The sequence below is a fragment of the Micrococcus porci genome (assembly GCF_020097155.1).
Taxonomy (GTDB): domain Bacteria; phylum Actinomycetota; class Actinomycetes; order Actinomycetales; family Micrococcaceae; genus Micrococcus; species Micrococcus porci.
The window spans coordinates 1-57,671 of sequence record NZ_CP083691.1; the positions used below are offsets into that span (position 1 = coordinate 1).

Here is a 57,671-nt window from a genome sequence, read left to right on the forward strand (position 1 = left end):
CCACACCCGAAGGTGTGGGGCCTCAACCCAAAAGAATGTCCGGCGGCGACCTACTCTCCCACAACCTCCCGGCTGCAGTACCATCGGCGCTGTGGGCCTTAGCTTCCGGGTTCGGAATGGAACCGGGCGTTTCCCCCACGCTATGACCGCCGTAACCCTCACCCCAACCAACACACCAAACCAGCATGCCGTGGGAAACCTAGAGAGCCACAAACAAGACAGTGGCAATATTCACTTGAACAACACCCCCCAACCCTACCACACAGGCAAGACCAGGAAAGCACCGGCTGCAATCAGACAACCGCACAGTGGACGCGAACACCAAAAATGATGTGTGTTGAAAGTCATCGGCCTATTAGTACTGGTCAGCTCCACGAGTCTTCAGTCCTCGCTTCCACATCCAGCCTATCAACCCAGTCATCTAGCTGGGGGCCTCACACCCTCAAAGGGGCAAGGAAATCTCATCTCGAAGCCGGCTTCCCGCTTAGATGCTTTCAGCGGTTATCCATCCCGAACGTAGCTAATCAGCCATGCACCTGGCGGTACAACTGACATACCAGAGGTTCGTCCGTCCCGGTCCTCTCGTACTAAGGACAGACCTTCTCAAATTTCCAACGCGCGCAGAGGATAGGGACCGAACTGTCTCACGACGTTCTGAACCCAGCTCGCGTACCGCTTTAATGGGCGAACAGCCCAACCCTTGGGACCTACTCCAGCCCCAGGATGCGACGAGCCGACATCGAGGTGCCAAACCATGCCGTCGATATGGACTCTTGGGCAAGATCAGCCTGTTATCCCCGAGGTACCTTTTATCCGTTGAGCGACGGCCGTTCCACAACGAGCCGCCGGATCACTAGTCCCGACTTTCGTCCCTGCTCGAGCTGCCACTCTCACAGTCAAGCCCCCTTGTGCACTTGCACTCGACACCTGATTGCCAACCAGGCTGAGGGAACCTTTGGGCGCCTCCGTTACATTTTGGGAGGCAACCGCCCCAGTTAAACTACCCATCAGGCACTGTCCCTGACCCGGATCACGGGCCGAAGTTAGACATCCAGTATGACCAGAGTGGTATTTCAACGATGACTCCACGAACACTGGCGTGCCCGCTTCACAGTCTCCCACCTATCCTACACAAGCCACACCGAACACCAATACCAAACTATAGTAAAGGTCACGGGGTCTTTCCGTCCTTCTGCGCGTAACGAGCATCTTTACTCGTAATGCAATTTCGCCGAGTTCACGGTTGAGACAGCGGGGAAGTCGTTACTCCATTCGTGCAGGTCGGAACTTACCCGACAAGGAATTTCGCTACCTTAGGATGGTTATAGTTACCACCGCCGTTTACTGGGGCTTAAATTCTCCGCTTCGCCGAAGCTAACGGGTCCTCTTAACCTTCCAGCACCGGGCAGGAGTCAGTCCGTATACATCGTCTTACGACTTCGCACGGACCTGTGTTTTTGATAAACAGTCGCTTCCCCCTGGTCTCTGCGGCCCCGATCCCCTCACACCAGCAAGCGGTGCTCAAGGTTGGGGCCCCCCTTCTCCCGAAGTTACGGGGGCATTTTGCCGAGTTCCTTAACCATGATTCTCTCGATCGCCTTAGTATTCTCTACCTGACCACCTGTGTCGGTTTAGGGTACGGGCAGTTCAAACCTCGCGCCGATGCTTTTCTTGGCAGCATAGGATCACCGGATCACCCACCACGTGGGCGCCCATCAGGTCTCAAGCACACAGCCGGCGGATTTACCTACCGGCAGCCCTACACCCTTAGACCAGGTCGATTCCATTGCCTGGCCCGGCTACCTTCCTGCGTCACACCTGTTAATACGCTTGCCTCCCCGGTTCAGGTCCCGTGCTCCACGCACCCATCCACCCCCGAAGGGGCAGTGAGGGGCGCTTCAGACGGTTAGTATCACCGGCTCAGCATGGGCGGTTCTTCACTGGTACGGGAATATCAACCCGTTGTCCATCGACTACGCCTGTCGGCCTCGCCTTAGGTCCCGACTCACCCAGGGCAGATTAGCTTGACCCTGGAACCCTTAGTCATCCGGCGGACGGGTTTCTCACCCGTCTTTCGCTACTCATGCCTGCATTCTCACTCGTCCACAATCCACCAGAAATTACTCGCTGGCTTCACCTCGTGAACGACGCTCCCCTACCCATCCAGAAAACTGAATGCCACGGTTTCGGCGGTGTACTTGAGCCCCGCTACATTGTCGGCGCGGAATCACTTGACCAGTGAGCTATTACGCACTCTTTCAAGGGTGGCTGCTTCTAAGCCAACCTCCTGGTTGTCTCAGCAACTCCACATCCTTTCCCACTTAGCACACGCTTAGGGGCCTTAACCGGTGGTCTGGGCTGTTTCCCTCTCGACTATGAAGCTTATCCCCCACAGTCTCACTGCCACGCTCTCACTTCCCGGCATTCGGAGTTTGGCTGAAGTCAGTAACCTTGTAGGGCCCATCGTCCATCCAGTAGCTCTACCTCCGGGAAGAAACACGTGACGCTGCACCTAAATGCATTTCGGGGAGAACCAGCTATCACGGAGTTTGATTGGCCTTTCACCCCTACCCACAGCTCATCCCCTCCATTTTCAACTGAAGTGGGTTCGGTCCTCCACGCGCTCTTACACGCGCTTCAACCTGGCCATGGGTAGATCACTCCGCTTCGGGTCTAGGACACGCGACTGAACCGCCCTATTCAGACTCGCTTTCGCTACGGCTTCCCCACACGGGTTAACCTCGCCACGTATCACTAACTCGCAGGCTCATTCTTCAAAAGGCACGCCGTCACCCCGAAAGGCTCCGACGGTTTGTAGGCACATGGTTTCAGGTACTATTTCACTCCCCTCCCGGGGTACTTTTCACCATTCCCTCACGGTACTGATCCGCTATCGGTCAACAGGTAGTATTCAGGCTTACCAGGTGGTCCTGGCAGATTCACACGGGATTTCTCGGGCCCCGTGCTACTCGGGCAACCCTCCAACAGCGGCGGAACACATTTCAACTACGGGACTCTCACCCTCTACGGTCCAGCATCCACACTGGTTCGTCTATATGCCCGCACCTCACTGCGCCATGCCGGCAGACATGACAAGGAAGGGCCCACAACACCGCACACGCAACCCCTGCCGGGTATCACACGCATACGGTTTAGCCCCATCCGCTTTCGCTCGCCACTACTCACGGAATCACTTTTGTTTTCTCTTCCTGTGGGTACTGAGATGTTTCACTTCCCCACGTTCCCTCCACCCGGTCTATGTGTTCAACCGGGGGTCACACGACACGTCGTGCGGGGTTTCCCCATTCGGAAATCCTGGTCTCAACGTCCGGTTATCGACTCCACCAGGCTTATCGCAGATTCCCACGTCCTTCTTCGGCTCCTGTTGCCAAGGCATCCACCATACGCCCTTAGAAACTTTCACACACATGAAAGTCCTCAAATGAGCAGTTATCTCTAACTAAAGATGTCATTCTCGGCATCACCGTCACGCTCAACGCAGCCACCCAGGGGGACGACCACACGCAACGGCAACAAAAATAAGATGCTCGCGTCCACTATACAGTTCTCAAACAACAGCCCCTCACCCCATCCACCACACACCAACATGCGCAGCTTCACCAGGCAGGATCAGAACAACAACCCCTCCGAAAAGGGGCGCCTGCTGTCCCAGGACCCAACAGTGTGCCAACACCAGCACGCAACCACCAACCACATGCTTTCCAACCCGAAGGCGTACTCACATCCAGCCGGCACCACCACTGGCACCATTCATTGATGTTCCACCCATGAGCAACCCGCCATCACACACTCGGTGATGCAACGGGCACTGATGCTCCTTAGAAAGGAGGTGATCCAGCCGCACCTTCCGGTACGGCTACCTTGTTACGACTTAGTCCCAATCGCTGGTCCCACCTTCGACGGCTCCCCCCACAAGGGTTAGGCCACCGGCTTCGGGTGTTACCGACTTTCGTGACTTGACGGGCGGTGTGTACAAGGCCCGGGAACGTATTCACCGCAGCGTTGCTGATCTGCGATTACTAGCGACTCCGACTTCATGGGGTCGAGTTGCAGACCCCAATCCGAACTGAGACCGGCTTTTTGGGATTAGCTCCACCTCACAGTATCGCAACCCATTGTACCGGCCATTGTAGCATGCGTGAAGCCCAAGACATAAGGGGCATGATGATTTGACGTCGTCCCCACCTTCCTCCGAGTTGACCCCGGCAGTCTCCCATGAGTCCCCACCACTACGTGCTGGCAACATGGAACGAGGGTTGCGCTCGTTGCGGGACTTAACCCAACATCTCACGACACGAGCTGACGACAACCATGCACCACCTGTGAATCCGCCCCAAAGGGGAAACCGTATCTCTACGGCGGTCGAAAACATGTCAAGCCTTGGTAAGGTTCTTCGCGTTGCATCGAATTAATCCGCATGCTCCGCCGCTTGTGCGGGCCCCCGTCAATTCCTTTGAGTTTTAGCCTTGCGGCCGTACTCCCCAGGCGGGGCACTTAATGCGTTAGCTGCGGCGCGGAAACCGTGGAATGGTCCCCACACCTAGTGCCCAACGTTTACGGCATGGACTACCAGGGTATCTAATCCTGTTCGCTCCCCATGCTTTCGCTCCTCAGCGTCAGTTACAGCCCAGAGACCTGCCTTCGCCATCGGTGTTCCTCCTGATATCTGCGCATTCCACCGCTACACCAGGAATTCCAGTCTCCCCTACTGCACTCTAGTCTGCCCGTACCCACCGCAGATCCGGGGTTAAGCCCCGGACTTTCACGACAGACGCGACAAACCGCCTACGAGCTCTTTACGCCCAATAATTCCGGATAACGCTCGCACCCTACGTATTACCGCGGCTGCTGGCACGTAGTTAGCCGGTGCTTCTTCTGCAGGTACCGTCACTTTCGCTTCTTCCCTACTGAAAGAGGTTTACAACCCGAAGGCCGTCATCCCTCACGCGGCGTCGCTGCATCAGGCTTTCGCCCATTGTGCAATATTCCCCACTGCTGCCTCCCGTAGGAGTCTGGGCCGTGTCTCAGTCCCAGTGTGGCCGGTCACCCTCTCAGGCCGGCTACCCGTCGTCGCCTTGGTGAGCCATTACCTCACCAACAAGCTGATAGGCCGCGAGTCCATCCATGACCGAAATTCTTTCCAACACCCACCATGCGGTGGACGTTCCTATCCGGTATTAGACCCAGTTTCCCAGGCTTATCCCAGAGTCAAGGGCAGGTTACTCACGTGTTACTCACCCGTTCGCCACTAATCCACCCAGCAAGCTGGGCTTCATCGTTCGACTTGCATGTGTTAAGCACGCCGCCAGCGTTCATCCTGAGCCAGGATCAAACTCTCCGTAAAAAATTACAGAACGACGCGGGACCAGCCGGAAATAACCGGTCACCACGCCAATTCAATACCTGGCAGACCGTGTGCACATCGCACGGGGGTGCGGGCACAACGGTCAACCAATATGTGTTAAAACAATTGGCATCAACAAACTTGGCACACTATTGAGTTCTCAAACAACAGGCGCTTCCGGCCTCCCCACCACGTCATTCCGCGGTGCTTCGCTCCGGAGCAACTTCTCCATCCTAGACCATCCGATTCAGACTGTCAACACCATGTCGGCGTCGATACGCTGTTCTCTGCAGTTCAGGACTTCACAACCTTACCATGTTCACACACCGTGTCAACTCCGTTCCCGAAGCCGTCAGCAGCCGTTCACCATGGCGGGCCAGTCAACCTTACCACGTTCTCCATCAATGTCAAGCCGCTCTGACGAGCACACCCACCATCCAACGAAGAACAAGGAAGGACCAGAAGACCTTACCACACGATCCCAGTCAGTCAAACCAGACCATCTTCTCAAGAATACCCACCCCTCAACAGGGAATGCATGCCCGGTGAACCGACAACCCAGGACTGCGATCCATGCGCCAGACCCTGAAAGTCATGCTCGGCTACTCACCAGCACCGCCCGGAAAACCCCGAACCGCGCCTCAGCACGAGAAAGAACTCTACCCCTACCAGAGGACGAACGCCAAATCGAGGGTCGGGGGGCCGTGTGGAGCGCCGACGTCGGCACGGCAGCCGCAGGATCTCGCGGATCTCGATCCGCATCCAGGCTGCTCCACGCCGGCCGGCAGCTCCCCGGATGCAGTCAGTCGGCACGGTGACCTCGGTCACCGTGCCGACTGCTCGTCCTCCGACGTCTTGCCCCTCGCCAGCTCAGTCCTCGTCTGGCTGCAGCCAGAGGGTCGTCAGCGGAGGGACGTTCAGCGTGAGGTATGCCGGCTGCCCCTGCCATTGGCCGTCCTCGGCCTCGATCACCTCGAGCTGGCCGGCCTGCTCACGACGGCCGTCCCCGTGGAAGTCCGTGCTGTCCGTGTCGAGCACGACCGTCCACTCTCCCGAACTCGGCACCCCCACCCGCAACCCCTGCCTCGTGCCCCCGGAGAGGTTGGTGATGCACAGCAGGGGCGCACCCTCGACGCCCGCCCCCGGGCGACGCAGGAAGACCAGGGTGTTGCCGTCGGCGTCGCCGCCGTCCACCCAGGTGAAGCCCTGCGGGCTGTGGTCCGCGGACCACAGCGCCGGCTTGGCCCGGTACAGCGCGTTGAGCTCGCGCACCGTCAGCTGCACGCCGCGGTGGGACTCGTCCCAGGACGCCGCCCAGTCCAGGCCCCGCTCCTCCGACCACTCCGACGGCTGCCCGTACTCGCCGCCCATGAACAGCAGCTGCTTGCCCGGGTGCGCCCACATGTAGGCGAAGTACGCGCGGAGGGTCGCCAGCTTCTGCCGGTGGTCGCCCGGGATGCGCGCCAGCAGGGATCCCTTCCCGTGCACCACCTCATCGTGGGACAGCGGCAGCACGTAGTTCTCGGAGTAGGCGTAGGCCATCGAGAACGTCCACTGGTCGTGGTGCCAGCGCCGATTCACCGGGTCCTCGGACAGGTAGGCGAGGGTGTCGTGCATCCAACCCATGTTCCACTTCTTGCCGAAGCCGAGCCCGCCCGCGGACACCGGCGCGCTGACCCCGGAGAACGCCGTCGACTCCTCCGCGATCATCAGGATCCCCGGATGCACGCGGTACACCGTGGCGTTCACGTCCTGGAGGAAGGAGATCGCCTCGAGGTCGTGGTTCCCGCCCAGCGCGTTGGGCGTCCACTGGCCGTCCTCGCGCGAGTAGTCCAGGTAGAGCATCGACGCGACGGCGTCCACGCGGAGGCCGTCCACATGGAACTCGCCCAGCCAGTACAGGGCGTTCGCCACCAGGAAGTTGCGCACCTCCGTGCGCCCGAAGTTGAACACGTACGTGCCCCAGTCCGGGTGCTCGCCGCGCCGCGGGTCCGGGTGCTCGTACAGGGCCGTGCCGTCGAAGCGGCCCAGCGCCCACGCGTCCTTGGGGAAGTGCGCCGGCACCCAGTCCACGATCACGCCGATGCCCGCCTCGTGCAGGGCGTTCACCAGATGCTTGAACTCGTCCGGGGAGCCGAAGCGCGACGTCGGCGCGTAGTAGCCGGTGACCTGGTAGCCCCACGACCCGCCGAACGGGTGCTCCGCCACCGGCAGGAACTCCACGTGCGTGAAGCCCAGCCACTGCACGTACTCGACCAGCTGCTCCGCCAGGTCCACGTAGGACAGGCCCGGACGCCAGGAGCCCAGGTGGACCTCGTAGATGCTCAGCGGACGCTCGTGCGGATCCTCCGCGCGTCGGCGCTCCATCCAGTCCCGGTCCGTGAACGCGAACTCGGACTCCATCACCCGCGAGGCCGTCGCCGGCGGCACCTCGGTCCAGCGGGCCATCGGGTCCGCGTTCTGCTGCCACTGGCCGTCCGCGCCGAGGATCTCGAACTTGTAGGCGGCCCCGTGCTCCACGCCGGGCACCAGCAGCTCCCACACGCCCGAGGAGCCCAGCGAGCGCATCGCGTGCGTGCGGCCCGTCCAGCCGTTGAAGTCGCCCACCACGCGGACGGCCCGCGCGTTCGGCGCCCACACGGCGAACGACGTCCCCACGAGCGCGCCGTCGGCGGCACGGCGCACCCGCGCGCCGAGCACCTCCCACAGCCGCTCGTGGCGTCCCTCCCCGATCAGATGCAGGTCCAGCTCCCCCAGGGTCGGCAGGTGGCGATAGGCGTCGTCGTGCAGCTCCACGACGTCCTCGCCGTCCGCGCCCGGGTACACGACCTCCAGCCGGTAGTCGCCCGCGGCCACGCCCGCCTTGCGCGGCAGCGCGCCGACGCCCGCGAACACCCCGTCCGCCTCGTGGGCCAGCTCGATCCGCGCGGCGTCGCCCTCCCGGACCACGGTCACCGCGCGGGCGAACGGCCGCAGGGCACGGTAGGTCACCGCGGCGCCGTCGGGATGGGGGTGGGCCCCCAGCACCGCGTGCGGGTCGTGGTGGAGGCCCTCGGCGACCGCGGCCAGCACGGCCGGGTCGACGGACTGGGGGGACAGGGTGGGGGAGGTCATCGGGGGTTCCTGTTCGGGTCTCAGGGAGGGGTGCGTGCGGCGGCTCAGCCGCGGCGCACGACGCGCAGGACGTGGGCGGGCTCGACGGCCGGGTCGAGGCGGACGTAGGGCTGCTCGTCCCAGCGCCAGCGGGCGCCGGTGAGCAGCTCCTCCACCTCGAAGCGGCCCTCCTCGTCACGGTCCTCGGGGCGCACGCGCAACGCCTCGGCGTCCAGTCGGAGGGTCGCCTCGGCCACGCGATGCGGATCGCACGCGACGACGACGACCACCGTGTCCTCGGCCGACCCGGCGTCGGTGACAGCCGCGGCGTCGCGGTGGTCGCCCTCGGGCAGCGCCGAGCGGGTCTTGGAGAAGACCAGGAGCTCGGGGTCCGTGGCGGAGTGGAGCGTGAGGTTCTGCAGGTCCTGCAGGGCCGGGTGCTCCGCACGGATCCGGTTCAGTCGGGTCAGGTACGGGGCGAGGGAGCGGCCCGCAGCCTCCTCGCCGGCCCAGTCGCGCGGGCGGAACTCGTACTTCTCGTTGTCGATGTACTCCTCCGCGCCCGGCCGGGCCACGTGCTCGAACAGCTCGAAGCCCGCGTAGACGCCGTAGAGCGGGTTCGAGGTCGCCGCGATCACCGCGCGCGCCTTGAACGCACCCGGCCCGCCGTGCTGCAGGTAGTCGGTGAGGATGTCCGGGGTGTTCACGAAGAAGTTCGGGCGATAGAAGCCCGCCGTCTCCGCGGTGATCTCCTCCAGGTACTCCTCCAGCTCCTCCCGGGTGTTCCGCCAGGTGAAGTAGCCGTAGGACTGCTGGAAGCCGACCCGGCCGAGCCCGTGCATCATGGCCGGGCGCGTGAACGCCTCCGCCAGGAACACGACCTCAGGCTCCACCGCACGCACCTCGCGGATCAGCCACTCCCAGAACCACAGGGGCTTGGTGTGCGGGTTGTCCACGCGGAAGATGTGCACGCCACGTCGCACCCAGCCCAGGACCACGTCGAGCACCGCCCTGGCGAGGCCATCGGCGTCGTCGTCGAAGTTCAGCGGGTAGATGTCCTGGTACTTCTTGGGCGGGTTCTCCGCGTAGGCGATGGACCCGTCCACGCGGTGCGTGAACCACTCCGGGTGCTCCGTGACCCACGGGTGGTCCGGGGAGCACTGCAGGGCCAGGTCCAGGGCCAGCTCCATGCCGAGCTCGCGCACGCGCTCCTGGAAGGCGTCGAAGTCCTCGAAGGTGCCCAGGCCGGGATGGATCGCGTCATGCCCGCCGGCCTCACCGCCGATGGCCCAGGGCGAGCCCGGGTCCTGCGGGCCGGCGGTCAGCGTGTTGTTCGGGCCCTTGCGGTGCGCGACGCCGATCGGGTGGATCGGGGGCAGGTACACGACCTGGAAGCCCATCGCGGCGACCGCCGGCAGGCGCTCCGCCGCGGTACGGAAGGTGCCCGAGTGCCACAGGCCGGCGGCCTCGTCGTACCGGGCGCCCTCCGAGCGCGGGAAAAACTCGTACCAGGCGCCCCGGCCGGCCAGCGGACGCTGCACGTCCAGCGGGTACAGCTCCGAGCTGGTCACCCAACGGCGGACCGGGCGGGCGTCCAGCACGGCGGAGACCTCCGCCGACTGCGTCACGGCGAACCGCTGCACGGGCGCCAGCGAGGCGTCCTCGAGGCCGCGGACGGCCTCCTCGAACACCGCGCGGTCGGCCGCGCCGCGCTCGGGGTCCTGCGCTGCCGCGCGGAACAGCGCCGCCCCCTCGTCCAGCATCAGCTCGACGTCGACCCCGGCCGCCAGCTTCACCGACGCGTTGTGGCGCCATGTGCCCACGGGGTCGTCCCAGCCCTCCACCACGAAGTGGTGCACGCCCGGCTCGGAGGGCCGCAGCGTGGCCACCGCCTCGTCCAGTCCCGGACGCCCGGGGCGCATGTGCACCCGCTGCACCTCGGCACCGTCCGGGCCCAGCAGGCGGACGGTGGCGCGGACGGCGTCGTGCCCCTCGCGGTACACGTTCGCGCGGACGGGGACGTCCTCCCCCACGATCGCCTTCGCGGGGAAGCGGCCCTCCTCCACCGTCGGCTGGACGTTCGAGACCGGGATGCGACCGGTCAGGGTGGTCCGGCGGACGTCCGGCAGGGCCGGGGCGGGCGGCGCGGGGTGGGCGGCGGGGCGGGGCTTCGAGGTGCTCACCGTTCCGACGCTACCGCCCCGCGCCCGGGGACTGAATGCCTGGCCGGTCTCAGGAGGCGACGGGGCGTCCCCCGGCGCGGCCGACAGCGATCTCGTACAGGGAGATGCCCACGGCCATGGACGCGTTGAGCGACTCCATCTCCGACTGGATCGGGATCGACACGATCTGCTGGCAGTGTTCCCGCACCATCCGCGACAGCCCCTTGCCCTCGGCGCCGACGACCAGGACCAGCGGCTCCGTGGCCAGGGCGAGGCCGGGCAGGGAGACGTCCCCGCCGCCGTCGAGCCCCAGGACGAAGTAGCCCATCCGGTGCAGCTCCACCAGCGTGGTGTTGAGATTGCCGGCCTGGGCCACCGGCACGCGCGCCGCGGCGCCGGCCGAGGTGCGCCACGCCGTGGCCGTCACGCCCACGGAGCGCCGCTCCGGGACGATCACGCCGTCCGCGTCGAACGCGGACGCCGAGCGGATGATGGCGCCCAGGTTGCGGGGATCCGTGATCCCGTCCAGGGCGATGAGCAGCGGCGGGGTGCGCAGGTGGCCCTTCTCCTGGGCCTCCATGGCCTCGCGGCCCAGCGTCAGGGCGTCCGCGTACTGGTACGGCGGGATCTGCAGCACGAGGCCCTGGTGCACCGCCTCGCCGGACATGCGGTCCAGCTCCGGGCGCGTGTTCTCCATGACCGGCACCTTGTTCTCCGCGCAGAGCCGCAGGGCCTCCTTGACGCGGTCGTCCACCTCGATGCGGGTGGCCACGTGCAGGGCCTTCGCCGGGATGCCCGCCCGCAGCGCCTCCACCACGGGGTTGCGACCGGAGACGGTCTCGTCCGTGAGCTTCACGCGGCCGCGGACCTGGTCGCGGACCGGGACGCGGCCGCCACCGTGCTTGGCCGCGGAGCGCTCGGCCAGCTGCTTGGCGCGGTGGGCCTTGTGGTAGACGCGGTCCTCGGCCTTCGGGGTGGGGCCCCTGCCCTCGAGCGCCTTGCGGCCGTGGCCGCCGGTGCCCTTCTGGGGGCCCTTCTTGCCCTTGGGGGCGCGGGATCCGCCGGAGCGGGGTGCGGTGGACATGGTCGGACTCCTGGAGTGCCGGGGACGGGTGGGCGGCGCTCGGACGCCGGATCGCCCCCAAGTCTAGGCGGCGCGCCCGGCACCCCACCGGGCGCTCAGCCCGCCAGGTGCCAGGTGGCGCCCTGGGCGCCGTCCTCCACCACGACGCCGGCCGCGGCCAGGGCGTCCCGGATCCGGTCCGCAGTGGCCCAGTCCTTGTCCGCGCGGGCCTGGGCGCGGGCCTCGATCTGGGAGCGCACGAGCGAGTCCAGGGCCGCGGCCTCGGGTCCCGAGCCGCCGGCAGAGGCCTCGGGCACGTCGTCGAGGCCGAGGACGGCCGTCATGGCGGCGACCTCGGCCAGGCGGGCCCGGGCTGCGGCGTCGTCGCCGGCCGCGAGCGCGGAGTTGCCGGCGCGGACCGCCTCGTGGAGCACCGCGAGCGCCTGCGGGACGGCGAGGTCGTCCTCCATGGCGGCGCGGAACGCGGCGGGGACGTGCTCGGCGAGCGGGGCGGTGAGCTCCGGGGCGCCGAGGGCGGCGGCGGCGCGCTGCACGAAGTTCTCGATGCGCTCCACCGCGGCCTCGGCCTCCTCCAGGGCACCGGGACGATAGTCCAGCTGGGAGCGGTAGTGGGCCTGGCCCAGGAAGTAGCGCACGGCCTTGGGCCGGGCCATGGCCAGCATCTCCTGGGGGGAGATCGTGTTGCCCACGGACTTGGACATCTTCTCGCCCTGATAGGTGACCAGGCCGTTGTGCAGCCAGAACCGGGCGAAGGGGTCGCCGGCCGCCGCGGACTGGGCCAGCTCGTTCTCGTGGTGCGGGAAGCGCAGGTCCAGGCCGCCGCCGTGGACGTCGAACTCCCCGCCGAGGTACTTCGTGGACATGGCGGAGCACTCCAGGTGCCAGCCGGGGCGGCCCGCGCCCCACGGGGAGCTCCAGACGGCGGTCACCGGCTCACCCTCCTTGGCACCCTTCCAGAGGGCGAAGTCGCGGGGGTCCCGCTTGCCGCGGGGGTCGGCGTCCGGGGCGTCCTGCATGTCCTCGACGCGCTGCCGGGTCAGCTCGCCGTAGCGGTCCCACGAGCGGACGTCGAAGTACACGTCCCCCGAGCCGTCGGCGGCCGGGTACGCGTGGCCGCGCTCGATGAGCCGCTCGATCAGGGCGAGCATCTCCGGGACGTGGCCCGTGGCGCGCGGCTCGTAGGTGGGGCGGCGGACGCCGAGGGCGAGGTAGGCGGCATCGAACGCGTTCTCGAACCGGAAGGCCAGCGCCCACCACGGCTCGTCGGCCGGGTACATCTCGGAGGGCTCGAAGCCCGGCTCCTGCGAGGCGGCGGAGCGGTCGAGGATCTTGTCGTCGATGTCCGTGACGTTGCGCACCGAGGTGACGCGCAGGCCCGTGGCCTCGAGCCAGCGGATCAGGACGTCGAAGACGATGGCGCTGCGCACGTGGCCCACGTGCGGCATGCCCTGCACCGTGGCGCCGCAGTAGTACACCGACGCCTGGCCGGGCACGAGCGGGACGAAGTCCCGGATCTCGGCGGAGCGGGTGTCGTAGAAGCGCTGGGCCATGGCGGCGCGGGTCCTTCCGGAGGGCGGTCTGCGGGTCGGACCCAGCCTAGTGGGCGCCCCGTGCCGCTCAGGCAGCCGGGACGACGAGCGCCGTGGCCAGCCCCACCAGCCCCTCGCCGGCGCCGATGAAGCCGAGCCCGTCCGTCGTCGCCGCGGAGACGGCCACGGGGGCCCCGCCCAGGGCCGCGGACATCGCCGCCTCCATCTCCGCCCGGCGGGTGCCGACCTTCGGGCGGGGCGCCACGACCTGCACCGCCACGGACCCGATGCGGCACCCGGCCTCCGTCACCAGGCGCAGCACCTCGGCGAGCATCGCGGCGCCCGACGCCCCGCGCATCTCCCAGCGGTCCACGCCGAACACCGCGCCCAGGTCGCCCAGCCCGGCCGCGGAGAGCAGCGCGTTGCAGGCCGCGTGCGCCGCGACGTCCCCGTCGGAGGTGGCGGCCACCCCGTTCTGGCCCGGCCACTCGACGCAGCCGAGCCACAGCGGGCGGGGGGCGTCGTCGGGGGCCCAGCGGTGGACGTCCGTGCCGATGCCGGTGCGGGGCAGTGGCGGCGCCGCCGGGACGGCGGCGGGAGAGGGGGTGCCGGGACCAGACTGGGCGTCACGGACGGCGAGGATCCGCGCGGCGGCCTCGAGGTCCGCCGGGGAGGTCACCTTGAAGGCCCGCTCGTCCCCCGGGACCACGACGACGGCGTGCCCGGCGGCCTCCATGGCCATCGCGTCGTCCGTCAGCGCCGCGGCGTCCGCGGCCGGGTCCGCCTGGGCGGCGGCGTGCGCGGCCAGCAGGACGTCCAGGTCGAACCCCTGCGGGGTCTGCACGGCGCGCAGGGCGGACCGCGCGGGCGTGGCGACGACGACCTCCCGCCCGTCCGCGCCCGTCACCTCCTTGACGGTGTCCGTCAGGGGCAGACCCGGGACGGCGGCGACCTCGCCCGACACGAGGGCTCCGGCCACGGCCTCGAAGACCGCGGGCGGGGTGAAGGCGCGGGCCGCGTCGTGCACCAGGACATGCCGGACGCCCTGCCCGGCCGGGTGGCCGCGGTCGGCGAGCGCCGCGTCCGCGGCGGCCAGGCCGGCGCGCACCGAGTCGGCCCGCTCCACACCGCCGGGCACGCACGTCACGGGCGCGCCCACCGCGGTCTCGTGGCGGGCGACGACGTCCGCGACGGCCCGCGCGTGATCGGCCGCCGGCGGAACGAGGACCACGAGCGCGTCCAGGCCGAGGCCGGTGGCGCGCGCGGCGGCGACGGACTCGAGGCAGTGGTCCAGGAGCGGACGTCCGTCGGTCAGCGGGGCGAGGGCCTTGGGGACACCCGCGCCGAGGCGGGTTCCGGAGCCGGCGGCGGCGATCACGAGCGCGGTGGGCATGCGCCCATCCTAGGAAGGCGCGGCGGACGCCTCCCGGAGGAACGGGGACGGCGCGCCGACCGCTCCGGGTGGGGAAGCGGACGGCGCGCCGTCGACGTCGCCGGGCGTCATGCCCGGGCGGGTGGGTCAGCCCTCGAGGACCTTGTCCAGCATGCCCTCGGCCTCCTCCTCGGAGACCTTCTTGGCCAGCGCCAGCTCGGAGACGAGCACCTGGCGGGCCTTGGAGAGCATGCGCTTCTCCCCCGCCGACAGGCCGCGATCGTGGTCCCGGCGCCACAGGTCACGCACGACCTCGGACACCTTGTTGACGTCGCCGCTGGCGAGCTTCTCCAGGTTCGCCTTGTAGCGGCGCGACCAGTTGGTGGGCTCCTCCACATGCTCGGCCTGCAGCACCTCGACGACGTGCTCGAGGCCCTTGTCGTCCACGACGTCCCGCACGCCGACCAGGTCCACGTTCTCCGCGGGGACCTCGATGGTCAGGTCGCCCTGCGCCACCTTGAGCTTGAGGTACATCTTCTCTTCGCCCTTGATGGTGCGCGTCTTGATCTCCTCGATCCGCGCCGCACCATGGTGGGGATAGACGACGGTCTCTCCGACCTCGAAAACCATATGAAATGCCCCTTTCCTGTCGGTCGATTCTACCACGGAGACGCGAAACACCCCGCGGGTGTCCGGCATCCCACCGGGCCGATGTGATAGTGCACGAGGCCGTCGCGAACGGCGGCCGGGGCGGCGCCATGCGGTAGCCTGAGGCTGATCGCCCCCGTGTGGGGCCGACCTCCGCCACCGCACCTGTAGGAGAACCTCGTGAAGTCCGTCGCTTCCCGCCCTGCCCGGCGTCGCCTCGCCGCGGGCGCGCTCGCCCTCACCGCCGTCCTGGGCGCCACCGGCTGCTCCGCCGTGAGCCCGGTCGCCACCGGCATCCAGTACTCCGCGTCCGACGGCGTGAACGCGACTCAGACGGGCTTCGTCGAGGTCCGCAACCTGGGCATGGTCGGCGAGGGCGCCTCCGGGCCCGCCCGCCTGATCGGCTCCCTGAAGAACGACTCCGGCGCGGACAAGACCTACACCATCGCCGTGCAGGACGGCGGCCAGATCACCGTCCCCGTGAAGGCCGGCGAGACCGTCAAGCTGGAGGAGCAGCAGCTCGAGGTCGAGCGCTCCGTGTGGCCGGGCCAGAACGCCCAGGCCACCGTCTCCGCCGACGGCACCCAGCTGCAGCTCGGCGTGCCGGTCCTCTCCGCCACGCAGGAGCAGTACAAGGAGTACCTGCCCGCCGGCCAGTCTGCGGACACCGAGCACCTCGACGAGCAGACCGCCACCTACGGCGAGGGCGAGGGCGAACAGCACTGAGCCGCGCCCCGGCGCACACGACGACGCCCCCCGCCTCCTCGGAGGCGGGGGGCGTCGTCGTGCCGGCTCAGGACTCGAACTTGTAGCCCAGGCCGCGCACCGTCACGAGGTGGCGCGGGCTGGACGGGTCCGGCTCGATCTTGGCGCGCAGGCGCTTGACGTGGACGTCGAGCGTCTTGGTGTCCCCCACGTAGTCGGAGCCCCACACGCGGTCGATCAGCTGCCCGCGGGTGAGGACCCGGCCGGCGTTGCGCAGCAGCATCTCCAGCAGTTCGAACTCCTTCAGCGGCAGGTTCACGGGCTCGCCGTCGACGGCCACCACGTGGCGCTCGACGTCCATGCGGACCGGCCCCGCGGACACCGTGGAGGTCACCAGCTCCTCCGGCTCGCCCCCGCGGCGCAGCACGGCGCGCACGCGCGCCACGAGCTCACGGGAGGAGTACGGCTTGGTGATGTAGTCGTCCGCGCCGAGCTCCAGGCCCACGACCTTGTCGATCTCGGAGTCCTTGGCGGTGAGCATGATGATCGGCACGTGGGACCTCTGCCGGATCTGCCGGCACACCTCCGTGCCCGACATGCCCGGCAGCATCAGGTCGAGGAGGATCAGGTCCGCGCCGCCGCGCTCGAACTCCTCGAGCGCGTCGTTGCCGTCCGCCGCCACCGCGACCTCGAAGCCCTCCTTGTTCAGGAGGTAGGACAGCGGGTCACTGAACGACTCCTCGTCCTCCACGATCAGAATGCGGCTCATGCGCTGTGCTCCTTCCGTGCGGGTGCTGCGGCGGCGGCCACGCGGTGGCCGCGACGTTCGGGGAGGGTGGCGACGGTGGCGGGCGCGCCGGCGTCGGGGGTCTGCGGGGCCTGGGCCCACTCGGGCAGGCGGATGGTGAAGGTGGACCCGCGGCCGGGCTGGGACCACAGGGTGACCTCGCCGCCGTGGTTGATCACCACGTGCTTGACGATGCTCAGGCCCAGGCCGGTGCCGCCCGTCTGGCGGGACCGGGCGGCGTCCACGCGGTAGAACCGCTCGAAGACGCGCTCCTGCTCCTCCGGGCTGATGCCGATCCCCTGGTCCGTCACCGTGATCTGCGCCAGGCCGTCCTTCGAGGTCAGGCCGACGCCCACCGTGGTGCCGTCCGGCGAGTAGCGCACCGCGTTGTCCACGAGGTTGCGCACCGCCGTCATCAGCTGGTCCGGATCGCCGTGCACCACCGTGTCCACGTGGCCGCCGGCGCGGATGGAGATCCCCCGCGCCTCCGCGGTCAGCCGCACCCGGTCCACGGCCTCGGCCACCACGAGGTTGAGGTCCACGGAGCGCCCCTCGCGCACCACGTCCTTGGCCTGCAGCCGGGAGAACTCGATGATGTCCTGCACCAGGGCGGTCAGGCGGGTGGACTCCACTCCCAGGCGGCGGGCGAAGCGGCGGACCGCGTCGTCGTCGTCCGCGGCGTCCGCGATGGCCTCGGACAGCAGGGAGATGGCGCCGACGGGTGTCTTGAGCTCGTGGGACACGTTGACCACGAAGTCGTGGCGCATGGCCTCCGTGCGCATGGCGCCCGTGCGGTCCTCCGCCAGGACGAGGATGTACTCGTCGTCCAGGGGCGCCACCCGCAGCTCGACCACCAGGGAGGACTGGTGCCTCGGGTCGCGCGGCAGGTCCACCTGACGCTCCCGCACGACGCCGTCCGCCCGGACCGCCCCGGTGAGCTCCCGGAGCGCGTCGGGCACTAGGGTGTGGCCGCGGACCAGGCCCATCGCGTAGGCGGAGGGGTTGGCGCGCACGACGCCGTCCACGGCGTCCACGACGATGTAGGACCGGCCGATGACGGAGAGCACCTCCGCGGCGCCGGGCGAGAGGGTGGGCTCCTCCACGGACAGGTCCACCGTGCGCGAGCGCTCGGACGCACGGAAGGCCAGCATGGAGGCCACTCCGATGAGCAGTCCGACGGCTCCGCAGAGCAGTCCGATGATGACGGGATCCACGGGGTCAGCGTAGCCCGTGCCGGGGGCCCGGCCCGGCGGCCTCCCGCGCGTCGTCGGCAGGGGGTCCGACGTTCACACGGCGTTCACCTCCGCCTGGAAGAGTGACCACCCCACCCCTGCGAGACGACGGCCGGCCGGCCGGGAAGGCGTGCCATGCGCGAGCTCTACCGTGCCGACCTGGAACGACTCGAGCGGGACCTCGTCGGGACCGCCCGCCTGGTGCACCGCGCCGTCCTCGACGCCCGCGCCGCCCTCGACGCGGCGGACGTGCACCTGGCCGAGCAGGTGATCTCGGAGGACGCCCGGATCGACCTCATGCAGGAGGGGCTCGACGAGCAGGCCGTCCGGCTGCTCTCCCTGCAGGCGCCCGTCGCCTCGGATCTGCGCACCGTGCTGGCGACGCTGCGGATGAGCGCGTCGCTGGAGCGGATGGGGGACCTCGCCCGGCACATCGCCCAGCTGACCCGCCTGCGCTACCCCGAGCACGTGATCCCCTGCGACATGCGCCCCCTGTTCGGGTCCATGACGGACGCCGCCGTGGAGGTGGCGCAGGAGGTCGTGCTCCTGCTGGAGACCCAGGACCTGGCGCACGCCGACCGGATCCACGCCCTCAACCAGGTGGTGAACGACCACCACGTCTCCGTCTTCCGGGCCATCGCTGCGCCGTCGTGGGGGTCCCCGCCGGCCACCACCACGGACGTCACGCTGGCGTCACGCTACCTGGAGCGCTTCACCGATCACGGTCTGGCCGTGGCCGCGAAGGCGCGCTACCTGGTCACCGGGGAGTCCACGCGGCGTGAGGGCTCCGCTCCGGCCTGAGCCGGGACGCACGACGCCGGACGGGCGCGGCGCACTGCCGCGTCCCGCCCGGCGCGGGGGTCACTTCTTGTCGCCCTGGGCGGCCACGGCGGCGGCGCCCGCGGCGGCGGCCTCCGGGTCCAGGTAGCGGCCGTGCGGGGTGACCGGCTTCAGGTTCTGGTCCAGCTCGTAGAAGAGCGGGATGCCGGTGGGGATGTTCAGCCCCGAGATCTCCTCGTCCGAGATGCCGTCGAGGTGCTTGACGAGGGCGCGCAGCGAGTTGCCGTGCGCGGCGACCATGACCGTCTTGCCGGCCTTCAGGTCCGGGACGATCTGCTCGGTCCAGTACGGCAGGAGGCGGTCGATGACCTGCTTCAGGGCCTCGGTGCGCGGGGCGTCGGGGCCGATGTCCCGGTAGCGCTCGTCGCCGGCCTGGGAGAACTCGGAGGAGTCGTCCAGCGGCGGCGGCGGCACGTCGAAGGAGCGGCGCCAGGTCATGAACTGCTCCTCGCCGAACTCCTCCTTCACCTGCGCCTTGTCCTTGCCCTGCAGCGCACCGTAGTGGCGCTCGTTCAGGCGCCAGGAGCGCTTGACCGGGATCCACTGGCGGTCGGCGGCCTCCAGGGCCAGGTTGGCGGTGGTGATGGCGCGCTTGAGCAGGGAGGTGTGCAGCACGTCCGGCAGCAGGCCCTCGGCGGCCAGCAGCTCACCGCCGCGGGAGGCCTCGGCGCGGCCCTTCTCCGTCAGCGGGACGTCCACCCAGCCGGTGAACAGGTTCTTCTCGTTCCAGTCGCTCTGACCGTGCCGCAGCAGGATCAGCTTGAAGGTGTCAGCCATGCCCCCATCCTAGGCGGGCCGATCGTGGCGGGCGCCACGTCCGGCGGGCCTCCGCGACGGCCTCGCTAGGCTGGCCGGCATGGTCCAGAAGGCGCGTCGGCTCACCCTGCCCGACGGCGGCCGCGCGCGGCCCGGGGCCCGCGGCGGGCCCCAGGGGCACGTGACGCGCGGGACCACCGCCCCCCAGCGCATGCGGCGCGTGGACCGCTGGGTCGCCGACGTGCACGGGCCGCTGCTGCGGCGCACCGCCGCGCCGCTGCTCGTGGACCTCGGCTACGGGGCGCAGCCGTGGACCGCCGTGGAGATGCTCACCCGGCTGCGTGCCGTCCAGCCGTCCGCCGAGCTGGTGGGCCTGGAGATCGAGCCCGAGCGCGTGGCCCACGCCCGCGCCACCGCTCCGGCCCTGCCGGGCCTGTCCTGGGAGCGCGGCGGGTTCGAGCTGGCCACCTCCCGCCCGCCCACGGTGGTGCGCGCCTTCAACGTGCTGCGGCAGTACCGCGAGGAGGACGTCCCCGCGATCTGGGACCTGATGGCGTCCCGCATGGCCCCGGGCGGCGTCGTGGTGGAGGGCACCTGCTCCGAGGACGGGCGGCGTGCGGCGTGGGTGGACCTGCGCGCGGACGGCCCGGCGTCGCTGACGCTGGCCATGCGGTTGGGTGCGTTCGAGCGCCCGTCCGACGTGGCCGAGCGCCTGCCCAAGGCGCTCATCCACCGCCACGTGCCCGGGGAGCCCGTGCACCGGCTCCTCGCCGACGCCGACGCCGCCTGGGCGCTGCACGCGCCGCTCGGGGCCTACGGGACCCGGCAGCGGTGGATCGCCATGGTGCGCACGCTCAAGGACGCGGGCTGGCCCGTGCTGGGCCGCGAGTCCCGATGGCGACGGGGGGAGCTCACCGTGCGGTGGGACGCCGTCGCGCCCGGTGTCGGCTGAGGGGTCGCCCCGCCGGGGGCGGCGTCGCGGGGGGCTCAGCGGCCCCGGCGGCCGCCGTAGAAGCGCAGGTCGTCCCGCGGGCCGGCCAGGTACACGGACGCGACGCACACGGCGGCGAGGCCGAGGATGCCGAAGCCGCCCGTCGGGCCGAGGAGCACACCGACCAGCCCCACGGCGGCGGCCGCGCCCGTCAGTGCCAGCCAGAAGCCCTTGGTGCGCCCGCCGGTGCGCAGGAACGTCTCCTGGGAGGTGCGGGCCGCGTCCGCGAACGCCCACAGCTCCAGGAGGAAGGCGACCACGGCGAGCGCGTAGAACAGCCAGTTGCCGGCGACGATCGCGAGGTGCATGGGTGCGTCCATGCGGGCCAGTCTACGGAAGGAGCCGACCGGGGCCGGTGTCCCGTCCGGCGGGCCGTCTAGGCTCGGGGCGTGAGCACCCCGTCCCCCCGCCCCGCACCGCACCCCGCCCCCACCCCGGCCGCGGACCCCGCGGACTCCCCCGCCGCCGCGGCGCAGGGGATGCCCGGCCGGGGGCTGTTCGTGGCGTTCGAGGGCGCGGACGGCACCGGAAAGTCCACGCAGGCCCGCGCCGTCGCCCAGGCACTGCGCGACGCCGGCCGGGAGGTCGTGCTCACCCGCGAGCCGGGCGGCTCGGACCTGGGCGAGGCCGTGCGCGCCCTGCTCCTGGACCCGGCCCACGCGCCCGTCGACGCCCGGACGGAGGCGCTGCTGTTCGCCGCCGCCCGCGCCGCGCACGTGGCACGCACCGTGCGCCCCGCCCTCGCGGCCGGGACCGTCGTGCTGACGGACCGCTACGTCGACTCGTCCGTGGCCTACCAGGGGGAGGTGCGCGGCCTCGGGGCGGAGCGCGTCGCCGAGCTCAACGACTGGGCCACCGAGGGCCTGGTCCCGGACCTCACCGTCCTCCTGGACGCCGACGCCGCCACCGCCGAGGCCCGACGTGCGGCGCGGCACGCCGGCGGCGGTGACGCCCCGGACCGCATGGAGCAGGAGACCGCGCAAGCCCACGGCACGCTGCGCGCCGCCTTCCGGGCCCGTGCGGCCGCGGCTCCGCACCGCTACCTCGTCCTCGACGCCGCAGGGGCCCCCGAGGAACTGACCGCCGCGATCGCGGCGCGCGTGCTGACGGCCGCGGCGGACGCGGCCCGGGACGGGACCGGCGCATGACCGGCGCCCCGGACGTCTACTCGGACCTCGCGGGCCAGGACGCCGCCGTCGCCCAGCTGCGCCGCGCCGCGACCGAGGACCGCCCCACGCACGCCTGGCTGTTCACGGGGCCGCCCGGCTCGGGCCGCTCCACGGCCGCGCGGGCGTTCGCGGCCGCCCTGCAGTGCGAGCAGCCGGACCCGGCGAACCGCGGCTGCGGCGCCTGCCACGCGTGCCGCACGGTGCTCGGCGGCACCCACCCGGACGTCACCGTGCTCGCCACGGAGGCCGTGAGCTACCGCATCGAGGACGTGCGCGCCCTCGTGGAGGCCGCCCAGTCCACCCCCGCCACGGGACGCTGGCGGATCTTCCTCATGGAGGACGCGGACCGCATGACGGAGCGGGCCACCAACGTGCTACTGAAGGCGATCGAGGAGCCGCCGCCGCGCACGATCTGGATGCTCTGCTCCCCCTCCCCCGCGGACGTGCTGCCCACGATCCGCTCGCGCTGCCGGCTCGTGACCCTGCGGATCCCCGCCCCCGAGGACGTCGCCGCGCTGCTGCACCGCCGGGACGGACTGGATGAGGCCACCGCCCTCATGACCGCCCGGATCTCCCAGTCCCACGTGGGCATGGCCCGCCGCCTCGCCCGGGATCCTGAGGCCCTGGCCCGCCGGGAGGACGTGCTCTCCCTGCCGCTGCAGGCCACCGCCGTCTCCGACGCCATGGCCATGGCCGCCCGCCTCGCCGAGGTCTCCCACGCGGAGGCCGAGTCCTCGGCGGCCGCCCGCGACGCCGAGGAGCTGGCCGCCCTGCGCCGCCAGCTGGGCGTCGCCGAGGGCGAGGCCGTCCCCCCGAAGCTGCGCCAGCAGGTGAAGCGCCTCGAGGAGGACCAGTCCCGGCGTCGCACGCGCGTCACCCGGGACGCCCTGGACCGCGCCATGATCGACGTGATCGGGCTGTTCCGGGACGTGCTGCGGGTGCAGCTCGGCGCCGGCGGGGACCTGGTGAACGAGCACCGGCGGGCCGAGATCGAGCGCTACGCCGCCGGGGCCGCGGGCTCCTCCGCGGAGGTCGTCGCGCGGATCGACGCCGTGCACCTCGCCCGCGAGCGCCTGGGCCAGAACGTGCCGGAGCAGCTCGCCCTGGAGGCGATGATGCTGGCGCTGCTGCCGGCGCGGGTGCGCACCCCCCGCGGGCGTCGCTGAGCCGCCGGGGCCTCAGCCTCGCAGGGTGGCGACGAGGTCCGGGACCTGCGCCAGCGAGTCGACCACCTGGTCGGCGCCCGCCCCGGCGAGCACACCGCCCGTGTCCTGGCCGGAGCGCACCCCGACCACCAGGCCGGCGCCCGCGCGTCGCCCGGCGAGGATGTCGGCGGCCGTGTCGCCCACGGTGAGGACGGAGCGGACGTCGTCGTGGTCCAGGGCGAGCAGCGCGGTGAGGACCATGTCCGGGTAGGGGACGCCGCGGCCGGCGTCGTCCGGGGAGAGGCTGAGGTCCGCCAGGCCCATCCAGCCCAGCGACTCGAGGATCATGTTCTGGGTGTGCCGGGCGTAACCGGTGATCAGGCACAGGTCGAGGCCCGCCTCGCGCAGGCGCACCAGGGCGCCCTCCGCCCCCGGGACGGCGGTGACGCCGTGCTCGGCCAGCAGCCGGTCGAAGGCGGCCTCGAAGGCGCGGGTGGCCTCCAGCGCCGCCGTCCGGCCCTCGAACAGCGCCTGGAACACGGCCGTGCGGGAGGTGCCGCGCCGTTCCCGGAACAGCCGGGCGGCGCGCTCGTGCTCCGGGGAGCCCTCGGCGAGCCCGCGGGCGGCGACGACCTCCGCGAAGGCGCGGTCCTGGAGGCCCCCCTCGACCACGGAGGTGCCGGACATGTCCACGACGGCCAGGCGCAGTGGGACGGGGGTGCCGACGGACAGGGCGGGGACGGCGGTGGACAGGCTCATGGATGCCTCCCTGAAGTCGGCGTGGGCTGGGGCTGAACGCCCAGCCCACCCTCCCGGGCTGACCGCCGCGTGGCCGCCGGGTGAACTCCGCGCGTGGATCCGGTCACCATCCGAGGACGACGACGCGCGCATCCGGTGGCGGGGACCGTCGGGACACGGTAAGGTGGTCTGCCGTGGCCGTCAGCGGTCGCGTGCCTCCTTAGCTCAGCTGGCCAGAGCAGCTCCCTCGTAAAGAGCAGGTCGCCGGTTCGAATCCGGCAGGGGGCTCAGCCGGACCCCGTCGCCTCGAGCGGCGGGGTCCTTCTGCTTCTCCGGCAGCCGTGCACCCGGCCGGACGGCAGCCCCGCGCCGCTCCCTCACAGGTCCGCGGCCAGCCCCTCGGCCCGGTCCAGGTGGTCCAGCGTCCGCTGGGCGTGCCGGCTCACCGCCTCCGAGCCGCTCACACCCCGCCGGAACATGGCCACGGCCTGCGCCGCGGCGGCCAGCTCGTGGGAGGCGCGGGAGAGCTCCCGGTGCACGGGGGCGGTCACCGGGGGGATGTGCTGCTCGCCGTCGCCGGGGTGGGCGGCGTGCAGGCGGGCCGCGAGCGCCCGTACCGCCGGGACGCGCTCGGCGAGCACGTTGCCCGCGTGGACCAGGCCGTTGCGCTCCTCGGGGGTGAAGCCGCCCGCGCTGCGCCCGTCCTCGAGGACCTGCCAGTAGCGGTCCAGGGCACGGACGTAGCGGTCGTGGCTGCGGCGCCAGAGGCCGGTCCCGAGCTCGCGGTCGTCGGAGCGGCCCTGGCGGAACCGGGCGAAGGGTCCGCGGATCATGCGGCGCCCCCCGGCAGGAGGGCGTCGGCGTCGTCGGTGACCAGGAGGACCTTGCCCATGCGCGCGGCTCCCTCGAAGTGGGCGTGGGCGGCGGCGGCCTCGCGCAGCGGGAACCGCGCGGTGACGCCCGGGTCGATCCGTCCGGCGGCGACGAGCGGCCAGACCGCGCGCTCGGCGGCGGCCACGATCCCGGCCTTCTCGTCCGGCGGGCGCGGGCGCAGCAGGGAGCCCGTGACCCAGCCGCGGCGGGCGGCCAGGCGCATGAGGTGGAAGTCCTCCGGCACGGGTCCGTCCTGCGCGGCGATCACGACGATGCGCCCGTCCATGGCCAGGGCCTTCACGTTCGGGGCCAAGTAGGGGCCGCCGACGACGTCGAGCACGACGTCCGCGCCGTGTCCCCCGGTGATCTCGCGGACCCAGTCGGCGAAGGCGCCGGGGGCGGCCGCGCGGTGGTCGAAGGCGGCATCGGCGCCGAGCTCGAGCGCCCGGGCCACCTTGGCCGGCCCGCCCGCGGTGGCCAGCACGCGCACGCCGACCGCGGAGAGGTACTGGACCGCGAACGCGCCGATGCCACCGGTGGCGCCGTGGACCAGGGCCCACTCGCCGGGGCGCACGCCGGCGCGGCCCTCCAGATTGGAGTGGACCGTGCAGGCGACCTCCGGGAGGCCGGCGGCGGAGACGAGGTCCAGGCCGTCCGGGACGGACATCAGCTGCCCCGCGGGCACGGCCACGTGCTCGGCGTAGCCGCCACCGGCCAGCAGGGCGCACACCCGGTCCCCGACGGCGAAGCGCCCCTCCCCGGCGACGCCGGCCTGCGGACCGAGGGCGACGACGGTGCCGGAGACCTCCAGCCCGGGGACCTCCGACGCGCCCGGCGGCACGGGGTAGTGCCCCTCCCGCTGCACGACGTCCGCGCGGTTGAGCCCGGCGGCGGCCACCCGCACCAGGACCTCGCCGGGGCCGGGCTCGGGCACGGGCTCGCGGCCGACGCGGATCACGTCCGTGCCGCCGGCGCCGGCGAAGCGCACGGCGAGCATGTCCGGGGCGGTGTCCATGGGGGTTCCTCCTGGTCTCGACTCCGGCGTCCATCCTCCACCCCGGACGCCCCGCGCGGCCACCGGATACAGTGGAGCCGCGGCCGGACGCCCCGGCGCGGGCCGCGAGGATGGTTGTCCGAGCGGCCGAAGGAGCCGGTCTTGAAAACCGGTGCGCGGTGACCCCGTGCCGCGGGTTCGAATCCCGCACCATCCGCCCTGCACCCTCCCACCCCGTCCCGTGCGGCTTCGCCGGCGGGCCACCCTCCCCTGGTGTGACGTTCACCTCGGTGTCACCCTCGGCTGGTGTCCTGGCACGGCCGCCTCCCGCCGCCCCGTACGGGAGACGCCCGTCCTCGCACCCCGGGAGAGTCATGTCCAGCATCTTCTCGCGCCGCACCGCGGCCACCCTCGCCTGCACCACCCTGGTGCTCGCCCCCGCCGCCGCCCCGGCCCTCGCCGCGGACGCCTCCGGTGAGCGCACCATCTCCGTCCTGTCCTTCAACGACTTCCACGGCGCCCTGTCCGAGGACTTCAAGGGCACCCAGTTCGCCGACACGGTGGAGGACTACCGCACCGCGTTCGAGGCGCAGCACGGTGAGGGCTCCACGCTGCTCACCAGCGCGGGCGACCTGATCGGCGGCTCGGCCTCGGTGTCCAACGTCCAGCAGGACAACCCGACGATCGACGTCATGAACGCGCTGGGCCTGGCCTCCCTGACCGCCGGCAACCACGAGTTCGACCGCGGCCTGGACGACCTGCAGGGCCGTGTGGCCGACCGCGCCGACTTCCCGGTGCTGTCCGCGAACTTCGTGGACCCGAACACCAAGGCCCCCGTCCTGACCTCCCACAAGGTGTTCGACGTCGACGGCGTGCGCGTCGCCGTGATCGGCGCCTCCCCGAACGAGCTGTACGCCACCACCACCGGCGCGGGCCTGCAGGGCAACCTCGTGGTGGACATGGTGGACGCCGTCAACGCGGTCGCCACCGGGATCGAGGCCGCCGACGAGGCCGACGTGATCATCGCGTCCTACCACGACGGCGCCGCCGGGGCCGCCGCCGACCTGTCCGCCGAGCTGGGGAACCGCGCCACGTTCGACGCGATGGTGGAGCGCACCGTCCCCGCCGTTGACGTGATCTTCAACGGTCACACCCACCAGCTGTACCAGTACCAGACGGACAACGGCGGCGTGCCCCGGCCGATCATGCAGGCGGCCGCCTCCGGTGCCGACCTGGCAGCCGTCGAGCTCACCGTGGACGCGGCCGGGGAGGTCACCGCCGTGACCCCGCGCATGCTGCCGCGCTCCACCCAGGACCCGGCCGAGGCCGCCGCGGAGTCCCCCGTGACGGCCCGCGTGTACGAGATCGAGCAGCAGGCCGTGGACGTGTTCACCGACATGCAGTCCCAGGTGATCGCGGACCTCAGCGGCTCCATCACCACGGACTACGCCACCCGCATCGCCGCGGGGATGGGCTGGAAGGCCGGCGGCACCCGCACCGCGGAGACCACCCTGGGCAACTGGGTGGCGGACTCCCTGAAGCACTCCGTGTCCGCCGCCGAGCCGGGCGTGGACCTCGGCGTCGTGAACCCGGGCGGCATCCGCAGTGAGCTCCTGGTGGACCAGACCAACGCCGGCGGCGTCTTCTCCCCCAAGCCGGAGCAGCTGGTCGGCAAGCTGACCATGGGCGAGGTCATGGACGTGGCCCCCTTCGGCAACACCCTGACCTACTTCGACCTCCCGGGCTCCTCCATCAAGGAGGCCCTGGAGCAGAACTGGCGCGACGGCGAGCGGACGTTCACCCTCGGCTGGTCCTCCAACCTGACCTGGACCTACGACGACGCGCGCGCGCAGGGCGACAAGGTCACCGGCGTGTGGATCGACGGCGAGCCGCTGCAGGCCGACCGCATGTACACGGTGGCCGCGCAGTCCTTCCTCGCGGACGACACCTGGGTGAAGCTCGGCGACCCCTCCAAGGCGCCCGACGGCTACACCGCGTTCGCCACGGGCCGCCAGGGCTTCGTGGACCTGGGTGTGCTGGACACCACCGCGGTGCTGTCCTGGGCCCGCGCCCAGGACGCCGCCGACGGCGCCGCGCACCCGGACTACGCGAAGAAGGGCGTGCCCGTGACCGGCGCCCCCGCGTCCGTCGAGGGCGGCCAGGACGTGGTCCTCACCCTCGGCGACCTGGTGATCGACTCCGACGGCGCCCCCGCCGCCACCGCCGTGGACGTCGCCTTCCAGGGCGCCGACGGCGCGGTCACCGAGCTGGGCACCGTGGAGGTCCCCGCCGGCCAGGAGTCGGTGACCCTCTCCGGCATCACGGCCCCGCAGACCGCCGGCGCCGGCGAGCTGGTGATGACCGTGCGCTACGCGGACGGCACCACCGCCGTGGTCCGTCACGCGCTCGAGGTGACCGCATCGGCGGCTCCCGTGGACCCGTCGACCCCCGCGGAACCGACCCAGCCGGGCGAGCCCAGCGACCCGGCCGAGCCGACGACCCCGGGTGAGCCGACCCCGTCCGCGCAGCCGACCGCTCCGGTCGAGCCCACCGCTCCGGTCGAGCCGAGCGCCCCCGCCGAGCCGACCGCTCCCGTCGAGCCCACCGCCCCGGCTGAGTCGCCGGAGCCGACGCCCACCGCCCAGCCGTCCACCCCGGCTGAGCCCACCGCCCCGACACCCTCGGCCCCGGCCGAGGACGGCGGTGAGCACGCGGTCCCGGGCAAGGTCCAGACCGGCGACCAGGCGATCTGGCTCGTGGCCGCCCTGGGCGCCCTCGGCGCCGGAGCGCTCGTGGCCGTGCGTCGCCGCGCCGCCGCCCGCTGATCCCCGCCGTCATCACCCCGCCCCCGCACGAACCCGAGAGGAACCCGTAGCATGCCCACGCCCCGCCTGCGCCTGGTCCGCACCGCCGCCACCCTGGCCGCCGCGACCCTGCTCGCCCCCGCCGTCCTCGCCCTCCCCGCCCAGGCCTCCCCGGCCGGTGACTCGCTGGTGATCAACGAGGCCTACACGAACGGCGGCTCCGCCGGCGCCCTGTTCACCCACAAGTTCGTGGAGCTCTACAACCCCACGGACCAGCCGATCAGCCTCGACGGCTGGTCCCTGCAGTACCGCTCCGCCACGGGCACCACCGCCCCGTCGACGACCGTCGCGCTCTCCGGCACCGTCCCCGCCAAGGGCCACTTCCTCATCCAGGGCGGCTCCAACGGCGCCACGGGCGCCGCCCTCCCGACGCCGGACCTCACCACGTCCTTCAACCCGGCCGGCACCAAGGGCACCATCGTCCTCGCGGACCAGGCCGGCACCGTCGCCGGGCTGCCCACGGGCTCCGTGGTCACCGACCAGGTGGCCGGCGTCGCCGACGTGCTCGGCTACGGCGCCACCAACACCTTCGAGACCGCCGCGTCCGGCGCGCCCGCCGCGAACTCGGACCCGAAGTCCATCGCCCGCACCGGAGGCGCCGACACGGACGACAACGCCGCCGACTTCACGGTCGCCGCGGACGTCACCCCGCAGAACGCCGCGGGCGGCGGCACCGCCCCGGTGGACCCGGTGGACCCCGTCGATCCGACTCCGGCCCCGGCGCCGTCCGTCACCGTCGCCGAGATCCAGGGCACCGGCGCGACCTCCCCGCTCGAGGGCCGCCGCGTGAGCACCACCGGCGTGGTCACGGCCGTGTACTCCACGGGTGGCTACGACGGCTTCTACATCCAGACCGCCGGCACCGGCGGCGCCGAGGACGCCACCCCGGGCGCCTCGGACGGCGTCTTCGTGTACGCCCCGGCCGAGGTCGGCTCCGTGACCCTGGGCCAGACCGTGACGGTGACCGGCGACGTCGCCGAGTACTACGGCCTCACCCAGGTGAAGGCGGAGGCCGGAGGCGTCCGCCAGGCCGCGGAGGCCGGCGCCCCCGTGACCGCCCGCGAGCTCGCCTTCCCGCTGACCGAGGCGGAGAAGGAGGCGCACGAGGGCGAGCTGCTCGCCCCCGCCGGCGCGTGGACCGTCACGGACAACTACGACGTGAACCAGTACGGCTCCCTGGGCCTGGCCCCGGGCACCTCCCCCCTGCCGAACCCGACCTCCGTCGCCCTGCCCGGCGCCGATGCCCAGGCCGTGGCCGCGGACAACGCGCAGCGGCTGATCGTCCTGGACGACGGCGCCTCCACGAACTTCTTCCGCTCCCCCGGCAACCAGAACGCCCTGCCCTACATCGACGCCGACGCCCCCGCTCGGGTGGGCTCCGCCGTCGACTTCCGCACCCCGGTGATCCTGGACTACCGCTACGGCGCGTGGTCCTTCCAGCCGCTCGGCCACCTCACGGACGCGAACAAGGCCGAGGTCCAGCCGGTGGACATCGCCGACACGCGCCCCGCGGAGGCCGTGCGCGAGGACCTCGGCGGCAACGTCACCGTGGGCTCGTTCAACGTGCTGAACTACTTCACCACCCTCGGCGAGGACGTCCCCGGCTGCGGCTACTACGCGGACAAGGACGGCGCGCCCGTCTCCACCAAGGGCTGCCTGCCGCGCGGCGCCTACACCGAGGAGGCCTTCCTCGAGCAGCAGGCCAAGATCGCCACCGCGATCAACGGCATGGACACCTCGGTGGTGGCCCTCGAGGAGATCGAGAACTCCGAGAAGTTCGGCCTGGACCGCGACCACGCGCTCGCCCACCTGGTGGACGCGCTGAACGCCCAGGCCGGCTACGCCAAGTGGGCCTACGTGGCCTCCCCGACCGTGCGCCCGGCCCTGGCCGACGAGGACGTCATCCGCTCGGCGTTCATCTACCAGCCCGCGGAGGTCACCCCCGTGGGCGAGTCCGTGATCCTGGACGACCAGGTGAACTTCGCCAACGCCCGAGAGCCCATGGCCCAGGCCTTCCGCGTGGCGGACGGCTCGGCCGGGGGCGTGGTGGGCACCGAGTTCGTGGCGATCACCAACCACTTCAAGTCCAAGGGCGGCTCCGGCGCCACCGGCGACAACGTGGACACCGGCGACGGCCAGGGCGCCTACAACGGCGACCGCACCCGCATGGCCCAGGCCCTCGTGGCGTTCGCCGAGCAGATGAAGGTCCAGGCCGGCACCGACCGTGTGCTGCTCATGGGCGACTTCAACTCCTACGAGAAGGAGGACCCGATCCGCGTCCTCGAGGCGGCGGGCTACATCTCCCAGGGCGCCAAGACGGGCGAGTACTCGTACACGTTCGACGGCGCCGTCGGCAGCCTGGACGGGATCTACGCCTCCCCGGCGGCGGACGCCACCGTGACCGGCCAGGACATCTGGATGATCAACGCCAACGAGTCCGTGGCCTTCGAGTACTCGCGGGACAACTACGTGGGCGAGGAGTTCTACGCCCCGGACCAGTGGCGCTCCTCCGACCACAACCCGGTCCTCGTGGGCCTGCAGCTCGACGCCCCGGCCGCGCCGGTCGTCCCGACGCCGGGCACCCGCCCGACCCCGCCCGCGGACCAGTGCGCGCTGATCACCTCCCCGCGGGGTGCGAAGGCGTCCGCCGGGTTCTCCGCCTCCGAGTGGATGCGCTGCGCCGGCGTCCACCCGGGCAAGGGCCGCGGCCGCGGCTGACCCCGCCTCCGGGGCGCCGCGGCGCCCGGGACGGCCGGCCTTCACCACGGGGCCCGGGAGGATCTCCTCCCGGGCCCCGTGGGCTTCGTCCGCGCGTCAGCCCCCGAGCGCGACCCGCGCGGCCGCGTCGGCGTCGGCGAGGAACAGGGCCCGGTCCCGGACGTCCGCCCCGGCCTCCGCGGCGATCGCGGTGCCCCACTGGACGCCGGAGAGCTGGAGCCCGAGGACCAGGACGCCCTCGCGCACGGTCCCGTCGGCGCCGCGCAGGCGGTGGGGACGGGCCGTCACGTCGAACCCGGAGCTCGAGCGCAGGGCGCCGTCCTCGTCCTCCCACCGTCCGACGGCGGCCACGCCGTCCGCCAGCATCTGGCGCACCAGCGGGGTGGCGGCGGCCTCTACCCGGCTCGGCGGCATCATCGCCTCCACCAGCCAGGCGGCCTCCGTGACGGCGGGGGCCACGGCGTCGTCCGCCCCGACCTGCGGGCTGCGGGCGCGGAAGACCCCGGCCTCGGCGTCGGCCTCCACCTGCGGGCCGGGCCCGGCCCAGCTCAGCAGGCCGGCGCGGTGCAGGGCGAGCATCTGCTCGACGCGCACCAGGGGCGGGCCCGAGGCCAGCCCCTCGACGAGCGGCTCGAACCAGCCCTGGACGTCCCGGATCCGCGAGGCGTCCGTGAGCAGTCCCTGCGCGATCCACGCCTTGATCCGCAGCCGCCCCGCGTGGAGCGTGCCGACGGCCTGCATGAACGGGGAGTCCTCCCCCGCGGCGGCTTCCCCGCACGCCTGCTCGAGCACGCCGGCGACGGCCTCCTGGTAGGCGGCGGCGTCGTCGAACACGGCGCCCTGGAAGGGTGCGGCCCAGGAGCGGATGTCGAGGAAGCGCATCCCCGGGGCGAACGCGTGGAGGAGCTCCTGGCCGTGGCGTGCGGTCACGGGGGCGCCGCGGCCGGCGCTCTCGAACATGCCCACCAGCTCCCGCACGAACCGGCCGGCGTCCGCGGGGCCGCCCAGGCGCTCGGGGTGCACGCGCGCCAGGGTGGCGTAGTAGGCGCGCACCACGTCGCGATGCAGGAGGGGCCAGAGGTGCTCGGCCAAGTCCAGCTGCCCGTGGCGGGCCACCAGGGCCTCGGCCTCCGTGTCCGTCAGATAGGACATGCGCACCCCGCGGGGCACGAACGCGTCCACGGCCGCCTTGGGGAGGTAGGGGAGTCCGCGCCGGGAGAGCAGGTGGAGGACGGGCTCGCGCCCGGAGGGGACGTAGCGCAGGGCCCGTCCCGGCTCCCCACCCGTCGGCTCGAACCGGCCGCCGCGGCCCTCGCTGAGGCGCGCCTGGAGGTCGAAGGCGTTGAGCCCCATGCCGCGCACGAGCACCGTGGCCCCGGGGGCGATGCCGTCCACATCCAGCTCGGCGGGCAGGTGGGGGCCGCGGTAGTGCAGGGCGGGCGAGGCGTCCGCGGCCTCCCCCAGGCGGCGCTGGGCCGCGGACGGCTCGGCGTCCTGATGCCCCAGGCACAGCACCACGACGTCGGCCTGCAGCTCCCGGGGCGGCGTCCCGTCCACGGGACGCAGGGTGAGGCGCCAGGCGCTGGGCGACTCCGGGGCGGCGACCGGGCCGCCCTCGTAGGCGGCGCGCAGCGCGACGGCCTGGGCGGCGTGGACCGTCACCGCCACGACCTCGGGCCGGGCGCGCAGGGCGTCGAGGACGGCGGCGACGACGTCCTCGAGGTAGCGGCCGTAGACGGCGCGCGGCGGGTAGTCGGTGCGCTCGAGGCCGGCCGCGCGGTCGGGACGGGCCAACCGCCACTGGTCGAAGGAGAGGGAGACGGAGGAGGGGGCGAGGCCGGGGTTGTCCGCCGCGCAGGCCGTCGGGAAGAAGGCCGGCGTGTTCATGAGCAGCAGCGGATCCTGGTCCGGGCGCCAGACGCGGCCGGGTCCGGGCGGGAACGGATCCACCACGTGCACCGCCAGGGATCCGGTCGGCCGGGGCTCGGACGCCGCCTCCAGACGGGCGAGGAGCCGGTCCAGGACCATGACCCCGCGCGGGCCGGCGCCCACGACGGCGATGGCGCGGGTCGGCTCGGAAATGGACGGTGGCGACATTCTTCTCCTCTCATCCGACGGAGGAAGCCTGCCTCCGCTCATCAAGATTACTTCGCCGCATGCCTGCCGGCCCTGACCCCCCTCCAGGTCCTTCGAATCCGCTGTGAAGATGTGGCACCCGAGCGAACGGGGGACTCGCGACCCGCATGATTCCAACGATTTCCTCGCAACTCTGGGAGAAGCCTGGGAATGAGAGAAGGGCGGGGGAGGGGTGTTGACGGGCCCGTGGGCGGTGCGGAATGGTGGTCAATGTCAGCGAGGGAATCCTCACTGGCGAATGATTCAGAGAATCCAGATCAGAAGGAGCATTCATCATGGATCGCAACGCTCTCGACCAGCTGCAGAACGGCCACGTCTTCTCCACCGACGGCGAGAAGATCGGCTCCGTGGGCCAGGTGTACCTGGACGACGTGACCAACGAGCCCACGTTCGTCACCGTGAAGACCGGCCTGTTCGGCGCCAAGGAGACCTTCGTCCCGCTGCAGCAGGCGCAGACCACCACCGACGGCATCACCGTCCCCTTCACCAAGGACTTCGTGAAGGACGCCCCGAACGTGGACGCCGACGGCTCCCTCACCCCCGAGGAGGAGCAGCGCATCTACGAGTACTACTCCATGGACTACTCCGCTGTGGACACCCACGACCGCCGCGACGTGCGTGACGCCGCTGCCGCCGGCACCGCCGGTGGCGTGGTGACTGACCGCGAGCGCCGCGACGTCGTGGACGCCGACCGCCGTGACGTCGTGGACAACGACCGTCGCGACCTGGTCGACGGCGACGCCGACTCCGTGGTCGTCAAGGACGAGAAGCTGAACGTGGGCACCGAGCGCCGCGCCACCGGTCGCGTCCGCCTGCGCAAGCAGTCCTACACCACCACCGAGACCGTCGAGGTCCCCGTGACCCGCGAGGAGGTCGTGGTGGAGCGTGAGTCCGTCGACCCGAACTCCGCCGAGGCCCGCACCGCCGGCCGCGACGGTGACATCGAGGTGACCACCTACGAGGAGACCCCGGTCGTCAACAAGACCGTGGAGGCCGAGAAGGTGTCCCTGGGCAAGCGCACCGTGCAGGACACCGAGACCGTGTCCGAGGAGCTCACCCACGAGGACGTCAAGATCGACGGCGACGACGTCGACGGCCGTCGCCGCTGAGCAGGCATCGCGCCTGACGGCGCATGAGGCTCACTGAGCACCACGAGGGCCCCGGATCCACGCTGGATCCGGGGCCCTCTGCTGTGCCTGCCGCCGCCCCGGGACGGCCCCGCCTTTTGCCGCGGCCCCACCGCGCGCGGTACGCTGGACGGGTTCATCGGTGGGCCGTCACGCCCGCCGTGGACGGAGGGAGACGTGCCAGAGCGGCCGAATGGACTTCACTGCTAATGAAGGGCTCGCCGATAGGTGGGCCGGGGGTTCAAATCCCCCCGTCTCCGCACTGAACGAGGGCCCCGGATCCGTCAGGATCCGGGGCCCTCGTCATGTGCGGGCCCACGCACGACGGCCCGGGCGACGGGAGGGGGTCAGCCGCGGCCCTCGCGGCGCTCCTTCATGCGGCGCAGCAGCTCGAAGGCCTCCGGCACGGACAGGCTCGAGTGGCTGGAGAGCTGCACGGCGGCCGACTCCAGGTTGCCGTCGCGCACCATCGCGGAGAGCTGGTCGCGCAGCCACGGCGGGAGGTCCTGGGAGGCCAGGCGCACGGACTCCTCGCCGCGCATGACCTCCACCTCGAACGGCGGCTCCTCCGGGGCGGGGTCGGCGGTCCAGCCCTCGGGCACGGTCAGCGTGGTGAGCTCCTCCGGGGCCTGGCGCCCCGGCCTTCGGGACGTCGCTCCGTCGGCCTCGGGATCGGCGGCAGCATCGCCGCCAGGGGCCGGCTCGGCATCCGGGGCCGGTCCGGCCTCGGACGGCTCGGCTCGACGGAGACGGGGACGCGCGGAGGACTCGCCGTCCCGTCCGCGCCCGTCCGAGGGACCCCGGGGCGGCCCGGAGGGCATGTCAGCGGCGGCGGGGGAGGCGTCGTCGGCGGGCTCGGCCTGCACGGGCAGGGACCACACCTGGGGGTGCAGGGTGAGGGACTGGATGTCCAGGATGGCGTCCCGGACCCCGCGGCCGGTGGCCCGGCGGTAGTCACGGACGGCCTCGAAGGGCCGCCCCTGGGCGATGTGTCCGTACACGGCCCGGTGCGTGGCCTCGTCGAGACGGCGGGCGGCGGTCCGGGCGCGCTCGGGGCTCGCCTCCACGGTGTCCGCCCCGGTCCCCGTCGCGCTGCGTGTGGGGGCCTGGGAGCGACCGGAGAGCCGACGGGCCACGAGCAGGGTGATCCCGCCGATCACCACGACGGCGAGGATCGGCACCAGGTATTCCATGCCCACCAGTCTAGGCGGCGGCCCCCTCGGCCACGGCGGAGGGGGGCGGCGGTCCGGCGTCCTCGCGGCCGCGCAGGACCACCAGGGCGACGACGAGTGCGACCGCCGCGAGCCCCGCCACCATGAACACGGTGCCGGCCCAGCCCACGCCCTCGTGGAAGACGCCCCCGAGCCAGCCGAACAGGCTCGAGCCCGCGTAGTACGCCAGGTTGTACAGCGAGGTGGACTGGGCCCGGCCGGTCGGGGCGGCCGTCCCCGCCCAGCCGGAGGCCACGGAGTGCGCCGCGAAGAACGCCCCGGTGGCCACCACGAGGGCGGGCACCAGGACGAACGGGCTGGGCACCAGGGTGAGGACGACGCCGACGGCCATGAGCGCCGTCGACCCCGTGAGGACCTTCAACCGCCCCACCCGCACGGCCAGGCGCCCCGCGCGCGGCGAGGACCACGTGCCGGCCAGGTAGGCCAGGAACACCAGGCCCACCGCGGTGGGTGGCCACCCGAACGGCGGGGCCAGCAGCGTGTAGCCGATGTAGTTGTACAGGGCCACGAAGCCGCCCATCAGCAGCGCGGCCTGCAGGTAGAGCGCCACCAGACCGGGCGTGCGCAGGTGCCCGCCGATGATCCGACCCAGCCGCGCGAGGGACAACCGCACCGGCGTCGAGCGCCGCGCCGGCGGGGTGACGAACAGGAACGCCACGGTGCAGGCGGCCCCCGCTGCGGTGACGGCGAGCATGCCGGCGCGCCAGCCTGCCCATTCCCCCACCGGCATCGCCAGCAGCCGGCCGGAGAGTCCGCCCAGGGTCGTCCCCGCGACGTAGGTGCCGGCCGCCACCGGCACGACACGCGGGGCCACCTCCTCGGCCAGCAGCGTCACTGCCAGGCCGGCCACGCCCCCGTGGGCCATGCCCTCGAGCAGACGCATGCCCATCAAGAGCTCGATCGAGGGCATGAACACCCCGACGAGCGCGAGCACGGAGGCGGAGACGAGCGAGGCGACCATCACGGGCCGACGGCCCCACCGGTCCCCCGCCAGGGACCACGGGACGACGGAGAGGGCCAGGCCCAGCGTCCCGGCCGAGACCAGCAGGGCGGCCCGGTGGGAGGGCACCCCCAGGTCGGAGCTGACCAGGGGCAGCAGCCCCTGGGGGGCGTAGAGCTGTGCGAACGTGGCCACACCGGCAAGGAACAGGCCCAGGAGCAGCCTTCGATACAGCGGCGTGCCGGGCTCGAGCGGAGCAGGGAGGGCGGGGGGCACGTGGTCACTCTACGGCCGGGCCGTATCATCGATCGGGTGACTACAGCAGCTGACGCGATCAATCTGCGCGACTCCTTCAAGGCCTACGACGTCCGTGGCATCGTGGGCGAGACCATCACCGCGGAGACGGTGCGCGCCGTGGGCGCCGCGTTCGTGGACGTGCTCGGCCTGGCCGGCCAGACCGTCCTGGTCGGTGGAGACATGCGCCCGTCCTCCCCCGAGTTCATCGAGGCCTTCGCCGAGGGCGCCACCCGCCGCGGCGGGAACGTGCAGCGCATCGGACTGATCTCCACGGACATGCTGTACTACGCCGCCGGCGTGGAGCAGGCGGCCGGCGTGATGTTCACGGCCTCCCACAACCCGGCCGCGTACAACGGCATGAAGATGGCCAAGGCCGGCGCCGTGCCGGTGTCCTCGGACACCGGCCTGTACGAGATCCGCGACGTCGCCCAGGGCTACCTCGACGCCGGGGAGATCCCCGCCGCCGACGCCCAGGGCTCGGTGACGGAGTCCGACATCCTCACCGGCTACGCGGAGTACCTGCGCTCGCTGGTGGACCTGAGCGGCATCCGCCCGCTCAAGGTCGTGGTGGACGCCGGCAACGGCATGGCCGGCAAGACCACGCCCGCCGTGCTCGGCGGCGAGGTCCTCGAGGCGCTCCCGCTGGAGATCACCCCCCTGTTCTTCGAGCTGGACGGCACGTTCCCGAACCACCCGGCGAACCCGCTGGAGCCGGAGAACCTGCGCGACCTCCAGAGGGCCGTGGTGGAGCACGGCGCGGACATCGGCCTGGCCTTCGACGGCGACGCCGACCGCTGCTTCGTGATCGACGAGCAGGGCGAGCCGGTCTCCCCCTCCGCCGTCACCGCGCTCGTCGCCCGCCGGGAGATCGCCCGGGCGAAGGCCTCCGGCGAGGAGACCCCGGTGATCATCCACAACCTGATCACCTCCCGCGCCGTGCCGGAGCTCGTGTCCGCGGACGGCGGCCGCGCCGTGCAGACCCGCGTGGGCCACTCCTTCATCAAGGCCGTGATGGCCTCCGAGGGCGCCGTGTTCGGCGGCGAGCACTCCGCGCACTACTACTTCCGGGACTTCTTCAACGCGGACACCGGCATGCTCGCCGCGATGCACGTGCTGGCGGCCCTCGGTGAGCAGGACGGCCCCCTCTCGACGCTCGGCGCCGAGTACGAGCCCTACGTCGCCTCCGGCGAGATCAACTCGCAGGTGGAGGACAAGGACGCCGCTGTGGCGGCCGTCCTGGCGCGCTTCGCCCCCCAGGCCGCGGACGGCGGCGAGTCCGGCACCGCCGTGGAGGACGCCGTGGCCGGGACCTCCACCTCGGTGCTGCGCATGGACGGCACCACCGTCTCCGCCGCCGACGGCTCCTGGTGGTTCAACCTGCGCCCCTCCAACACGGAGCCCTTCCTGCGCTACAACGGCGAGGCGAAGGACCGGGCGACCATGGAGACCGTCCGCGACGCCGTCCTGGCGATCGTCCGCGCCCCGCGCTGACCCGCCTCCGGCGCCCGCTCCGGGGCCGTCGTCCGCCGCACGCGGACGACGGCCCCGAGGCGTTCCCCGCACCTCCGCCGTTCTGGATCTCTCAGCCGTTCTGGGCGAGCACGAACGGCAGCACGCCCTGCGCGCCGGTCCCGCGCAGCACGCGGGCCGCCTCGGCGAGGGACCAGCGGGAGTCCGCGAGGTCGTCCACCAGCAGGACGGGGCCGTGGCGGCCGGCGTCGGGGGCGGTGGCGAGCATGCGGGCCATGCCCTCCGGCACGGCGAACCGCCCGTGGACGGAGGCCAGCCGGTAGGCGCTGTTGCCGCCCGGGCCCGCGGTGGGCCCGCCGCCCACGAGCTCGAGGGGGCCGAGGAACGGGAGTCGGCCCTGGCCGGCCAGCCCGCGGGCCAGGGAGTCCACGAGCTGCGGCCGGCCACGCGAGGGCATGGCCACCACCGCGATGGGCCGCTCCTGCCACCCCCACTCCGCCAGGACCCGGACGGCGGCCTGCAGGACCTCCTCCGGGACGGGGGCGTCCGGGGCGGCGAGCAGCTCCCGCAGGCGGGAGCCCCAGCCCAGGTCCGTCAGGCGGGCCAGGGCGCGGCCCTCCTCCGCCTGCTCCGCCGGGGAGATGCGCCCCTTCACGGGCACGTGGAGCCGGTCCATGCCGGAGGGCCACATCCGCCGCGGCTCCAGGGGGACCCCGGTGCGCCGCAGTGCCCGGTCCGCCTGCTCCCGCGCCGCGCCGTCCCAGCCGGTGGGGTACCAGGGGCCGGCGCAGACGTCGCAGCGCCCGCACGGCGCCGCCGTGGGGTCGTCCAGGGTGCGGGCGAGGAACTCCATGCGGCAGGTCTGCGTGGTCTGGTAGTCCAGCATGAGCCGCTCCTCCGCCCGCCGAGCCTCGGCCACGCGGGCGTAGCGCTCGGCATCGTAGGTCCAGGGGCTGCCGGTGGCGCGCCACCCTCCCCCCACGCGCTCCACGGCGCCGTCCACGGACAGCACCTTGAGCAGCAGCTCGAGGGCGGTGCGCTTGACGGAGACCACCGGCTCCAGCGCGGCCACGGACATCGCCCCGCCGGACTCCTCGAGGGCCTCCAGCACGGCCCTCGCCTGGACCTCGTCCGGCATGGAGGCCGTGGCGAAGTACTCCCAGATCGCCCGGTCCTCCTGCCCCGGCAGCAGCAGGACGTCCGCGTGGTCCGTGCCTCGGCCGGCGCGTCCCACCTGCTGGTAGTACGCGACCGGCGAGCTGGGAGCCCCCAGGTGCACCACGAACGTCAGGTCCGGCTTGTCGAACCCCATGCCCAGCGCGGAGGTGGCGATCACGGCCTTGACACGGTTGTCCTTGAGATCCTGCTCGATCCGTGCCCGCTGCTCCGGGTCCGTCCGCCCCGTGTAGGCCACGACCTCGTGCCCGGCCTCGCGCAGGGCCCGCGCGGTGTCCTCCGCCGCGGAGACGGTCAGTGCGTAGACGATGCCCGAGCCGGGCAGCTCCCCCAGGTGCTGCAGCAGCCAGGCCAGGCGCGCCGCCGGGGAGGGCAGGCGCAGCACGCCCAGTCGCAGCGACGCCCGGGCCAGCGGGCCGCGGAGCACGAACACGTCCTGGCGGGACTCCACGTCCAGCTGCTCCACCACGTCCTGCACCACGCGTGCGTTGGCGGTGGCCGTGGTGGCGAGCACAGGCACCGCCCGCGGCCCGGATGAGGGCAGCAGGCGGATGAGGTCGCGGATGCGGCGGTAGTCCGGGCGGAAGTCGTGCCCCCAGTCCGAGATGCAGTGGGCCTCGTCCACCACCAGCAGCCCCATGCGGGACACCAGGTCCGGGAGCTGCTCGTCCCGGAAGCGCGGGTTGGTCAGCCGCTCCGGGGAGATGAGCAGCACGTCCACCTCGTCCGCCTCCAGCGACCGGCGCACGTCCTCCCATTCGGTGGCGTTGGCCGAGCTGAGCGACGCGGCGCGCACCCCGGCCCGGGCGGCCGCCGCCACCTGGTCCCGCATCAGGGCCAGCAGCGGCGAGACGATCAGCGTGGGCCCGGCGCCGCGCGCCCGCAGGAGCAGGGACGCCACGAAGTACACGGCGGACTTGCCCCAGCCGGTGCGCTGGACCACCAGGGCCCGCCGCCGGTGGGCCACGAGGGCCTCCACGGCCTCGTACTGGCCGTCCTTGAACTCGGCGTCCGGACGACCCACCAGAGCGCGGAGCACGCCCAGCGCCTCCGCGTACAGGGCGGGGTCCGCGACGGCGGCCGGACGGGCGGGATCCTGCGGCGAGGTGCTCATGGGCGCCAGTCTGCCACCGGCCCCCGACGCCGTACGCGGTCCGGGAGGCACGGCAACCCTGCATGTCAGGGTGGGACAATGGGCCCATGAAGCTCACCGCGTTCACTGACGTCTGCCTGCGGGTCCTGATGACCCTCGGCCGGGACGCGGGGGCCAAGATGACCAGCCAGGAGATCGCGGACCGCATCGGCGTGCCCTACAACCACGTGGTCAAGGCCGTCGGCGAGCTGCGCCGTCGGGGGCTGGTGGACGTCGCCCGCGGGCGCGCGGGCGGCGCCGTCATCACCGAGGCCGGCCTGGACCAGCGGGTGGGCGAGCTCGTGCGCGCCCTGAGCGGCCGTCCCGAGGTCGTGGACTGCGAAGGCCTGGAGAGCGGCACCCCCTGCCCCCTGCTGGAGGCGTGCAGCCTGCGCGGCGCGCTCGCCCGCGCCCGGGAGGCGTTCTTCGCCGAGCTGGACCGGCAACGGGTCCGGGACCTGGTCTCCCTGCCCGCCGAGTTCCTCGGGCTGCGGCGGCTCCCCGGTGCCTGAGCGGAGGGGCCGGGACCACCGGAGGAGGCGGGTCGCGCGGGCGGCGGACGAGGAGTAATCTCACCTCGGAAATACCATTTATCGCCGCCCGCCCCAGGAGGACCCCATGCTGTCCGAGAAGTCCCGCCCCGTGATCGAGGCGACCGCCGCCGTCGTCTCCGCGAACATGCCCCAGATCACGCCCGCGTTCTACGGCCACATGTTCGAGGCCCACCCCGAGCTGCTCGACGGCACCTTCTCCCGCGCCAACCAGCTCAACGGCGAGCAGGCCCAGGCACTGGCCGGCTCGATCGTGCACTTCGCCGCGCACCTGCTCGAGCACCCCGACTCCCTCCCGGAGGCCGTCCTCGCCCGCATCGCCCACAAGCACACCGCCCTGGGCATCACCGAGGACCAGTACCAGGTCGTCTACGAGAACCTCTTCTGGGCCATCGCCCAGGTCCTCGGCGACGCCGTCACCCCCGAGGTCGCCGAGGCCTGGACCGAGGTGTACTGGCTCATGGCCGACGCCCTGATCACGCTGGAGAAGGACCTCTACGCCGTCCAAGCGAACGACAGGATGTGGACCGACTGGAAGGTCGTCGCCAAGGAGCCCACCGGCAACGCCGCCGTGACCTTCCGCCTCGAGCCGGCCGACGACACCCCGCAGACCCCCGGCCGGCCCGGCGGCTACGTCTCCGTGCGCGTCACGGTCGCCGACGGCCTGCGCCAGGCCCGCCAGTACTCCCTCTCCGAGTCCGCCTCCTCCACGGGGCAGCGCGTCATCACCGTGAAGCTGGACGAGGCCGGCGAAGTCTCCCCCGTGCTCATCCAGGAGGTCGAGGTCGGCGACGTCGTCGAGCTCTCCAACCCCTACGGCGACATCACCCTCCAGGACTCCGACGCCCCGCTCGTGCTGATGACCGCGGGCATCGGCATCACCCCGGCCGCCGCCATCCTCGACTCCCTGGCCGCCTCCGGCTCGCAGCGCGAGGTGCGCGTCCTCCACGGCGACGCCTCCTGGGACTCCGTGGCCCTGCGCGACCAGGTCCTCGAGGACGTCGCGTCCCTGCCCCACGCGCAGGCCGACCTCTGGTTCGGCGTGGCGCCGGAGACCGCCCCCGAGGGCGTCTCCGTCCACGAGGGCAAGGTGGACACCGCCGCCGCGGCCCTCCCCGAGGGCGCCGACTACATCCTCTGCGGCCCCCTGGCCTTCATGAAGTCCGAGCGCTCCGCCCTCATCGAGGCCGGCGTGCCCGCCCCCAGGATCCGCTACGAGATCTTCGGCCCGGACCTCTGGATCGCCGCCACCTGATCCCCCGCACCACGACGCCGGCCCCTCACCTCCGAAGAGGTGAGGGGCCGGCGTCGTTCCGGCCGGTCGGGCCCGAGACCGATCAGGCCTGGGCGAACCGCGCCTTCTGCGCCTCGAAGCGGTCGCGGATGGCCTGGGGCAGCGACTCGCCGAACCGGCCGAGCCACTCCTCGATGAGCTCGTTCTCCTCGGCCCATTCTGCGGCGTCGACCTTGAGGGCGTCCTCGAGGTCCTCGGCCGACACCTCGATGCCAGACAGGTCGAGCGAGCCCGCGGCGGGCACGAGGCCGATCGGGGTCTCCTCGGCCCCGGCCTTGCCCTCGAGGCGCTCCACGACCCACTTCAGGACGCGGGAGTTCTCGCCGAAGCCGGGCCAGGCGAAGCCGCCGTCGCGGTTGCGGCGGAACCAGTTGACCAGGTAGATGCGCGGCAGCTTCTCCGGGTCGGCCTTGCCGGACTCCTTGACCCAGTGGGCCAGGTAGTCGCCGGCGTCGTAGCCGAGGAACGGCAGCATGGCCATCGGGTCGCGGCGCACGACGCCCACGGCGCCGGCGGCGGCCGCGGTGGTCTCCGAGGAGAGGGTGGCGCCCTTGAGGATGCCGTCCTCCCAGTCGAAGGCCTCGGTCACCAGCGGCACGGTGGTCTTGCGGCGGCCGCCGAACAGGATGGCGTCCAGCTTCACGCCCCGCGGGTCGCGGTACTCGTCGGCCAGCATGTCCGTCTGCTCGATGGGCGTGCAGAAGCGGGAGTTCGGGTGGGCAGCCGGGGTGCCGGACTCGGGTGTCCAGTCGTTGCCGCGCCAGTCGGTGAGGTGCTCGGGGACCTCGTCCGTCATGCCCTCCCACCACACGCCGCCGTCGTCGGTGAGGGCGACGTTGGTGAAGATGGAGTTGCCCTTGGAGATCGCGCGCATGGCGTTCGGGTTGGTGGACCAGCCGGTGCCGGGGGCGACGCCGAAGTAGCCGGTCTCCGGGTTGATCACGCGGAACTCGCCGTCCTTGCCGGCGCGGATCCAGGTGATGTCATCGCCCAGGGTCTCGGCCTTCCAGCCTTCGATCGTGGGGTCGATGAGGGCGAGGTTGGTCTTGCCGCAGGCCGACGGGAAGGCGCCGGTGATGTGGTAGGACCGGCCCTCGGGGTTGGTCAGCTTGAGGATCAGCATGTGCTCGGCGAGCCAGGCCTCGTCCCGGGCCATCACGGAGGCGATGCGCAGCGCGTAGCACTTCTTGCCGAGCAGGGCATTGCCGCCGTAGCCGGAGCCGAAGGACCAGATGGAGCGCTCCTCGGGGAAGTGCACGATCCACTTGGTCTCGTTGCACGGCCACGGCACGTCCTGCTCGCCCGGCTCCAGCGGGGCGCCCACGGAGTGCACGGCCGGCACGTAGAAGGCCTGCTCGCGGGACATCTTGTCCAGCACGTCCTGGCCGATGCGGGCCATGATGCGCATCGACAGGACCACGTAGGCGGAGTCGGTGATCTCCACGCCGTACTTCGGGTCCTCGGCGTCGAGGTGGCCCATCACGAACGGGATCACGTACATGGTGCGGCCGCGCATGGAGCCGGCGAAGGCGTCGTCGAGGATGCCGTGCATCTCCTTCGGGTCCATCCAGTTGTTGGTGAACCCGGCGTCCTCCTCCTTCTCGGAGCAGATGAAGGTGCGGTCCTCCACGCGGGCGACGTCCGCGGGATCGGAGAAGGCGGCGTACGAGTTGGGGAGCTTCTTCTCGTTCAGCTTCGTCAGCGTGCCGGCCGCGACGAGCTCGGCGGCCAGACGGTCGTACTCCTCCTGGGAGCCGTCCACCCAGTGGACCGCGTCCGGCTGCGTGAGCTCGGCGATCCCGGCGACCCACTCGCGCAGCTGGGCGTAGTCGGTCGGGGCGTCCTTGGTCGCGAGCTCCGTGAACGAGGTGGTGGCGTTGTCTGCCATGCTGGAGAGTCCTCCCGATCGGTCCTGAACCGTCCCGTACCCACCCCGGGCGTGCACACCCGCGACGGGTGCACCACGTCCTTGTGGCTGCACGGTCGGCTCCAGACTACCCGAGGTGGCCGGCCCGAGACCCCGCTCACCCCGGGTGACGAGCGACGACGACGCCGGTCGGACCCCGGTTTTGCATCCTCGCCGGACCGCGTGTATAGTTCTACGAGTTCGCCCCGCAGGGGAGAGCAAGCGCCCATAGCTCAGCTGGATAGAGCGTCTGTCTACGGAACAGAAGGTCAGGGGTTCGAATCCCTTTGGGCGCACAGTGGAAGGCCCCCTCCTCGGAGGGGGCCTTCGCCGCGTCGGGAGCCGGCGGTGCCGCCTGGGCCCGGGAGCGCGACGGCGATCGCCGTACCCCGTCCGCGGGGCGCCTGCTCAGCGCCGCCCCGCGGCCTCGAGCGCGGCCCAGGTCAGCGGGCCCGTGAACCCGTCCTGGGCCAGGCCGCTGCGGCGCTGGAAGGCGCGGACGGCCGCCGTCGTGCGGGCGGCGTAGAGGCCCGTGCGCGGCACCCGGTGACCGGCCGTCGTGAGCAGGGCCTGCACCCGCTTCACATCCGCCCCGCGGGAGCCCGGGCCGAGCACGCGGCGGGAGGCCGGCGCCGCGGCGGAGGGCGTCGTCGTCGCGGCCCTGCGCGGGTCGGCCGGGATGGACGCGGCCCGCCCACTCGGGTCGCTCACGCTCAGGCGGCCCGTGGCCAGGGTGCGCGCCACATCCGCGCGGAGCACCCCGAGTCGGGCGTGGAAGGCGCCCCCGGGGCACTGGGTGGCCATGAGGTCGCCGTGGCCCACGATGTCCGCAGGGCGGATCCCGTACTGCCGGCAGATGTGCGCGGCGAGCTGCACGAGCGCCCGGTACTGGGCGGGCGTGGGCAGCCCGGTGACGTAGGACCCCTCGCACTCGATGCCGATCTTCCCCGTGTTCTGCCCGGAGACGTGCGCTCCCTTCACATGCCGGTCCCCCGCGCGCAGCGCCGCGAGCGAGCCGGCGCGGCCCTCCAGGCAGTGGCCGCCGCGGGAGACGGTGAAGTGCTGCCCGGAGTCGTCGAATCCACGGCCCATGTGGTCCTGCTGGCAGGCCCGGGCCAGCCCGTACGCATGGGCCAGGGAGGTCTCCGCCGTGTTCGGGGACGCCATGTGGTGGATCACCAGCCGGGTCGGGCGGGCGCGGACCACCTCGGCCGCGCTGCGCGGGGACCGGGCGCCCCACTGGGCGGTGGAGTGCACCACCGGGCCCGCGAACGCGGCCGCGGGGACGGCGCCCGCGGCCGCCGCCCCGGCGGCTCCGGCGGCGGCCAGGCCCCCGACGAGCACGGCGCGACGACCCGGGGACGCCGCGGCAGGAGGGACGGGGGCGTGCTGGACATGACGGGGCAGGGCGTGCTTCACGAGTGCTCCAGGGGATGCGGTGCGGTCGGGATGGGGGCGGTGGGAGGCGTCGGGGGATCTCGACGCGTCAGCGGCCGGGGACGGCGAAGTGCGTGAGGGCGGCGTCGCGCCCGTCGAGCTCGGCCCAGGGCGTGTCCACGCGGAACACCTGCAGACCGAGTGTGGGCAGATGCTCGGCCATCTCCAGGGCGGCGTCCTGGTCCGAGTCCAGGCTCATCAACCGCATGCCGAGGTTCTGCAGCCAGGGCATGTGGCCCACGACGATGAGGCTGCGGACGGTCTCCTCGGTCTCGTTCACGACGGCCAGGGCGCGGGCGGCGTCGGCCTCGTAGAGGCGGCGGTCCAGGTAGGCGGTAGGCGCCCGCTCCCCCAGGCGCTGGGCCACCCACACCCAGGTCTGCCGGGTGCGCAGGGCGTCGGAGACGACGGCCGCCTCCGGCGCGATGCCGTGCTCCAGCAGCCAGTCCCCCGCGGCCGGCGCCTGGGCGTGGCCGCGGGGGGCGAGGGGACGGTCGTGGTCGTCCACACCGGCGGGCCAGTCGGCCTTCGCGTGGCGCAGCAGGACGAGGGTCTTCGCGTCGGCCGGGCTCATGCCCCCAGGCTACGACGACGACGCCCTTCCCCGCCGATGCGGGCGAGGGGCGCCGTCGCGGCGGGCCCGGCCTGCGGCGTCTGCGGCCTCAGATGGAGTACTCGGGGGCCGCCCAGACGACGACCTCGGGGTGGCGGTAGAACCGGTAGCCCTGGCCGCGGACCGTGCGCACGGTGTTGGCCAGACGGCCGAGCTTGGCGCGCAGGCGGCGGATGTGCACGTCGATGGTGCGCTCGTTGGGGACCTCGTCCGAGTTCTTCCACAACGCGTCGAGCAGCTCCTCGCGGCCCACGGTGCGCTCGCCGTTCTCCACGAGGTAGTTGAGGAGCTCGAACTCCTTGAAGGTGAGGTTCAGCGCCTCGCCGTCCAGCTGGACCTCCCGGCGGGAGAGGTCGATCAGCACGCCGGGCTGGCGAGTGGACACCGGGGCGGGGGCCTGCGCGAGGTCGGGGCGCGCGGCACCCTGGACGGTGGGGTCGCCGAGGACCTGGCGGACCACCTCGAGGTCGCGGCCGGCGGCGCCGGCGGGGGCCAGGGCGACGGCGGCGTGGGACTCGGCCCCGGGGACGAGGGACTCCACGTAGTGGCGCAGCTCGTTGGCCAGACGGGTCAGGGACGTTCCGGCGGCGGAGGCCATGAGCTCGTCCATGCCGACGTAGATGACGAAGCCGCGGGCCTCGTTCTCCCGGGCCACCGCCTGGGGGCCGGGGATCCCGCTGGGGGCCAGGACGGGGGTGGGCGCCGTCTGCGGGGGCGTGGGCTCATGGCTCGTGCCGCCGGCCAGACGGAGGTCGCCGCGGCGTGCCCGGGAGACGTTGGCGCGGCGCTGCGCGTTGCGCACGGAGATATGGACGTAGCCGGCGGTCTCACCCATGACGATCACTCCCTGTTCTTCGAGCCTCGCCGGATCCCTGCTCAATCCGGCGACGACGTCATATGACAAGAATGTGACGACACATTGTGGACGCGCAAGTCACGAGGACCTCACCGTCTCACTATGTGGACTTTTCGGCATCCAAAGTGATGAACGTCACTATTCCGTGGGTCGAATACTCTCCCAGGGTCCCCTTCGACACCTCCTCGCACCCCCTTGCGGGATGATCCGCCCCTCGAGGCCGCCCGGTTCCGACCCGGCGGAATATTTATGCGACTGCCCGCCTCGGCCATCGTGGCCTCGCCCACATGACGGCGCCCCCGATCCGAAGATCGGGGGCGCCGTCGTCCATCCTGTGGACGCCGCTCCCGCACGCGGCGATCCGGGGCGGCCCGCAGGCCGCCCGGGCTCACTCGGCCAGGCCGTAGAGGCGGTCGCCGGCGTCGCCGAGGCCGGGGACGATGTAGGACTTCTCGTTCAGCCGCTCGTCGACCGCGGCGAGGTACAGCTCCACGTCCACGTCCCCGAGGGCCTCCTCCAGGCGGGCCACGCCCTCCGGTGCGCCCAGCAGGCAGAGACAGGTGACACGTTCGGCGCCGCGCTCGTAGAGGAAGCGGATCGCCTCGATGAGGGTGCCGCCCGTGGCGAGCATCGGGTCCAGGACGAACACGTGACGGCCCGTGAGGTCCGCGGGCAGGCGCTCCGCGTACGTGACGATGTCCAGGGTCTCCTCGTTGCGGGCCATGCCCAGGAAGCCGACCTCCGCGGACGGGGCCATCTTGGTCATGCCCTCGAGCATGCCCAGGCCGGCGCGCAGGATCGGCACGACCAGCGGGCGCGGGCGGGCCAGGGTGGTGCCCACCGTGGTGGCCACGGGGGTCTTCACCTCGACCTCCGTCACGGCGACGCCGCGCGTGGCCTCGTAGGCGAGGAGCATGACGAGCTCCTCGGTGAGCTGACGGAAGATCATGGACGGGGTCCGCTCGTCCCGCAGGACGGTGAGCTTGTGGGCCACCAGGGGGTGGTCGACGACGTGAAGGCGCATGGCGCCCACGCTACCGCGCCCCCCGTAGCCTGGGGCGGTGACGCCCGCCGCAGCCCCGCCCCCGACTCCGGCCCCGACCTCCGCGCAGGAGCACGCCTGGATGGGCCTGGCCCTCGACGCCGCCCGCACCGCCGGCGAGGCCGGGGACGTCCCGATCGGCGCGGTCCTGGTGGACGGCGACGGTCGGGTGCTGGCCGCCGTGGGCAACGAGCGTGAGCAGCACCACGACCCGACGGCGCACGCCGAGGTCCTCGCCCTGCGCCGCGGCGCCGCCGCCCTGGCCGCCCGCGGGGACGCCGACGGCTGGCGGCTGGCGGAGTGCACGCTGGTCGTCACCCTGGAGCCCTGCCCCATGTGCGCCGGCGCCCTGCTGCTGGCGCGGATCCCGCGCGTCGTGTTCGGGGCCTGGGATCCCAAGGCGGGCGCCTGCGGCTCCGTCCTGGACGTGGTGCGGGACCCCCGCTTCAACCACACCGTGCAGGTGCGCGCCGGCGTCCGCGGGGACGAATGCGCGGCCCTGCTCGTGGACTTCTTCGCCGCGCGGCGGCCGGGCGGCTGACCCGGCGGGTTTGGGGGCGACGGCGCGGCTCGGGTAAGGTGTCCTGGTCTGGTGACGTGTCCGAGCGGCCGAAGGTGCAGCACTCGAAATGCTGTGTACGGTAACCCCGTACCGTGGGTTCAAATCCCACCGTCACCGCCAGATTCCCGGAAGCCCGGAGGCATCGCGCCCCCGGGCTTCCGTCGTCCTCGGGGTCCCTCGCCCCCGGGTCCCTCATCCCCCGGAGCGCCGCAGGTCAGCGCCGCGGGCGGGGCATGGCCACGTCCAGGAACGCGGCCACGGCCGACCAGGAGATGGAGCCGTGCACGGCCTGCCGCGGCAGCCCGGAGCGGACCACGTCCGTGCGGCCCACCCGGCGGGCCATCATCTGCAGGTCGTGCCCGGCGCCCTCCACGGAGTACATGGCCACCGGCACGCCCGCCCCGACGTACGCCTGGTAGAGGCCGCGGCTCTGCACATAGGGGACCTCCCGGTCCGCGCGGCCGTGGACGATCAGCGTGGGCGGGGCCGCGGGCGTGACGTGGACGGCGGGGTTCGCCAGCCGGGCCAGCTCGGGGCGGGCCATCACGGGGGCGCCGAGCATGCGGGACTTGGTGGAGGCGTCGTCCAGGTGGCAGTGCCGGGTGTGGTTGCGGCGGTCGTACTCCTCGCACGCCCCGCGGGGCATCTGCACGTTCATCTGCAGGAAGTCGACGGGCGCGAAGCAGTCCACGATCGCCTGCACCCGGTCCTCCTCCGGGATGGCGTGCCCGCCCTCGGGCACCTCGTCCCCCGGCGCGGGCACGGCCGAGCGGTCCAGGTCCCGGCCGCCGGTGAGACCGGCCATGAGGGCGTTCCACCCGCCGGAGGAGTTGCCGCCCACGGCGATCCGCCCCGGGTCCACCCGCAGCTCGCCCGCGTTCTCACGCAGGTGCCGCACGGCCGCCGTGGCGTCGAGGACCTGCGCCGGGAAGGCGTCCTCCCGGGCGCTGCGCACGGAGAACGCGGCCACGGCGTGCCCGGCGGGCACGAGGCCGCGGGCCACGGCGTCGCCGCCCTGGAAGCCCCGGTCCGAGCGCCAGCCGGAGCCCGCGTTCCACGCCAGCACGGGGAACGGGCCCTCGCCCTCGGGCAGGTACAGGTCCATGCGGCCGGCCGCGCCGGGCAGGTCCGCGTACACGATCCCACTGATCACGGTGGTGCCGAAGAGGGCGCCCATGGTCTGCCGCAGCGCCGGGGAGTCCACGGGCGAGCCGTGGCCCAGGGCCGTGGCGGTGCCGCCCACGGCCAGGGCGCCCAGCCCGAGGCCCAGCAGGGTGCGCCGCCGCACCCGCGGGGCGCGCGCCGTCGAGGTGTCACCGCCCATCCGCGCACCTCCATGCCGCCCCGGGGAACCGCGGCCCGCTCACCGGGCCGCGAGCGCGAGCCTAGTCGAGGCCGGGGCCCGCCCCGCCCGGGGCGACAGGGCGCGCCTACGGCGTCGGGGGCCGGTGTCATGATGGTCCTCATGGCAGTGCGCGTGGTGGCGATCGGCAAGAGGCATGAGTCCTGGGTGTCCGAGGGGATCACCCGGTACGAGAAGCGCCTGAAGAAGCCCTGGGACCTCACCTGGCAGCTGCTGCCGCACTCGTCCCGGCAGGAGGACGCCGCGCGCGCGGAGGAGTCGGAGCGGATCCTGGCGAAGGTCGGCCCGGACGAGCAGCTGATCCTGCTGGACGAGCGCGGGAGGGGGTTCGACTCCCCCGGGCTGTCCGCGCACCTGCAGGGGCAGTTCGACCTCGGCCGCACCGTCACCCTGGTGATCGGCGGCGCCTACGGGGTGGACGCCTCCGTCCACGCCCGCGCGGACCGCGTGTGGTCCCTGTCCGGGCTGGTGTTCCCGCACCAGCTCGTGCGCCTGATCCTCGCCGAGCAGGTCTACCGCGCCCAGGAGATCGCCGGCGGGCGGCCGTACCACCATGCGTGAGGACGGCGGGGAGGGCCCCGCACCCGAGGAGGCGGCGCCGTCGCCCGCCGCGGTCCCGGACGCCGACGCCGTCCTGGCCCGGTTCAGCGAGCCCACCCGGCGCTGGTTCACGGGCGCGTTCGCCGCGCCCACGGCCGCCCAGCTGGGCGCGTGGGATGCGATCAGCTCCGGCCGGCACGCCCTCGTCGTGGCCCCCACCGGCTCCGGCAAGACCCTCTCCTCCTTCCTGTGGGCGCTGGACTCGTTCGTGCGCGAGCCCGCCGAGCCCGACGTCTCGGCCACCCGCGTCCTCTACGTCTCCCCGCTGAAGGCGCTCGGCGTGGATGTGGAGCGGAACCTGCGGGCCCCGCTGATCGGCATCACGCAGACCGCCCGCAGCCTGGGCGCGCCGGTGCCCGAGGTGCGGGTGGGGGTGCGCTCCGGGGACACCCCGGCGGCGGAGCGGCGCCGCCTGCAGCAGGACCCGCCGGACATCCTCATCACCACCCCCGAGTCCCTGTACCTCATGCTCACCTCGAAGGCGCGCTCGGCCCTGAGCGGCGTGCGCACCGTGATCGTGGACGAGGTGCACGCGGTGGCCGGCACCAAGCGCGGCGCGCACCTGGCGGTGTCCCTCGAGCGCCTCGACGCGCTGCTGGACTCCCCCGTGCAGCGGATCGGCCTGTCCGCCACGGTCGAGCCGGCCGCCGAGGTCGCCCGCTTCCTGGGCGGCGTGCAGCCGGTCACCGTGGTCCGCCCCGTCTCCGCCAAGCGGTGGGACCTCACCGTGACCGTGCCCCTGCCGGACATGACGGACCTCTCCACGCCCCCGCCCTCCGCGCTCGACGCCGGCAGGGACGGCGCGGCGGCCGGCGTCCCCGGGGAGGCCACGGGCGGCTCGATCTGGCCGCACATCGAGGAGCGGATCGTGGACCTCGTGGCCCCGCGCCGGTCCACGATCGTGTTCGCCAACTCGCGGCGTCTGGCCGAGCGGCTGACCGGCCGGCTCAACGAGATCTGGGAGGCCCGGCAGGAGGCCGCGGCCGCCGTCCACGACCCCGACCTGGTCCCCGGGTTCCGGACGCCCTCCACCGCCGGGGAGGTGCTCACCGACTGGCTGGGCACCGCCACCGGGCAGACCCCCGCGGGCGCGCCCCGGCCGCCCGGGGGCTCAGCGGCCACGTCCTTCCCCGCCCAGGTGGCGGGGCAGACCGGCACCGGCTCCGGCACCGTCAGCGACTTCGCCCGCGCCCACCACGGCTCCGTGTCCAAGGAGCAGCGCGCCCTCGTGGAGGAGGCGCTCAAGACCGGGCGGATCCGCTGCGTGGTCGCCACCAGCTCGCTGGAGCTGGGCATCGACATGGGCGCCGTCGACCAGGTGATCCAGGTGGAGTCCCCGCCGTCGGTGGCCTCCGCCCTGCAGCGCGTGGGCCGCGCCGGCCACCAGGTGGGCGAGGTCTCCCGCGGCGTGTTCTTCCCCAAGCACCGGGGCGACCTCGTGGACACCGCCGTGGTGGCCGAGCGCATGGCCGCCGGACGCATCGAGGCGCTGCGCATCCCCCAGAACCCCCTGGACATCCTCGCCCAGCAGACCGTGGCCGCCGTCGCCCTGGAGGACGTGGACGCGGAGGAGTGGTTCGACCTGGTGCGCCGTTCCGCCCCGTTCTCCGCCCTGCCCCACTCGGCCTACGAGTCCGTGCTGGACCTGCTGGCGGGCCGCTATCCCTCGGACGAGTTCGCCGAGCTGCGCCCGCGCATCCTCTGGGACCGCGAGCTCGGAGAGCTCTCCGCCCGGCCCGGGGCGCAGCGGCTCGCCGTGACCTCGGGCGGCACCATCCCGGACCGCGGCCTGTTCGGCGTGTTCCTGGCCACCGAGGCCTCCGACGGCGCCCCCGGCGGGGCCGCGCTCGGGGACACCGCCGAGTCCGCGTCCGGCGCCTCCTCCGGGTCGAAGCGCTCCGGCGGACGCCGCGTGGGCGAGCTCGACGAGGAGATGGTCTACGAGTCCCGCGTGGGCGACGTGATCCTGCTCGGGGCCACCAGCTGGCGCATCGTGGACATCACCGCGGACCGCGTCCTCGTCCTGCCCGCCTACGGCCAGCCCGGCAAGCTGCCCTTCTGGCGCGGCGACGCCGCCGGCCGCCCCGCCGAGCTGGGCGACGCCGTCGGCCGCTTCCGCCGCGAGCTCGACGCCGACCCCGACGCCGCCCGGGACCGCCTCGCCGCCGCCGGCCTGGACGAGTGGGCCCGCGAGAACCTGCTGACGTACCTGGCCGACCAGCGTGAGTCCACGGGCCGGCTGCCCACCGAGCAGGCGCTCGTGGTGGAGCGGTTCACGGACGAGCTCGGCGACTGGCGCGTGGTGCTCCACTCGCCGTACGGCATGGCCGTGCACGCCCCGTGGGCGCTCGCGGTGGGGGCGCGGCTGGCCCAGCGCTATGGGCTGGAGACCGGCTCCGGCGCCGCCATGGCCGCCGACGACGGGATCGTCCTGCGCGTGCCCCTGATGGACGCCGAGCCCCCGGGCGCGGAGCTGTTCGAGTTCAGCGCTGAGGAGCTGGAGGAGATCGTCACGGCCGAGGTGGGCGGCTCCGCCCTCTTCGCCGCCCGGTTCCGGGAGAACGCGGCCCGGGCCCTGCTGTTGCCCCGCCGCGACCCCGGCCGGCGCACCCCGCTGTGGCAGCAGCGCCAGCGCTCGGCGCAGCTGCTGGACGTGGCCCGCAAGTACCCCTCGTTCCCGGTGATCCTGGAGACCGTCCGCGAGGTGCTCCAGGACGTCTACGACCTGCCCGCGCTGAAGGACCTGGCCGGGCGGATCGCGAGCCGGGCCGTGCAGATGGTCGAGGTCACCACCCCCGCGCCGTCCCCGTTCGCGCAGTCGATCCTCTTCGGGTACGTCGCGCAGTTCATCTACGAGGGCGACTCTCCCCTGGCCGAGCGCCGCGCCGCCGCCCTCTCCCTGGACCCCGCCCTGCTGGCCGAGCTCCTGGGCACGGAGGAGCTGCGCGAGCTGCTCGACCCCGAGGTCATCGCCCGGGTGGAGGCGGAGCTGCAGCGCACCGCCCCCGACCGGCGGGTGCGCGGCGCCGAGGCCCTGGCCGACCTGCTGCGGATCGTGGGCCCGCTGTCCGTGGCGGAGGCCGCCGCGCGCACCCTGCCCGTGGAGGACGCCGCGCCCGCGCCGGCCGACGAGGCCGCCGCCGGCGCCCCCTCCGCCGCGCACCTCGCCGCGGTGACCGCGCACCTGGAGGGGCTCGAGCGCACCGGCCGGGCCTACCGGGTTCGGCTGAACGGCGAGGAGCGGTTCGCGGCCGTCGAGGACGCCGCTCGGCTGCGCGACGCCCTCGGCGCCCCCATCCCCCTGGGCGTGCCCGTGGCGTTCCACGAGCCCGTCGAGGACCCCGTGGGCGATCTCGTCTCCCGGTACGCCCGCACCCATGGTCCCTTCACCGCCGCCGAGGCGGGCGCCGCGCTGGGACTGGGCGGCGCCGTCGTGCTCCCGGTGCTGCAGGCCCTGGCCTCCCAGCGGCGCGTCTCCCAGGGCGCGTACCGGCCGGACGGCACACCCGGGGCCACCGGGCTGGAGGCCGAGTGGATCGCCGCGGAGGTCCTGCAGAAGGTGCGGCGCCGCTCGCTGGCCGCGCTGCGCGCCGAAGTCGAGCCCGTGGACCAGGCCGCCTACGCCCGATTCCTCGCCGACTGGCAGCACCTGCGCCCCCGGCCCGGGCGGCCCTCGCCGGCCACGCTGGAGGGGGTCGACGGCGTCGCGACCGTCCTGGACCAGCTCGCAGGCGTGCCCCTGCCCGCGAGCGCCTGGGAATCGCTCGTGCTGCCCTCCCGCGTGCGGGACTACACGCCGGGCCTGCTGGACGAGCTGCTCGCCACCGGCGAGTACGTGTGGTCCGGCACCGCGGACGCCCCCGGCAACGACGGCTGGGTGGCGCTGCACCCCGCCGACGCCGTGGACCTCACCCTGCGCCGCCCCGAGCCGCCCGCGCAGGACGTCGCCGCCGAGCGCCTGACCGCGCGGGACCACCTGCTCACCGTGCTCGCCGGCGGCGGGGCCTGGTTCTTCGGGCCCCTCGTGGAACGGGTCCGGGCCGACGCCGCGCGCGCGGCGGAGGCGGAGGCCGGGGGCGAGGACGGGCCGCGCGACCCCCACGCCGCCGCGGCCACCCTGCCCCGCGGCCCCGTGATCCTCGAGGCGCTGTGGGACCTGGTGTGGGCCGGGCGCGTCGGCAACGACACGTTCGCTCCCATCCGCGGCCTGCTCTCCCTCGGGAAGACCGCCCACCGCACCGGTCGGCAGACTCCGCGGGCCCGCACGGCCCGCACCGGCGGGGCGGCCCTGTCCGCCGCCGGGACGGGCGGCCGCGGGCTGGGCGGACGCCTCGCCGGGGTCCGTGGGCGCGGCCGGTACGCCGGACTCGCCGCCCCGGGCTCAGGCGCCGGCGCGGGGACGCTGCCCGGCGCCGGGCTGGTGGGCCTGTCCGCCGCGGAGGAGGCCCGCGCGGCCGGGCGCTGGAGCCTGCTCCCGGACCCCGAGCCGGACCCCACCATCCGCGCCCACGCCGCCGCCGAGGTCCTCCTGGACCGCTACGGCGTGATCACCCGCGGCTCCGTGGTGGCCGAGGAGGTGCCCGGCGGGTTCGCCGGCCAGTACCAGCTGCTCACCCGCATGGAGGACGCCGGCCAGGTCCGCCGCGGCCACTTCGTGGACCGCCTGGGCGGCGCCCAGTTCTCCACGGGCGCCGTGGTGGACCGGCTGCGCTCGTTCCAGCGGGACGAGGACGGCCCCTCCCCCGCCGAGGAGGAGCCCGCGCCCCGGCTGGACGCGTTCGGGATGCCCGTGGACGAGTCCCCGCGCACGGACTGGTCCGGCTGGGTCGCCGACGGGGTCGGCGGGTGGACGCCCGCCCCCCAGGGCCACGGCGCGGGCATGGGCACAGTCGGCGGTGCCGCCGGCGCCCGCGAGGAGCCGCTGCCCCCGGCGCTGGCGCTCGCGGCCACGGACCCGGCCAACCCCTACGGCGCGGCCCTCGACTGGCCGGATCTGCCCGCCGGCCCGGACGGGGTGGCCCCCACCGGCCACCGCCCGGGTCGGAAGGCGGGTGCCGTCGTCGTGCTGGTGCACGGGGCGCTGGCGCTCTACATGGAGCGCGGCGGGCGGACGCTGCTGGCGTTCACGCAGGACGGCCCGGTGCTGCGGGCCGCGGCGCAGGCGCTCGTGTGGGCGCTGCGGGCGGCCAGGACGGACAAGCTGAGCCTCGAGAAGGTCAACGGGGGGCCGCTCCTCGGCACCCCGTTGGCCGAGGCCCTGCTGGCGGCCGGGTTCTACTCGTCCCCGTCAGGCATCCGCTACCGCAGCTGAGCGGCCGCGCCCGCGGGCGGCTTCGAGGACGAGGCCGACCACAAGGCCGACGAGGGCGGGGACGACCCAGCCGAAGCCGTTCTCGTACCAGGGAAGGATCCGCCCGGCGAGGTCGGTGAGCGCCGTGACGGGCCCCGTGGCGGCGAGCGTCTCCGGGAGGGCGGCCAGCAGGTCGAAGACCGCGGCCACGGCGGTGAAGGCGACCACCGCGCGGGCCACGGTCAGGTGGTGGCGGACCCAGCCCCAGCCGAGGCCCAGCGCGATGATCACGATCGCGAGCGGGTAGAGGAACATCAGCACGGGGATGGACCAGGCGATGATCGCCTCGAGGCCGAGGTTGGCGATGACCAGGGAGACGAGCAGGAACACGGACGCCCACACCCGGTAGGAGCCGGGGAACATCTCGGCGAACATCTCCCCGCACGCGACGATCAGGCCGATGCTCGTCTTCAGGCAGGCCGCGAGCACGATCGCGGCGATGAGCCAGGTGCCGGCCGGGCCGAAGTAGTGGCTGGCCGTGCCCGCGAGGACGGCGCCGCCGCTGGCCGCCCCCGGCAGCGCGCCGTGGCTGGTGGCGCCGATGTAGGCCAGCGCCCCGTAGACCACGGCCATGCCCAGGCCGCCCACGATGCCGGCCTTGCCCAGCTCCACGGCGAGCCGGCGCGGGGAGTCCACGCCCAGGCGGCCGGCCGCCTCCACGATCAGCACGGCGAACGCCAGGGAGGCGAGGGCGTCCATCGTGTTGTAGCCGTCCAGGATTCCGGCGGTCAGCGCGCCGTCGGCGTAGGGGCCGGCGGGCGCGGGCAGGTCGCCGGAGGACATCGGGGCGACGACGGCCGCCACCGCGAGCGCGCCGAGCAGGAGCAGGAACACGGGGGTCAGGAAGCGGCCCACCCAGTCCAGGAGCCGGCCGGGGCGGAAGGCCGCCACGGCCGCGACCCCGAAGAACACGAGGGTGAACACGGGCAGCCAGGGCCCGTCCCCGGCCAGGGGTGCGACGCCGATCTCGTAGGAGACCGTGGCGGTGCGGGGGATGGCGAAGAGGGGGCCGATCGCCAGGTAGAGCAGGCAGGTGAAGGCTGTCGCGAACCACGGGGAGATCGGGGCGGTCATCTCCCGGACGGACCGGGACCGGGTCAGGGCCGAGGCGATGATGCCCAGCACCGGCAGGCCCACCGCGGTGAGGAGGAAGCCGAGCGTCGCGGGGACGACCGCGGAGCCGGCGTCGCGGCCCAGGCCCGCGGGGAAGATCAGGTTGCCGGCGCCGAAGAACAGGCCGAAGACGAGGGAGGCCAGCAGCAGGGTCTGGCCGGGGCGCAGGCGCGCGGACATGGGGGGTGCCTCTCGGGCGGGGAGACGGGACGGGGATCGACCCTAGCGCGCCCCCGGGGACCGGTGCGGGACGCCGCGGCGGCGGCCGGGTAGGTTCGGCTCATGCCCGAAGGCGACTCCCTCGTCCGCGCCGCCCATCGGCTGCGCCCGGTGCTGGCCGGCCGCGTCCTCACCCACGCCGACCTGCGCGTGCCCCAGCTGGCCACGGCCCGACTGACCGGCTGGACGG

The 57,671-nt window shown here is 72.7% G+C and carries 38 protein-coding genes, 5 tRNA genes, 3 rRNA genes and 1 pseudogene (1 of these 47 running past the window's edge); 20 read left to right on the forward strand and 27 right to left on the reverse strand.

Annotated features, from left to right (window positions below):
• Nucleotides 1-37: 37 nt before the first annotated feature.
• The 9 genes and pseudogenes from rrf to KW076_RS00045 form a co-directional block, all read right to left on the reverse strand.
• Nucleotides 38-154 (reverse strand): 5S ribosomal RNA (gene rrf, locus KW076_RS00005).
• Nucleotides 155-335: 181 nt separating this feature from the next.
• A 23S ribosomal RNA gene (locus KW076_RS00010) occupies nt 336-3,424 on the reverse strand.
• 419 nt (nt 3,425-3,843) lie between these two features.
• Nucleotides 3,844-5,365, reverse strand: a 16S ribosomal RNA gene (locus KW076_RS00015).
• The 16S, 23S and 5S rRNA genes sit together here, the layout of an rRNA operon.
• An 870-nt stretch (nt 5,366-6,235) precedes the next feature.
• A pseudogene (gene glgB, locus KW076_RS00020) lies at nt 6,236-8,458 on the reverse strand (1,4-alpha-glucan branching protein GlgB); the annotation flags it as partial.
• Nucleotides 8,459-8,523: 65 nt separating this feature from the next.
• Complete coding sequence (locus KW076_RS00025) at nt 8,524-10,641, reverse strand: alpha-1,4-glucan--maltose-1-phosphate maltosyltransferase (RefSeq protein ID WP_434084344.1); 2,118 nt, start codon at nt 10,639-10,641, stop codon at nt 8,524-8,526.
• Nucleotides 10,642-10,690: 49 nt separating this feature from the next.
• Nucleotides 10,691-11,704 carry a 23S rRNA (guanosine(2251)-2'-O)-methyltransferase RlmB gene (gene rlmB / locus KW076_RS00030; RefSeq protein ID WP_224355610.1) on the reverse strand — a complete coding sequence of 338 codons (1,014 nt, stop codon included), beginning with the start codon at nt 11,702-11,704 and terminating at the stop codon, nt 10,691-10,693.
• A 95-nt stretch (nt 11,705-11,799) separates the two neighbouring features.
• A complete protein-coding gene (gene cysS / locus KW076_RS00035; RefSeq protein WP_224355611.1) occupies nt 11,800-13,254 on the reverse strand; it encodes a cysteine--tRNA ligase in 1,455 nt (484 codons plus the stop codon).
• 67 nt (nt 13,255-13,321) lie between these two features.
• Nucleotides 13,322-14,626, reverse strand: a complete 1,305-nt coding sequence (gene ispF, locus KW076_RS00040; RefSeq protein ID WP_224355612.1) for a 2-C-methyl-D-erythritol 2,4-cyclodiphosphate synthase — start codon at nt 14,624-14,626, stop codon at nt 13,322-13,324.
• Between the two features lie 126 nt (nt 14,627-14,752).
• On the reverse strand, nt 14,753-15,235 hold the full coding sequence (locus KW076_RS00045) for a CarD family transcriptional regulator (protein ID WP_224355613.1): 483 nt from the start codon (nt 15,233-15,235) through the stop codon (nt 14,753-14,755).
• 198 nt (nt 15,236-15,433) lie between these two features.
• Here KW076_RS00045 and KW076_RS00050 point away from each other — a divergent pair, with 198 nt between their 5' ends.
• Nucleotides 15,434-15,979 carry a hypothetical protein gene (locus tag KW076_RS00050; RefSeq protein ID WP_224355614.1) on the forward strand — a complete coding sequence of 182 codons (546 nt, stop codon included), beginning with the start codon at nt 15,434-15,436 and terminating at the stop codon, nt 15,977-15,979.
• A 67-nt stretch (nt 15,980-16,046) separates the two neighbouring features.
• Here the strand turns inward: KW076_RS00050 and KW076_RS00055 are convergent, their stop codons facing one another.
• Entirely contained in the window at nt 16,047-16,727 is a 681-nt protein-coding gene (locus KW076_RS00055) for a response regulator transcription factor (protein ID WP_224355615.1), read from the reverse strand.
• The gene (locus KW076_RS00060; protein ID WP_224355616.1) at nt 16,724-17,959 is read right to left on the reverse strand and encodes a sensor histidine kinase; all 1,236 of its coding nucleotides are present in this window, start codon (nt 17,957-17,959) and stop codon (nt 16,724-16,726) included. The genes KW076_RS00055 and KW076_RS00060 overlap by 4 nt, the downstream gene beginning before the upstream one ends.
• 153 nt (nt 17,960-18,112) lie before the next feature.
• Between KW076_RS00060 and phoU the strand changes: the two genes are divergently transcribed.
• Nucleotides 18,113-18,778 carry a phosphate signaling complex protein PhoU gene (phoU, locus tag KW076_RS00065; RefSeq protein ID WP_224355617.1) on the forward strand — a complete coding sequence of 222 codons (666 nt, stop codon included), beginning with the start codon at nt 18,113-18,115 and terminating at the stop codon, nt 18,776-18,778.
• Nucleotides 18,779-18,838: 60 nt separating this feature from the next.
• Here phoU and KW076_RS00070 read toward each other — a convergent pair whose 3' ends face one another.
• Nucleotides 18,839-19,594, reverse strand: coding sequence for a phosphoglyceromutase (locus KW076_RS00070; RefSeq protein ID WP_224355618.1), 756 nt, complete (start codon nt 19,592-19,594; stop codon nt 18,839-18,841).
• 79 nt (nt 19,595-19,673) lie between these two features.
• Here KW076_RS00070 and KW076_RS00075 point away from each other — a divergent pair, with 79 nt between their 5' ends.
• Nucleotides 19,674-20,525 (forward strand): class I SAM-dependent methyltransferase, encoded by an 852-nt coding sequence (locus KW076_RS00075; RefSeq protein ID WP_224355619.1) that lies wholly within the window; start codon nt 19,674-19,676, stop codon nt 20,523-20,525.
• A 35-nt stretch (nt 20,526-20,560) separates the two neighbouring features.
• Here the strand turns inward: KW076_RS00075 and KW076_RS00080 are convergent, their stop codons facing one another.
• The gene (locus tag KW076_RS00080) at nt 20,561-20,884 is read right to left on the reverse strand and encodes a DUF2516 family protein (RefSeq protein ID WP_224355620.1); all 324 of its coding nucleotides are present in this window, start codon (nt 20,882-20,884) and stop codon (nt 20,561-20,563) included.
• 159 nt (nt 20,885-21,043) lie between these two features.
• Here KW076_RS00080 and tmk point away from each other — a divergent pair, with 159 nt between their 5' ends.
• Complete coding sequence (tmk, locus tag KW076_RS00085) at nt 21,044-21,712, forward strand: dTMP kinase (RefSeq protein WP_224356744.1); 669 nt, start codon at nt 21,044-21,046, stop codon at nt 21,710-21,712.
• Nucleotides 21,709-22,899 carry a DNA polymerase III subunit delta' gene (locus KW076_RS00090; RefSeq protein WP_224355621.1) on the forward strand — a complete coding sequence of 397 codons (1,191 nt, stop codon included), beginning with the start codon at nt 21,709-21,711 and terminating at the stop codon, nt 22,897-22,899. The genes tmk and KW076_RS00090 overlap by 4 nt, the downstream gene beginning before the upstream one ends.
• Nucleotides 22,900-22,911: 12 nt before the next feature.
• Here KW076_RS00090 and KW076_RS00095 read toward each other — a convergent pair whose 3' ends face one another.
• Nucleotides 22,912-23,637 (reverse strand): HAD family hydrolase, encoded by a 726-nt coding sequence (locus KW076_RS00095; protein ID WP_224355622.1) that lies wholly within the window; start codon nt 23,635-23,637, stop codon nt 22,912-22,914.
• A 193-nt stretch (nt 23,638-23,830) separates the two neighbouring features.
• On the opposite strand from KW076_RS00095, the gene KW076_RS00100 reads away from it, so the two are divergent.
• Nucleotides 23,831-23,904, forward strand: a tRNA-Thr gene (locus KW076_RS00100).
• A gap of 89 nt (nt 23,905-23,993) precedes the next feature.
• Here the strand turns inward: KW076_RS00100 and KW076_RS00105 are convergent.
• The gene (locus KW076_RS00105) at nt 23,994-24,449 is read right to left on the reverse strand and encodes a hypothetical protein (RefSeq protein ID WP_224355623.1); all 456 of its coding nucleotides are present in this window, start codon (nt 24,447-24,449) and stop codon (nt 23,994-23,996) included.
• Complete coding sequence (locus KW076_RS00110) at nt 24,446-25,486, reverse strand: NAD(P)H-quinone oxidoreductase (protein WP_224356745.1); 1,041 nt, start codon at nt 25,484-25,486, stop codon at nt 24,446-24,448. The genes KW076_RS00105 and KW076_RS00110 overlap by 4 nt, the downstream gene beginning before the upstream one ends.
• Before the next feature lie 126 nt (nt 25,487-25,612).
• Between KW076_RS00110 and KW076_RS00115 the strand changes: the two genes are divergently transcribed.
• From KW076_RS00115 to KW076_RS00125, 3 genes are all read left to right on the forward strand, one after another.
• Nucleotides 25,613-25,700 (forward strand) — tRNA-Ser (locus KW076_RS00115).
• Nucleotides 25,701-25,857: 157 nt separating this feature from the next.
• Nucleotides 25,858-28,308, forward strand: a complete 2,451-nt coding sequence (locus KW076_RS00120; RefSeq protein WP_224355624.1) for a 5'-nucleotidase C-terminal domain-containing protein — start codon at nt 25,858-25,860, stop codon at nt 28,306-28,308.
• Nucleotides 28,309-28,359: 51 nt separating this feature from the next.
• Entirely contained in the window at nt 28,360-31,065 is a 2,706-nt protein-coding gene (locus KW076_RS00125; protein WP_224355625.1) for an ExeM/NucH family extracellular endonuclease, read from the forward strand.
• A gap of 96 nt (nt 31,066-31,161) precedes the next feature.
• Here KW076_RS00125 and KW076_RS00130 read toward each other — a convergent pair whose 3' ends face one another.
• Nucleotides 31,162-33,162, reverse strand: a complete 2,001-nt coding sequence (locus KW076_RS00130) for an FAD/NAD(P)-binding protein (RefSeq protein ID WP_224355626.1) — start codon at nt 33,160-33,162, stop codon at nt 31,162-31,164.
• Nucleotides 33,163-33,476: 314 nt separating this feature from the next.
• Between KW076_RS00130 and KW076_RS00135 the strand changes: the two genes are divergently transcribed.
• On the forward strand, nt 33,477-34,310 hold the full coding sequence (locus KW076_RS00135) for a PRC and DUF2382 domain-containing protein (RefSeq protein ID WP_224355627.1): 834 nt from the start codon (nt 33,477-33,479) through the stop codon (nt 34,308-34,310).
• Between the two features lie 189 nt (nt 34,311-34,499).
• A tRNA-Ser gene (locus KW076_RS00140) sits at nt 34,500-34,588 on the forward strand.
• 87 nt (nt 34,589-34,675) lie between these two features.
• Here KW076_RS00140 and KW076_RS00145 read toward each other — a convergent pair.
• Nucleotides 34,676-35,521, reverse strand: coding sequence for a hypothetical protein (locus KW076_RS00145; protein WP_224355628.1), 846 nt, complete (start codon nt 35,519-35,521; stop codon nt 34,676-34,678).
• Between the two features lie 10 nt (nt 35,522-35,531).
• Nucleotides 35,532-36,776, reverse strand: a complete 1,245-nt coding sequence (locus KW076_RS00150) for an MFS transporter (protein ID WP_224355629.1) — start codon at nt 36,774-36,776, stop codon at nt 35,532-35,534.
• 36 nt (nt 36,777-36,812) lie between these two features.
• Between KW076_RS00150 and KW076_RS00155 the strand changes: the two genes are divergently transcribed.
• Nucleotides 36,813-38,288, forward strand: coding sequence for a phosphomannomutase/phosphoglucomutase (locus KW076_RS00155; protein ID WP_224355630.1), 1,476 nt, complete (start codon nt 36,813-36,815; stop codon nt 38,286-38,288).
• 91 nt (nt 38,289-38,379) lie between these two features.
• Here KW076_RS00155 and KW076_RS00160 read toward each other — a convergent pair whose 3' ends face one another.
• Nucleotides 38,380-40,557: a RecQ family ATP-dependent DNA helicase gene (locus KW076_RS00160; RefSeq protein ID WP_224355631.1), complete on the reverse strand. Its 2,178-nt coding sequence runs from the start codon at nt 40,555-40,557 to the stop codon at nt 38,380-38,382.
• Nucleotides 40,558-40,643: 86 nt separating this feature from the next.
• Between KW076_RS00160 and KW076_RS00165 the strand changes: the two genes are divergently transcribed.
• Together KW076_RS00165 and KW076_RS00170 are read left to right on the forward strand one after the other, a co-directional pair.
• Nucleotides 40,644-41,087 carry an RrF2 family transcriptional regulator gene (locus tag KW076_RS00165; protein ID WP_224355632.1) on the forward strand — a complete coding sequence of 148 codons (444 nt, stop codon included), beginning with the start codon at nt 40,644-40,646 and terminating at the stop codon, nt 41,085-41,087.
• Between the two features lie 106 nt (nt 41,088-41,193).
• Nucleotides 41,194-42,381: a globin domain-containing protein gene (locus KW076_RS00170; RefSeq protein WP_224355633.1), complete on the forward strand. Its 1,188-nt coding sequence runs from the start codon at nt 41,194-41,196 to the stop codon at nt 42,379-42,381.
• A gap of 82 nt (nt 42,382-42,463) precedes the next feature.
• Here the strand turns inward: KW076_RS00170 and KW076_RS00175 are convergent, their stop codons facing one another.
• Nucleotides 42,464-44,308, reverse strand: coding sequence for a phosphoenolpyruvate carboxykinase (GTP) (locus tag KW076_RS00175; protein ID WP_224355634.1), 1,845 nt, complete (start codon nt 44,306-44,308; stop codon nt 42,464-42,466).
• Nucleotides 44,309-44,548: 240 nt separating this feature from the next.
• On the opposite strand from KW076_RS00175, the gene KW076_RS00180 reads away from it, so the two are divergent.
• Nucleotides 44,549-44,622 (forward strand) — tRNA-Arg (locus KW076_RS00180).
• A 112-nt stretch (nt 44,623-44,734) separates the two neighbouring features.
• Here the strand turns inward: KW076_RS00180 and KW076_RS00185 are convergent.
• The 4 genes from KW076_RS00185 to upp form a co-directional block, all read right to left on the reverse strand.
• Complete coding sequence (locus KW076_RS00185) at nt 44,735-45,745, reverse strand: peptidoglycan recognition protein family protein (RefSeq protein WP_224355635.1); 1,011 nt, start codon at nt 45,743-45,745, stop codon at nt 44,735-44,737.
• A gap of 67 nt (nt 45,746-45,812) precedes the next feature.
• Complete coding sequence (locus tag KW076_RS00190; protein WP_224355636.1) at nt 45,813-46,337, reverse strand: SixA phosphatase family protein; 525 nt, start codon at nt 46,335-46,337, stop codon at nt 45,813-45,815.
• Between the two features lie 88 nt (nt 46,338-46,425).
• On the reverse strand, nt 46,426-47,211 hold the full coding sequence (locus KW076_RS00195) for a winged helix-turn-helix domain-containing protein (RefSeq protein WP_224355637.1): 786 nt from the start codon (nt 47,209-47,211) through the stop codon (nt 46,426-46,428).
• Nucleotides 47,212-47,620: 409 nt separating this feature from the next.
• The gene (upp, locus tag KW076_RS00200; RefSeq protein ID WP_224355638.1) at nt 47,621-48,256 is read right to left on the reverse strand and encodes a uracil phosphoribosyltransferase; all 636 of its coding nucleotides are present in this window, start codon (nt 48,254-48,256) and stop codon (nt 47,621-47,623) included.
• A 100-nt stretch (nt 48,257-48,356) separates the two neighbouring features.
• On the opposite strand from upp, the gene tadA reads away from it, so the two are divergent.
• Together tadA and KW076_RS00210 are read left to right on the forward strand one after the other, a co-directional pair.
• Complete coding sequence (gene tadA, locus KW076_RS00205) at nt 48,357-48,815, forward strand: tRNA adenosine(34) deaminase TadA (protein WP_239238923.1); 459 nt, start codon at nt 48,357-48,359, stop codon at nt 48,813-48,815.
• 50 nt (nt 48,816-48,865) lie between these two features.
• A tRNA-Ser gene (locus tag KW076_RS00210) sits at nt 48,866-48,956 on the forward strand.
• A 94-nt stretch (nt 48,957-49,050) separates the two neighbouring features.
• Here KW076_RS00210 and KW076_RS00215 read toward each other — a convergent pair.
• Entirely contained in the window at nt 49,051-50,160 is a 1,110-nt protein-coding gene (locus KW076_RS00215) for an alpha/beta hydrolase (RefSeq protein WP_224355640.1), read from the reverse strand.
• 141 nt (nt 50,161-50,301) lie between these two features.
• Between KW076_RS00215 and KW076_RS00220 the strand changes: the two genes are divergently transcribed.
• Entirely contained in the window at nt 50,302-50,760 is a 459-nt protein-coding gene (locus KW076_RS00220) for a 23S rRNA (pseudouridine(1915)-N(3))-methyltransferase RlmH (RefSeq protein ID WP_224355641.1), read from the forward strand.
• Nucleotides 50,753-56,110 carry an Lhr family helicase gene (locus KW076_RS00225; protein ID WP_224355642.1) on the forward strand — a complete coding sequence of 1,786 codons (5,358 nt, stop codon included), beginning with the start codon at nt 50,753-50,755 and terminating at the stop codon, nt 56,108-56,110. Before KW076_RS00220 ends, KW076_RS00225 begins: the two co-directional genes overlap by 8 nt.
• Here the strand turns inward: KW076_RS00225 and brnQ are convergent.
• Nucleotides 56,087-57,442: a branched-chain amino acid transport system II carrier protein gene (gene brnQ, locus KW076_RS00230; protein WP_224355643.1), complete on the reverse strand. Its 1,356-nt coding sequence runs from the start codon at nt 57,440-57,442 to the stop codon at nt 56,087-56,089. The genes KW076_RS00225 and brnQ overlap by 24 nt on opposite strands.
• Before the next feature lie 102 nt (nt 57,443-57,544).
• Here brnQ and KW076_RS00235 point away from each other — a divergent pair, with 102 nt between their 5' ends.
• Nucleotides 57,545-57,671, forward strand: the beginning of a protein-coding gene (locus tag KW076_RS00235) for a DNA-formamidopyrimidine glycosylase family protein (protein ID WP_224355644.1). 872 nt of this gene lie beyond the right edge of the window; only the first 127 of its 999 coding nucleotides appear in the window; it begins with the start codon at nt 57,545-57,547; the stop codon falls past the right edge of the window.

Excerpts from the sequence above, each read along its gene's own strand:
- tadA (WP_239238923.1), top strand. The coding sequence starts at position 48,357 with ATGGGCCTGGCCCTCGACGCCGCCCGCACCGCCGGCGAGGCCGGGGAC.
- cysS (WP_224355611.1), bottom strand. The coding sequence starts at position 13,254 with ATGGCCCAGCGCTTCTACGACACCCGCTCCGCCGAGATCCGGGACTTC.
- phoU (WP_224355617.1), top strand. The coding sequence starts at position 18,113 with ATGCGCGAGCTCTACCGTGCCGACCTGGAACGACTCGAGCGGGACCTC.
- KW076_RS00120 (WP_224355624.1), top strand. The coding sequence starts at position 25,858 with ATGTCCAGCATCTTCTCGCGCCGCACCGCGGCCACCCTCGCCTGCACC.
- KW076_RS00215 (WP_224355640.1), bottom strand. The coding sequence starts at position 50,160 with ATGGGCGGTGACACCTCGACGGCGCGCGCCCCGCGGGTGCGGCGGCGC.
- KW076_RS00055 (WP_224355615.1), bottom strand. The coding sequence starts at position 16,727 with ATGAGCCGCATTCTGATCGTGGAGGACGAGGAGTCGTTCAGTGACCCG.
- KW076_RS00095 (WP_224355622.1), bottom strand. The coding sequence starts at position 23,637 with ATGAGCCTGTCCACCGCCGTCCCCGCCCTGTCCGTCGGCACCCCCGTC.
- KW076_RS00110 (WP_224356745.1), bottom strand. The coding sequence starts at position 25,486 with ATGCTCGCCGTGCGCTTCGCCGGCGCCGGCGGCACGGACGTGATCCGC.
- KW076_RS00130 (WP_224355626.1), bottom strand. The coding sequence starts at position 33,162 with ATGTCGCCACCGTCCATTTCCGAGCCGACCCGCGCCATCGCCGTCGTG.
- KW076_RS00135 (WP_224355627.1), top strand. The coding sequence starts at position 33,477 with ATGGATCGCAACGCTCTCGACCAGCTGCAGAACGGCCACGTCTTCTCC.
- KW076_RS00165 (WP_224355632.1), top strand. The coding sequence starts at position 40,644 with ATGAAGCTCACCGCGTTCACTGACGTCTGCCTGCGGGTCCTGATGACC.
- KW076_RS00195 (WP_224355637.1), bottom strand. The coding sequence starts at position 47,211 with ATGGGTGAGACCGCCGGCTACGTCCATATCTCCGTGCGCAACGCGCAG.
- ispF (WP_224355612.1), bottom strand. The coding sequence starts at position 14,626 with ATGCCCACCGCGCTCGTGATCGCCGCCGCCGGCTCCGGAACCCGCCTC.
- KW076_RS00105 (WP_224355623.1), bottom strand. The coding sequence starts at position 24,449 with ATGATCCGCGGACCCTTCGCCCGGTTCCGCCAGGGCCGCTCCGACGAC.
- KW076_RS00170 (WP_224355633.1), top strand. The coding sequence starts at position 41,194 with ATGCTGTCCGAGAAGTCCCGCCCCGTGATCGAGGCGACCGCCGCCGTC.
- KW076_RS00080 (WP_224355620.1), bottom strand. The coding sequence starts at position 20,884 with ATGGACGCACCCATGCACCTCGCGATCGTCGCCGGCAACTGGCTGTTC.
- KW076_RS00145 (WP_224355628.1), bottom strand. The coding sequence starts at position 35,521 with ATGGAATACCTGGTGCCGATCCTCGCCGTCGTGGTGATCGGCGGGATC.
- tmk (WP_224356744.1), top strand. The coding sequence starts at position 21,044 with ATGCCCGGCCGGGGGCTGTTCGTGGCGTTCGAGGGCGCGGACGGCACC.
- KW076_RS00125 (WP_224355625.1), top strand. The coding sequence starts at position 28,360 with ATGCCCACGCCCCGCCTGCGCCTGGTCCGCACCGCCGCCACCCTGGCC.
- KW076_RS00045 (WP_224355613.1), bottom strand. The coding sequence starts at position 15,235 with ATGGTTTTCGAGGTCGGAGAGACCGTCGTCTATCCCCACCATGGTGCG.
- brnQ (WP_224355643.1), bottom strand. The coding sequence starts at position 57,442 with ATGTCCGCGCGCCTGCGCCCCGGCCAGACCCTGCTGCTGGCCTCCCTC.
- KW076_RS00070 (WP_224355618.1), bottom strand. The coding sequence starts at position 19,594 with ATGGCTGACACCTTCAAGCTGATCCTGCTGCGGCACGGTCAGAGCGAC.
- KW076_RS00190 (WP_224355636.1), bottom strand. The coding sequence starts at position 46,337 with ATGAGCCCGGCCGACGCGAAGACCCTCGTCCTGCTGCGCCACGCGAAG.
- KW076_RS00090 (WP_224355621.1), top strand. The coding sequence starts at position 21,709 with ATGACCGGCGCCCCGGACGTCTACTCGGACCTCGCGGGCCAGGACGCC.
- upp (WP_224355638.1), bottom strand. The coding sequence starts at position 48,256 with ATGCGCCTTCACGTCGTCGACCACCCCCTGGTGGCCCACAAGCTCACC.
- KW076_RS00075 (WP_224355619.1), top strand. The coding sequence starts at position 19,674 with ATGGTCCAGAAGGCGCGTCGGCTCACCCTGCCCGACGGCGGCCGCGCG.
- KW076_RS00220 (WP_224355641.1), top strand. The coding sequence starts at position 50,302 with ATGGCAGTGCGCGTGGTGGCGATCGGCAAGAGGCATGAGTCCTGGGTG.
- KW076_RS00160 (WP_224355631.1), bottom strand. The coding sequence starts at position 40,557 with ATGAGCACCTCGCCGCAGGATCCCGCCCGTCCGGCCGCCGTCGCGGAC.
- rlmB (WP_224355610.1), bottom strand. The coding sequence starts at position 11,704 with ATGTCCACCGCACCCCGCTCCGGCGGATCCCGCGCCCCCAAGGGCAAG.
- KW076_RS00225 (WP_224355642.1), top strand. The coding sequence starts at position 50,753 with ATGCGTGAGGACGGCGGGGAGGGCCCCGCACCCGAGGAGGCGGCGCCG.
- KW076_RS00175 (WP_224355634.1), bottom strand. The coding sequence starts at position 44,308 with ATGGCAGACAACGCCACCACCTCGTTCACGGAGCTCGCGACCAAGGAC.